This window comes from Oceanobacillus arenosus (assembly GCF_003369575.1).
Lineage (GTDB): Bacteria > Bacillota > Bacilli > Bacillales > Amphibacillaceae > Oceanobacillus > Oceanobacillus arenosus.
On the sequence record NZ_PIOC01000001.1, the window covers coordinates 1 to 57671 of the forward strand.

The 57671-nt window shown below is 37.0% G+C and carries 50 protein-coding genes and 1 pseudogene (1 of these 51 running past the window's edge); 11 read left to right on the forward strand and 40 right to left on the reverse strand.

Annotated features, from left to right (window positions below):
• Nucleotides 1-321 precede the first annotated feature (321 nt).
• From CWR48_RS00005 to CWR48_RS00025, 5 genes are all read right to left on the reverse strand, one after another.
• The gene (locus CWR48_RS00005; protein WP_115770993.1) at nt 322-1062 is read right to left on the reverse strand and encodes a DeoR/GlpR family DNA-binding transcription regulator; all 741 of its coding nucleotides are present in this window, start codon (nt 1060-1062) and stop codon (nt 322-324) included.
• Between the two features lie 13 nt (nt 1063-1075).
• On the reverse strand, nt 1076-1861 hold the full coding sequence (locus CWR48_RS00010) for an endonuclease/exonuclease/phosphatase family protein (RefSeq protein WP_115770994.1): 786 nt from the start codon (nt 1859-1861) through the stop codon (nt 1076-1078).
• Nucleotide 1862: 1 nt separating this feature from the next.
• Nucleotides 1863-3590, reverse strand: coding sequence for an ABC transporter permease (locus tag CWR48_RS00015; protein ID WP_425453837.1), 1728 nt, complete (start codon nt 3588-3590; stop codon nt 1863-1865).
• Between the two features lie 6 nt (nt 3591-3596).
• On the reverse strand, nt 3597-4625 hold the full coding sequence (locus CWR48_RS00020; protein ID WP_115770996.1) for an ABC transporter ATP-binding protein: 1029 nt from the start codon (nt 4623-4625) through the stop codon (nt 3597-3599).
• An 88-nt stretch (nt 4626-4713) separates the two neighbouring features.
• A complete protein-coding gene (locus CWR48_RS00025) occupies nt 4714-5850 on the reverse strand; it encodes an extracellular solute-binding protein (protein WP_245976663.1) in 1137 nt (378 codons plus the stop codon).
• 485 nt (nt 5851-6335) lie between these two features.
• On the opposite strand from CWR48_RS00025, the gene CWR48_RS00030 reads away from it, so the two are divergent.
• The gene (locus CWR48_RS00030; RefSeq protein WP_115770997.1) at nt 6336-7172 is read left to right on the forward strand and encodes a hypothetical protein; all 837 of its coding nucleotides are present in this window, start codon (nt 6336-6338) and stop codon (nt 7170-7172) included.
• A 105-nt stretch (nt 7173-7277) separates the two neighbouring features.
• Here the strand turns inward: CWR48_RS00030 and melA are convergent, their stop codons facing one another.
• The 5 genes from melA to lacZ form a co-directional block, all read right to left on the reverse strand.
• Complete coding sequence (melA, locus tag CWR48_RS00035; protein ID WP_115770998.1) at nt 7278-8579, reverse strand: alpha-glucosidase/alpha-galactosidase; 1302 nt, start codon at nt 8577-8579, stop codon at nt 7278-7280.
• 17 nt (nt 8580-8596) lie between these two features.
• Nucleotides 8597-9421 carry a carbohydrate ABC transporter permease gene (locus CWR48_RS00040; RefSeq protein WP_115770999.1) on the reverse strand — a complete coding sequence of 275 codons (825 nt, stop codon included), beginning with the start codon at nt 9419-9421 and terminating at the stop codon, nt 8597-8599.
• Nucleotides 9418-10338, reverse strand: coding sequence for a carbohydrate ABC transporter permease (locus CWR48_RS00045; RefSeq protein ID WP_115771000.1), 921 nt, complete (start codon nt 10336-10338; stop codon nt 9418-9420). The genes CWR48_RS00040 and CWR48_RS00045 overlap by 4 nt, the downstream gene beginning before the upstream one ends.
• Before the next feature lie 178 nt (nt 10339-10516).
• On the reverse strand, nt 10517-11815 hold the full coding sequence (locus tag CWR48_RS00050) for an ABC transporter substrate-binding protein (RefSeq protein ID WP_115771001.1): 1299 nt from the start codon (nt 11813-11815) through the stop codon (nt 10517-10519).
• Nucleotides 11816-11974: 159 nt separating this feature from the next.
• Nucleotides 11975-15130 (reverse strand): beta-galactosidase, LacZ type, encoded by a 3156-nt coding sequence (gene lacZ, locus CWR48_RS00055; RefSeq protein WP_115771002.1) that lies wholly within the window; start codon nt 15128-15130, stop codon nt 11975-11977.
• Nucleotides 15131-15350: 220 nt separating this feature from the next.
• Between lacZ and CWR48_RS00060 the strand changes: the two genes are divergently transcribed.
• From CWR48_RS00060 to CWR48_RS00075, 4 genes are read left to right on the forward strand one after another with little or no spacing between them, the layout of a single operon-like run.
• Nucleotides 15351-16529 carry a galactokinase gene (locus CWR48_RS00060; protein ID WP_115771331.1) on the forward strand — a complete coding sequence of 393 codons (1179 nt, stop codon included), beginning with the start codon at nt 15351-15353 and terminating at the stop codon, nt 16527-16529.
• Nucleotides 16526-17527, forward strand: coding sequence for a UDP-glucose 4-epimerase GalE (gene galE / locus CWR48_RS00065; RefSeq protein ID WP_115771003.1), 1002 nt, complete (start codon nt 16526-16528; stop codon nt 17525-17527). The genes CWR48_RS00060 and galE overlap by 4 nt, the downstream gene beginning before the upstream one ends.
• Nucleotides 17524-19008 carry a UDP-glucose--hexose-1-phosphate uridylyltransferase gene (gene galT / locus CWR48_RS00070; RefSeq protein ID WP_115771004.1) on the forward strand — a complete coding sequence of 495 codons (1485 nt, stop codon included), beginning with the start codon at nt 17524-17526 and terminating at the stop codon, nt 19006-19008. Before galE ends, galT begins: the two co-directional genes overlap by 4 nt.
• A 13-nt stretch (nt 19009-19021) precedes the next feature.
• Complete coding sequence (locus tag CWR48_RS00075) at nt 19022-20056, forward strand: aldose epimerase family protein (protein ID WP_115771005.1); 1035 nt, start codon at nt 19022-19024, stop codon at nt 20054-20056.
• A gap of 194 nt (nt 20057-20250) precedes the next feature.
• On the opposite strand, the gene CWR48_RS00080 is transcribed toward CWR48_RS00075, so the two are convergent.
• Nucleotides 20251-21423 (reverse strand): ROK family transcriptional regulator, encoded by a 1173-nt coding sequence (locus tag CWR48_RS00080; RefSeq protein WP_115771006.1) that lies wholly within the window; start codon nt 21421-21423, stop codon nt 20251-20253.
• A gap of 460 nt (nt 21424-21883) precedes the next feature.
• Between CWR48_RS00080 and tkt the strand changes: the two genes are divergently transcribed.
• The gene (gene tkt, locus CWR48_RS00085) at nt 21884-23884 is read left to right on the forward strand and encodes a transketolase (RefSeq protein ID WP_115771007.1); all 2001 of its coding nucleotides are present in this window, start codon (nt 21884-21886) and stop codon (nt 23882-23884) included.
• A 5-nt stretch (nt 23885-23889) separates the two neighbouring features.
• On the opposite strand, the gene CWR48_RS00090 is transcribed toward tkt, so the two are convergent.
• Nucleotides 23890-24444: a peptidase dimerization domain-containing protein gene (locus tag CWR48_RS00090; RefSeq protein WP_245976664.1), complete on the reverse strand. Its 555-nt coding sequence runs from the start codon at nt 24442-24444 to the stop codon at nt 23890-23892.
• A gap of 397 nt (nt 24445-24841) precedes the next feature.
• Between CWR48_RS00090 and CWR48_RS21115 the strand changes: the two genes are divergently transcribed.
• Both CWR48_RS21115 and CWR48_RS21120 read left to right on the forward strand, forming a co-directional pair.
• Nucleotides 24842-25063 carry an IS3 family transposase gene (locus CWR48_RS21115; RefSeq protein WP_425453853.1) on the forward strand — a complete coding sequence of 74 codons (222 nt, stop codon included), beginning with the start codon at nt 24842-24844 and terminating at the stop codon, nt 25061-25063.
• Entirely contained in the window at nt 25059-25316 is a 258-nt protein-coding gene (locus CWR48_RS21120) for a DDE-type integrase/transposase/recombinase (protein WP_425453854.1), read from the forward strand. The genes CWR48_RS21115 and CWR48_RS21120 overlap by 5 nt, the downstream gene beginning before the upstream one ends.
• A 421-nt stretch (nt 25317-25737) precedes the next feature.
• Here CWR48_RS21120 and CWR48_RS00100 read toward each other — a convergent pair whose 3' ends face one another.
• The 13 genes from CWR48_RS00100 to rpiB all read right to left on the reverse strand — a co-directional run bounded on the left by CWR48_RS00100 (nt 25738) and on the right by rpiB (nt 38419).
• Nucleotides 25738-26811, reverse strand: coding sequence for a TRAP transporter substrate-binding protein (locus CWR48_RS00100; protein WP_115771009.1), 1074 nt, complete (start codon nt 26809-26811; stop codon nt 25738-25740).
• Between the two features lie 35 nt (nt 26812-26846).
• Nucleotides 26847-27788 (reverse strand): sugar kinase, encoded by a 942-nt coding sequence (locus tag CWR48_RS00105; protein WP_342772425.1) that lies wholly within the window; start codon nt 27786-27788, stop codon nt 26847-26849.
• A 50-nt stretch (nt 27789-27838) separates the two neighbouring features.
• The gene (rpiA, locus tag CWR48_RS00110; RefSeq protein WP_425453838.1) at nt 27839-28516 is read right to left on the reverse strand and encodes a ribose-5-phosphate isomerase RpiA; all 678 of its coding nucleotides are present in this window, start codon (nt 28514-28516) and stop codon (nt 27839-27841) included.
• 24 nt (nt 28517-28540) lie between these two features.
• Nucleotides 28541-29689, reverse strand: a complete 1149-nt coding sequence (gene dgoD, locus CWR48_RS00115; protein WP_115771011.1) for a galactonate dehydratase — start codon at nt 29687-29689, stop codon at nt 28541-28543.
• A gap of 30 nt (nt 29690-29719) precedes the next feature.
• Nucleotides 29720-30994 (reverse strand): TRAP transporter large permease, encoded by a 1275-nt coding sequence (locus CWR48_RS00120; RefSeq protein ID WP_115771012.1) that lies wholly within the window; start codon nt 30992-30994, stop codon nt 29720-29722.
• An 18-nt stretch (nt 30995-31012) separates the two neighbouring features.
• Entirely contained in the window at nt 31013-31561 is a 549-nt protein-coding gene (locus CWR48_RS00125; protein WP_115771013.1) for a TRAP transporter small permease, read from the reverse strand.
• A 140-nt stretch (nt 31562-31701) separates the two neighbouring features.
• Nucleotides 31702-32670 (reverse strand): C-terminal binding protein, encoded by a 969-nt coding sequence (locus CWR48_RS00130; protein WP_245976665.1) that lies wholly within the window; start codon nt 32668-32670, stop codon nt 31702-31704.
• Nucleotides 32660-33322 (reverse strand): bifunctional 4-hydroxy-2-oxoglutarate aldolase/2-dehydro-3-deoxy-phosphogluconate aldolase, encoded by a 663-nt coding sequence (locus CWR48_RS00135; protein ID WP_115771015.1) that lies wholly within the window; start codon nt 33320-33322, stop codon nt 32660-32662. Before CWR48_RS00135 ends, CWR48_RS00130 begins: the two co-directional genes overlap by 11 nt.
• 21 nt (nt 33323-33343) lie before the next feature.
• Nucleotides 33344-34291 (reverse strand): sugar kinase, encoded by a 948-nt coding sequence (locus tag CWR48_RS00140; RefSeq protein WP_115771016.1) that lies wholly within the window; start codon nt 34289-34291, stop codon nt 33344-33346.
• A 40-nt stretch (nt 34292-34331) separates the two neighbouring features.
• Complete coding sequence (locus CWR48_RS00145; protein ID WP_115771017.1) at nt 34332-35339, reverse strand: LacI family DNA-binding transcriptional regulator; 1008 nt, start codon at nt 35337-35339, stop codon at nt 34332-34334.
• A 663-nt stretch (nt 35340-36002) separates the two neighbouring features.
• A complete protein-coding gene (locus tag CWR48_RS00150) occupies nt 36003-36761 on the reverse strand; it encodes an SDR family oxidoreductase (protein WP_115771018.1) in 759 nt (252 codons plus the stop codon).
• A gap of 197 nt (nt 36762-36958) precedes the next feature.
• Nucleotides 36959-37909 carry a class II fructose-bisphosphatase gene (gene glpX, locus CWR48_RS00155; protein WP_115771019.1) on the reverse strand — a complete coding sequence of 317 codons (951 nt, stop codon included), beginning with the start codon at nt 37907-37909 and terminating at the stop codon, nt 36959-36961.
• Between the two features lie 18 nt (nt 37910-37927).
• Nucleotides 37928-38419 (reverse strand): ribose 5-phosphate isomerase B, encoded by a 492-nt coding sequence (gene rpiB / locus CWR48_RS00160; RefSeq protein WP_115771020.1) that lies wholly within the window; start codon nt 38417-38419, stop codon nt 37928-37930.
• Nucleotides 38420-38682: 263 nt separating this feature from the next.
• Here rpiB and CWR48_RS00165 point away from each other — a divergent pair, with 263 nt between their 5' ends.
• Complete coding sequence (locus CWR48_RS00165; protein ID WP_245976666.1) at nt 38683-39462, forward strand: DeoR/GlpR family DNA-binding transcription regulator; 780 nt, start codon at nt 38683-38685, stop codon at nt 39460-39462.
• Nucleotides 39463-39837: 375 nt separating this feature from the next.
• Nucleotides 39838-40725, forward strand: a complete 888-nt coding sequence (locus tag CWR48_RS00170) for a 2-hydroxy-3-oxopropionate reductase (protein WP_115771021.1) — start codon at nt 39838-39840, stop codon at nt 40723-40725.
• A gap of 244 nt (nt 40726-40969) precedes the next feature.
• Here the strand turns inward: CWR48_RS00170 and dhaL are convergent, their stop codons facing one another.
• The 10 genes from dhaL to xylA form a co-directional block, all read right to left on the reverse strand.
• Nucleotides 40970-41608: a dihydroxyacetone kinase subunit DhaL gene (gene dhaL, locus CWR48_RS00175; RefSeq protein WP_115771022.1), complete on the reverse strand. Its 639-nt coding sequence runs from the start codon at nt 41606-41608 to the stop codon at nt 40970-40972.
• Nucleotides 41609-41620: 12 nt separating this feature from the next.
• Nucleotides 41621-42622, reverse strand: a complete 1002-nt coding sequence (dhaK, locus tag CWR48_RS00180) for a dihydroxyacetone kinase subunit DhaK (RefSeq protein ID WP_115771023.1) — start codon at nt 42620-42622, stop codon at nt 41621-41623.
• A 59-nt stretch (nt 42623-42681) separates the two neighbouring features.
• The gene (dapA, locus tag CWR48_RS00185; RefSeq protein ID WP_245976667.1) at nt 42682-43587 is read right to left on the reverse strand and encodes a 4-hydroxy-tetrahydrodipicolinate synthase; all 906 of its coding nucleotides are present in this window, start codon (nt 43585-43587) and stop codon (nt 42682-42684) included.
• Nucleotides 43588-43610: 23 nt separating this feature from the next.
• Nucleotides 43611-44621 carry a C-terminal binding protein gene (locus tag CWR48_RS00190; RefSeq protein ID WP_115771025.1) on the reverse strand — a complete coding sequence of 337 codons (1011 nt, stop codon included), beginning with the start codon at nt 44619-44621 and terminating at the stop codon, nt 43611-43613.
• Nucleotides 44622-44685: 64 nt separating this feature from the next.
• Nucleotides 44686-45582, reverse strand: a complete 897-nt coding sequence (locus tag CWR48_RS00195) for a sugar phosphate isomerase/epimerase family protein (RefSeq protein WP_115771026.1) — start codon at nt 45580-45582, stop codon at nt 44686-44688.
• Nucleotides 45583-45584: 2 nt separating this feature from the next.
• Entirely contained in the window at nt 45585-46406 is an 822-nt protein-coding gene (locus CWR48_RS00200) for a sugar phosphate isomerase/epimerase family protein (protein WP_115771027.1), read from the reverse strand.
• Nucleotides 46407-46968: 562 nt separating this feature from the next.
• Nucleotides 46969-47322, reverse strand: a complete 354-nt coding sequence (locus CWR48_RS00205; protein ID WP_281270232.1) for a DUF3100 domain-containing protein — start codon at nt 47320-47322, stop codon at nt 46969-46971.
• 276 nt (nt 47323-47598) lie between these two features.
• Entirely contained in the window at nt 47599-48378 is a 780-nt protein-coding gene (locus CWR48_RS00210; RefSeq protein ID WP_115771029.1) for a Cof-type HAD-IIB family hydrolase, read from the reverse strand.
• A gap of 209 nt (nt 48379-48587) precedes the next feature.
• Nucleotides 48588-50087 carry a xylulokinase gene (gene xylB, locus CWR48_RS00215; RefSeq protein WP_115771030.1) on the reverse strand — a complete coding sequence of 500 codons (1500 nt, stop codon included), beginning with the start codon at nt 50085-50087 and terminating at the stop codon, nt 48588-48590.
• Nucleotides 50088-50091: 4 nt separating this feature from the next.
• On the reverse strand, nt 50092-51444 hold the full coding sequence (gene xylA, locus CWR48_RS00220; RefSeq protein WP_115771031.1) for a xylose isomerase: 1353 nt from the start codon (nt 51442-51444) through the stop codon (nt 50092-50094).
• Between the two features lie 204 nt (nt 51445-51648).
• Between xylA and CWR48_RS00225 the strand changes: the two genes are divergently transcribed.
• Nucleotides 51649-52833, forward strand: coding sequence for an ROK family transcriptional regulator (locus CWR48_RS00225; protein WP_115771032.1), 1185 nt, complete (start codon nt 51649-51651; stop codon nt 52831-52833).
• Between the two features lie 241 nt (nt 52834-53074).
• Here the strand turns inward: CWR48_RS00225 and CWR48_RS00230 are convergent.
• The 5 genes and pseudogenes from CWR48_RS00230 to CWR48_RS00250 form a co-directional block, all read right to left on the reverse strand.
• Nucleotides 53075-54205: pseudogene (locus CWR48_RS00230) on the reverse strand (Gfo/Idh/MocA family protein).
• Nucleotides 54206-54225: 20 nt separating this feature from the next.
• Nucleotides 54226-55194, reverse strand: a complete 969-nt coding sequence (locus CWR48_RS00235) for a sugar phosphate isomerase/epimerase family protein (protein WP_115771033.1) — start codon at nt 55192-55194, stop codon at nt 54226-54228.
• 51 nt (nt 55195-55245) lie between these two features.
• Complete coding sequence (locus CWR48_RS00240; protein ID WP_211316663.1) at nt 55246-56358, reverse strand: Gfo/Idh/MocA family protein; 1113 nt, start codon at nt 56356-56358, stop codon at nt 55246-55248.
• A gap of 32 nt (nt 56359-56390) precedes the next feature.
• Nucleotides 56391-57044 (reverse strand): ThuA domain-containing protein, encoded by a 654-nt coding sequence (locus CWR48_RS00245; protein WP_115771034.1) that lies wholly within the window; start codon nt 57042-57044, stop codon nt 56391-56393.
• Between the two features lie 86 nt (nt 57045-57130).
• Nucleotides 57131-57671: the 3' portion of a carbohydrate ABC transporter permease gene (locus CWR48_RS00250; RefSeq protein ID WP_115771035.1), read on the reverse strand. It continues 281 nt past the right edge of the window; 541 of the gene's 822 nt are visible here — the last part of the coding sequence; its start codon lies off the right edge, out of view — the gene reads right to left on this strand; it ends in the stop codon at nt 57131-57133.

The following is a 57671-nucleotide window of genomic DNA, read 5'->3' on the forward strand; positions in this document are numbered from 1 at the left end:
TCCCATATTCCCCCTATAATGTCTGATATGACGTATTTTTATTATATCCTATTGTCCATTATAAGGGGGTTAAGCACTGTCACTCCCCGAAGTTTGTCGAACAAAATGAGTGGGACATTTTGAACAGTTCAGGAGCGCATTTTCATTTTCTTAAGCGCTCCTTGGCACTGTTCGAGCTATTAGAAACCGAAGCAAAATAATTCTGCCTTATACTCAATCACCTATCCCCTAATCTCTCAAACCGCAACGGTAAGGAAAATATAACAAACTAACTCTGGCTTCATAGTTTTCTTATTTACTAGGTCCACCCATTTCATTTCTTTAAGTTCCTTGTACCTTAACTATATTCCCATACTTCTCATAGCTTTCCGGAATCCGATCTGTAATAATTGTCACGTCATCAATTTCAGCAAATTTGAATGGAGATACTTTATCGAATTTAGAAGAATTGGCTAATACAAATGCTTTTCGGGAATTCTTTATACTTAATCGTTTTAATAAAGATTCGTTTTTGTCAGCATTCGTAATTCCATACTCTGGATCAATTGCATTGGTACCGAGAAATACTTTATCAAAATATATCTTAGATAGCGCTTCAATCGCAAGTGGTCCAACCATGGCCATTGTTTCATGTTTTAAATCACCACCGATAACAGTGACATTCATTTTTCGCTCGATTGCAATATTGATATTTGAAATCCCATTTGTAAAGATAGTGGACTCGATATTCGGATACTGTTCAAATATCAATTGTGTCGTCGATCCAGAGTCGATGAAGATGATATCTCCTTCTTCTATTAAACTAACAGCTGTACTTGCAATTTGCTTCTTTTGGTCCACAAATAAGATATTCCGATTATTCATCGATGTTTCCTTTGTAGTATCAATAATTGTAGCAAGACCACCATATTTGAGTTCAATGTATCCACTATCCTCCAGTTGTTTCAAATCACGCCGGACAGTTATTTCCGATACATTCATCTCTTTCGCAAGGTCCGAAATATAAGAAGACTCTCTATTCAATTTCTCTAAAATGTATTCATGTCTTTTAAAAGGAATCATTCGTATCACCTACTTATCGTATTGTAGTATCCAAGTAAACAGGAAAATGATCAGAAGGATAACGCCCATTAAATTTTTCTGTAATGACAGTTGTGTTATTGATTGTCGCATTTTTGTTTGCAAAAATATAGTCAATACATTGATACTGTTCGATATTTAGTTGATGATTAAACCCAACCCCTGTACAAGTTCCGATTGGTCCGATATGTCGTGGAGATTCTTGAACGACATTTCGTAACTCCGAATTCAGTACTTGATAATACCGCTCACTCAAATCTCCGTTAAAGTCACCAGTAAGGAAAATCGGGATTTCAAGGTCAATGATTGACATGCGATTCATTAGAATCTGTGCGGAATGATAACGGGCATTTTCACTTTTATGGTCAAAATGCGTATTAAAAACAAAGAATTCTTTTCCTGTCAATTTGATCCGAAATCGTCCCCACGTACAAATTCTCGGACAGTCTGCATCCCATCTTTTATCTCTTTCTTCATGCTTTAGTGTCTCAGACAACCAAAATGTACCTGATTCCTGTACATCAAATTTTTCCTTCTTATAGAAAATCGGATTGTATTCATTGCTGTCATCGTTAGATCTTCCGCGTCCAAAACAAGTATATTCGGTTAATGTTTGTATATCCTTTAACTGACTCTCCTTCACTTCTTGTAACCCAATGATATCAAAGTCGTAGGTTTGAATGATGTTAAAGATAGGCTCTTTTCTATTTTCCCAACGATCTTCTTTAACATCCGGCGTATCCATCCGGATGTTATATGTAGCTAACTTTAATTGTTCCATGTCAAACCTTCTTTCTTTTTCTAAATCGCAGGTTCCCGTATACAGCTGTTAAAATCATCGTATTAAGAATCACCAAAATAACCGTATATACTAGATTCAATGCCTTCGTGTCTGCAGAAGCAGAATTACCAGTAGCATTCATAATGGTAATACCTAATGGTTCATATAACGGATGGTATAGGAATACAGTCAAATCATAATCTGGCAATATACCAATAAAGTTTAGCGAATAAATGCCCATTATAGATGGTAAAATGATTGGCAAAAGCACCTTGATAAACGTATAGAAGGCATTTGCGCCTAGATTTTTTGCTGCATCTTCTATTTCTTGATTAATACCAAAGAATGTCGATTTCGTTATCCGTAATGTAAAAGGGATATTGACAATAATGTAGCCAATTAATAATAACCAGAGTGTTCCTGTAAAGACTTGATTTAACACGACCCATTGGTTTGTATTGAATGTTACCGTTAGTCCCACTGCGATTAATGTGGATGGTAGAAACCAGGGAATCATTAACATGAAATCAAGTGTTCTAGTTAATCGATTGTTATACTTTTTCATTAGGTAAGCACATAGTAAGCAAAAAGCAACAACTAAGAAGGAACCTGCAAAACCATAGCCAAGAGAAATTAGATATGGACGTACCGCTTCTAAGCTTGAAAAGGTTAACAGATAATTATCAATGGTAAAACTATCCCAGGTAATAAAGCCAGATGAAATAGCCATTGCATCGGTAAAGGAATAAATAATGATTGCCAGTACTGGCATGGTGTAAATAATAAACAATATGTACGCAATAATGTGTACAAGTATATTTACGGTTTTATTATTAATCTTTTGCTTTACTAACGTTGTTTTTGTTTTAGAAATAGAAATGTAATTTCCCTTTTGCTCAGAACGCAGCATGAATGTTAGAACAATTATGGTGACGATTCCTAACACTAACGCTAGCACGGTCGCTAAGTCTTTCGAACTGGAGCTATTGGCAAAGGTTAGGATCATAGGAGTAATGGTTTCAAACTCTTTCCCACCAAACACTAACGGTGCTGAAGTAGCACTTAATCCAGTTAGAAAAGTAATGATCGTTAATGCAAATAAAGTTGGCTTTAACGTGGGAAGTACGACATTTTTTAAGATTGTTATCTGGGATGCACCTAGATTTTTTGCAGCTTCAATCGTTTGATAGTCTACATTTCGTAATGCACTGGAAAGAAACAACATATGATTTGAAGTACAAGCAAACGTCATTACAAAACCAACAGCAAATAAACCACTAAACCAGTTACCATCCCAATTTGGATTGATTTGAGTTAGAAAGTCAGTCAATGGACTATTTTTTCCATATACTAGTTTATATCCTAAATTAAGCGCAACTCCACCATAAACAAGCGTTGAAAAATAGCTTAACTTAAGGATACTTGCTCCTTTAATATCAAAGTAATTTGTAAATAGCACAAGAGATATCCCGACAATATTAACAGTAAAAACTAAAATAATAGCCAATAGAATACTATTTAATACACTTTGCACTGCACGATCGGATCGCAATAGTTTTTCAACCGGCTCGAGCGAAAATGTGCCGGTACCAAAAAAGGTCTCATAAATCGTATTCACATTAGGGAAAACTAAGAAGGCGAAAACAAACCATATGATAAAAAAGGACAAAAGAATGGTGACTGGGTTCCATTTGTTCCATCTGTTTTTTAATGTATCCATTTCTAGCATCCTTTCCTATTTATACTGCAATATATGCTGCTGACTCAAGATGACTTGTACCTTCTCGTTTTGATCCGTACCTAAGGATAGTTTTTCCTTTAATACAGCACGAACGACCGTATCTTCAACTTTAATTGAATACTTCGTGTAAATCCCATAGTACTCTGAGTCGATAATTTTTCCCGTAAACGATAACTCATCTTCTACAAGCGGATAGGTCTGTCCAAATAGAGAGATTTTTAGTTTTTCGATTCGGGAATAAAACGCGTTATTTTCTTCCAGATTTAATCGGTCGAAGCGTTCCGGATGGTTGGTAACTAATTTCGTAATATTATTGTTTTCTCCAATAAAATTACATACAAACTCCGAGTTAGATTGTTCGTAAATCTCCTCAGGTGTTCCTATTTGTTCTATTTCTCCTTTATTAAATACAGCAATTCTATCTGATAATGTTAAGGCCTCTTCTTGATCGTGCGTAACATAGACTGTCGTAATGCCAAAGTTTTTCTGCAAACTTTTCAACTCATTACGCAGCTGCACCCGCAATTTCGCATCTAAATTCGACAATGGCTCGTCTAATACTAATATGTTTGGCTGATTCACTAGTGCTCGAGCAATTGCAACCCGCTGTTGCTGTCCTCCTGATAGTTCAGATACCTTTTTAGCCAATTGTTCTGCCGCTAGATCTACCTTTTTAGCAATATCGGCTACCTTTTGTTTAATCATCGCTTTTTCTACTTTTTTTACCTTTAAACCAAATGCAATGTTTTCATATACCGTCATCGTTGGAAATAGTGCATAGCTTTGAAATACCATTTTGATATCCCGTTTCTCCGTTGGCAGATTGGTAATATCCTTATCGTCTAAATAAATTTCCCCTGAAGTAGGTTGTATAAGACCAACTAAAGAACGTAAAGTAGTGGTTTTCCCACAACCTGATGGTCCTAAAAACGTGAAGAATTCCCCATCTTTCACTTCAAAATTCAAATTCTTAACTGCTGTAAAATCATCATATTTGATTGTCACATCTTGAAAAGTAATCATAATGCTCTCCTTTTAATGAAAAGGGGATTGAAATAACCTTCTTATTTCAATCCCATATTTGTAGTCTTAATATCTTTTGACTATTAGATTAAAAGATTTCTAGTTCCAGTTTTTCTACCCAAGCATCTATATTTTCTGTAACAAAAGCCCAATCAATATCCTGTGCTTTGACATCAGCAAAGATTTCTTTTTGGAAATCTGTCACTTGGTCTTGTGCTTCAAGATTTGCAGGCATTGCATTAAATTCTGCAGCAAAAGCTCCTTGTACTTCTGCAGAACCATACCAATCAACAAATTCCTGTGCTAATTCTAGTTGTTCTGTTCCATCTACAATTGCAATACTTTCCACAACTTGTGGTGTTCCAACCTCAGGATGAAGAAATGCTGGTTCTGTACCATATTGTTCTTGTTTCGCAGCCAATTCTCCAGAGATCATTGTCCCAATCGGTGCGTCACCAGATGCAAATATCGTGAAGTAATCTTCTCCTTCAGGAATTTGAACTCCATTTTCATAATAGCGAGCAATTGTTTCCCAACCTTCGTCGGAAATACCTAATTCACCATTTGTATCTTCGAATTGGGCTAGGATACTTGCAACAATTACTTTTGCAGTTGCAGAACCTAAATCGTCACGCGCTTGATAAATTCCTGCAAATTCTTCATTATTCGCTAAATCCAGGTAATTTTCTGGTGCATCTGCTTCATTAACAAATTCTGGGTTATAAGATAGGACTAATGCCTGCTTCACCAATCCATGATAATAATTCTCAGGATCATTAATTCCTTCTTCGATTTCACTAGCCCAAGCTGGTTCGTATGGTGTTAAAACTTCTTCTGCTTGTAATTGTTCAAAAAACATGTGATTCAAACCAAAAACAACATCTGCTACAGGATTGGCCTTTTCAGATATTAAGCGATTTGTAGCATCGCCACCACCGGCTCCGACAATTTCGATATTAAATCCTGCATTTTTTGCTTCCTCTACAATCCATTCACCACGACCATCACCATTAGAGTTTGTATAAACAATTAATTTTTCTTCTGAATTAGTAGTTTCAGAGGCGGTCTCTGAATCTGTATTCTTTGTTTCTGTACTTTTCGAATCCGCATTCGCAGTCTCTGTCCCATCCGTATTTGCTGAAGATCCGTTACTGCAAGCTGCAAGTACAAGTACAACGAATAGTCCTGTTAATAAAATTGCGTATTTCATACCTTTTCCCATCATTAAGAACCCATTCCTTCCAAAATGTATTTTTTGATGAAGCCAAATGATTTTTCATATATTTCCATTGAATATCATTTATTATCAACAACTTCAGTATATACTCCTTCTATTAAAATAATTTGTAGAATATGTAAATTAAATGTAAATATTCTCAATATGCCAAAAAAACATCAGGAAAAGATTCAATTAATACTGAGTTTTAATCTCTATTACAATGGGATGTTAAGAGAACATTCTTCTATTAAATAACGACCTATACTGACTTTTTCAATCTATTAAACTTTACATAAGTTTACACAAAATTAAAACTTAGTTAATAGTTGACTCTTATACTGATAATAAATGATAAAGTTAGTTAATTAGTGATTCTGATAAATCATTATATTATCTAAAAGGTGTGGAACCATAAAGCTGTATTTTCCATGCATTTCTATGAGTGGGGTATTCTCTAGAAATACAAAACTTTAAAGACAGAGGTGTTCGATTTGGGTTTACGTGTTATCGAGTTATTTCAAAAAGGAAAAATGGAAAAAGAGGAAGTATGCGAGGATATGTATGTTTTCAATAAGCATTTTGCTGCTGTGATTGATGGAGCTACAAATGTTTGGGGCAGGTCCATTGGGAATAAATCACCAGGGCGATTGGCTGCGGAAGTTATTAAGGATTCTATCGAACAAGTTCCCAATGAGAAGTGCACACTTGAGGAATTAATAGAATATATCAACGGAAACTTACAAAGGGTATACCGCGAAACTGGTATTCTAGATGAAATACAAGAAAATAGAATCCTTGCTCCAACCGCTAGCTTAGTTGTTTATAGCCAATACCATCAGGAAATCTGGCAAATTGGTGATTGCCAGGCAATGATTGACGGCAAATTACATAAACATGAGAAAGAACTGGATAGCATAACTGCAAATGCGAGATCGCTTTACTTAGAAGCTGAACTGAAAAAAGGAAAAACAATAGATGAATTACTGGTAGAGGACAGTGGATGGGATTATATCAAACCATTAATTCAGCAGCAGTATTATCTGCAAAATGATAATGAAAGCCAATATGGTTTTGAAGTAGTCGATGGGTTTGATATTGCGCTATCGAAAGTAAAACGAGTGAAAGTACCTAGTAATGCCAAAGAAATTGTATTAGCATCAGACGGGTATCCATACCTTAAACCATCACTTGAAGAATCCGAGGTATTGTTAAAAGAATTATTGGAAAACGACCCCTTATGTTTTCGCCAATATAAATGTACAAAAGGATTAAAAAAAGGTAATATTTCCTTTGACGATAGGGTTTATTTGCGATTTTGTTTTCAATAATATTTGCCAAAAGTAAAGTAGTCCTCTGGGATATATAACACGTCTCAGAGGACTTATTCTAGAATTTAGAGTTGCGCTAGGTGCATTTAGTCAATCTCCTATCTATTACTTATATTCAGGCAGCCAATCTCCATGCGCCTCGATTAAATCATCACATAATGCGACAATATCATCTATCGATAGTTCTGCTGATGTATGTGGATCTAACATTGCTGCATGGTAGATATGCTCTTTCTTCTTAGTCACCGCTGCCTCAATCGTAAGCAGTTGCGTGTTAATATTTGTACGGTTTAATGCTGCTAATTGTTCAGGAAGCTCCCCTACATATGTTGGTGTTACACCACTGGCATCAACTAAACATGGAACCTCTACAACTGCCTTTTCTGGCAGATTACTAATTAACCCGCCTGTATTTAATACATTCCCACCGATTTTGAATGGAATGTTTGTCTCCATTGCTTCCATGATATAGGATCCATACTCATGTGTCCTTTTATGAGTTAAATTCTGATCATTTAATAGATCATCGCGCATCTTTTTCCATTCCTCAATTTGATAAATACACCGACGCGGATATTCATCAAGAGGAATATTGAATCTATCTATTAATTCTGGATACCTGCCTTTTATGAAATATGGATGGTATTCCGCATTATGTTCAGATGACTCTGTAACATAATAACCAAATCGATGCATGAGCTCATAACGAATCATATCATTATGTGTACTTTTCTGTTTTTCTATTGCTCTTCTTTTAATTTCTGGATATAGATCTTCTCCATTTTGAGTAATTTCTAATAACCATGCCATATGATTTATTCCAGCAATTTTCCACTGTAGATTATCAGTTGGCATATCCAGGTTCGTTAATAGCTGATCTGCACAAACCTGTACACTATGACATAAACCAACTGTCTTAATTCCACCATATCTTTGCATTGCTCCGGATAAAGTAGCCATCGGATTTGTATAGTTTAGAAACCATGCATCTGGACAAACTTCTTGCATGTCGTTTGCAAAGTCCATCATAACAGGGATTGTTCGTAAGCTTCTAAATATCCCTCCTATACCAACCGTATCCGCAATCGTTTGACGGAGACCATACTTTTTCGGTACTTCGAAATCAATAATCGTACTTGGATCATAACCGCCAACCTGAATAGCATTAATAACATATTTTGCATTCCTTAGAGACTCTTTACGATCAGTATACGAGACAATATTCACAGAAGAACCAAGATTCTTCTTGATGTTTTTCAACATAATCTCAGATTCTTTTAGTCTCTCGTGGTCGATATCAAATAAAGCAAATTCAAAATCTTGCAATGCTGGTACAGTCATAGCGTCTCCCAAAACATTTTTAGCAAAAACTGTACTGCCAGCACCTAGGAATGTAATTTTCGTCATGTTCTTACCTCCATTTATTATTTAATAGAACCCATCATACCTGCAACAAAATATTTTTGTAAGAAGAAGAAGATTAATGCTGTAGGCAATGTAGCAATTACTATTGCAAGCATAATCACACCATAGTCTGGTGAATAACTTGATCCCAAGCTTGATATTAATAATGGAATCGTTTGATTTTTAGGCGTTTGTAAAACAACTAGTGGCCATAGATAGTTATTCCAGCTGCTCATAAAGGTTATGATTGCTGCTGCGGCATAGGTTGTCTTCATCGTTGGGATGTAAATGCGAAAGAAAAGTCCCAGTTCAGATACACCATCAATTCTCCCTGCCTCCAATAATTCTTTTGGAAACATTTTAGTGTTTTGCCTAAAAAAGAAAATTAGGAAGGCAGTTGTGATGGTTGGTATAACCACAGAAGCTAACGTATCAATTCCTATGATAGGAGCTATTTCGGAAATAGTCCCAAACATTCGAAATAAAGGAACCATTAGAGCAGCAAAAGGAATCATCATCGAAAGAAGCAATATATTAAATACGATGTCTTTTGCTCTGCTTCGATATATCTCAAATCCATATCCAGCTAAGGAGGCAACTAATAGCGCAAGAACGGTAGTCGTTATCGCGATGATTGCAGAATTCAATAGTGCTTGACCGATGTCAACAGTTGACAAGAGATTTTGAATATTAGTTAAAAGATTTGTTCCTGGGATTAGTTTCCCGCCACTAACATCCACTGATTTATTCGTAGAACTCACAATCATAAAGAAAAATGGAAAAACAGATATAATTGATGCACCGATTAAAATGATATATATGGAAATCTGCTTGAAATTATTCATTTTTTATCACCTGCTAACTTAAACTGGATGATTGAGAAGAAAACTATCATTACAACAATTGCGAACGAAACTGCTGAAGCATATCCAAAATCTGGTGTATATTCAAATGATAGATTATAAATATACTGAGAAATAGTTAACGTTGCATTTCCTGGTCCACCGCCAGTAATATTCATCGGCTCATCAAATAATTGAAGGGTACCGATTGTAGATGTGATGGAAGTAAATAAAATTATTGGCTTAAGCATTGGAATTGTAATTTTGAAAAACTGTTGAAAAGCAGATGCACCATCCATCCTAGCCGCTTCATAAATAGACTCATCCACATTTTGAAGTGCTGAAAGGTAGAAAATCATATTGTAGCCTACCCAGCGCCAGGTTATAGCTAGAATAATAACGATTTTTGCCCAAAACGGATCTGACATCCATAAGATTGGTTCTGATATAAGTGAAAGGTTCGTTAAAATGGTGTTAATAATACCGTTATTACTGAATAAGTATTTAAAGATAACGGAGTATGCAACAAGTGATGTTACAGCTGGCAGAAAGATTGCAGTTCTGAATAATCCTCTAAACTTCAACTTTTTATTATTTAACATTACCGAAAACATTAAAGCTATTATAATCATCACTGGTACCTGTATCAGGAAATAAATGACTGTGTTAAATAAAGCTGCTAGAAACGTAGGATCTGAAAATAATCGAGTATAATTCTCAATTCCTACAAATTCCAGATTCACTCCTGCGCCTGACTGAAAAGATAATAATAAAGCTTGAAGCATTGGATAAAAGTAAAATAAACAAATCAAAATCACAGATAATAATACAAATACCCAACCAATTAAGCCCTTTTTCGGTCTAAATTTATATTTTTCATTTTTTGATTTTATGCTTTTATTTAGATTAGTAGTTTCCACAAAGCTCTCTCCTTACTTTTTAGAAAAAACTATGGTCTAGCCAAGCTTTTAGTTAACGACTTTATTTGCACTTATCTGCAAATAAAGAAACTCTGAAAATCCAGCTTGCAAACTATTAAATGATAATAATAAGGTTTTCAGAGCCCCTACTTTCAATTATAAGCTAGCAATAGTAAGGTTATTTAATTTGTGTTTCAGCCTGTTTTTGTGCACTTTCTAATACTTTATCTAAATCTCCACCATTTAAATAATCCTGCATTGCTACAATTAATATGTCATCAATTGCATATGTGTGAAGACCATAATTTACTTCTGGAATTTCTTCTGACCATTTTGTAAAGTCGTTATAGATTTCCTGACCACCAAAATAGTCATCACTAATTTCATATGCTCCCTCTTCCATAGCAGGGATATAAGTACCTACTGCACCCATTTCCGTAACAAGATCTTGATAAAATGCTGCATTTGAACCAAATGTACTTGTGAGGAAATCAACTGCTTCTTCTTTTCCATCGATGTTTAGTACATACCAAGAAGATCCACCCAAGTTTGATGCATGTGTCGCCCCTTCTACTTCTGGCAGACTAGGGATAGGAACCACTGCCCAATTACCCGATTGTGATTCTTCCGCTTTAATAGACGGTGTAAACCAGTTTCCTGTTGGTATTGAGGCTACACTTCCACTATTAATCGCTTCCAATAATTGGTTCCAATCAGAATGTACTGCCATTAAATCTGCATCTACTAACTCCTTGTATACTTTAAACGCTGCCTTTAAAGGCTCATTATCTGTAATATTTATAGTCACTCCATCTTCCTCTGTATACCATGATCCACCAGATTGAATTAATACTCGAATTATCCCAAAATCATTATGGTCATTTGTTAGCAATTTCTTACCTGTTACTTCTTTAACCTTTTTACCAATTTCAATATATTCATTCCAATCAATATCCTGTAAGTCCTCTGTCGTGTATCCTGCCTCTTCTAAATAATCCGTTCTCACATATAATCCTGTTGCACCTGTATCAAAAGGTACACCATAATTCTTATCATCGATACTAGTAGCAGCGATTTTATATGGTGTAAAATCACTTACTTCAATTGAACCTGTTATCTCGTGAAATGAATCTGGATATGCCTCAAGAAAACTTTTCACTCTATAGTCTTCTATCAGTACGATGTTTGGCAATCCCTTTGTAGTACCTGAGCTTAAACTAGTATTCAGTTTTTGAACGATATCATCTTGCGCATTCTCAATTACATTTAGTTGGAAATCAGGGTTTTCCGCTTTATAGGCTTCTTCAGCTATCTCCAATGCTTTAATGTTAAATTTAGGATCCCAAGCCCAAACTGTGATTCCATCTGCTTCATTTCCATTTGAGGTGCCATTTGCCTCATCCGAATCTCCCGAAGAACAAGCTGCTATGAATAAGATAGTTATCAAGCTTGCTAGTAACAAAAGTCTTTTCTTCATCTTTCCATTCCCCCTAAGTGTTGGTAATCCTTAATAATTCCGTAAAATTAATACGCTTTTCATAAACATATTAAACAATCTTTATACTATTATATACACAGTTACTGAGGTTCCACCTGTTGCTAAAAAACAACAGATGGATTATTAATTTAATTCATTCTACAAAGATTTAAATAATTCAATAGGTGAAGATTCATTTTTAAAATAACCTGTCAGCACAGTAGTAAAATGAAAATCATCATTTAATAGCTTGTACTTATCAAGCACTCCCGGTCCGCAGCTCGCTGAACCAAGCCCTTGCTGCTGATGATCTACATTTAATACAATAAAGTTTTGTTCAACAAGATCGAAAGTATGACGGGCGTTTTGGATATTTTCAGTTGTATAATGATGTGCACTAAAATTAAAATCATCCCCTGCTATAAATAATCCAACACCCGATTCATCTGTTAGAGATGCCCATTTAACATCTGTACGATTTCCATTCTCTTGTGGCACCACATATGGTGTATACATATCTTTTACTGTTTTAGACCATATGCCAAATCGATTTGCCTGTTTACTATCACTATATGACTCTCCTGGACCACGACCGTACCAATCTGCTTGGTTATATTCCTTCATTAATTCCATTTGTAAACCAATTCTCGGCAATGTACCTGATGCCTGTCCTATTTTCTTACCAGAAACATCAATAGTTAATACCCCATCATTCGATATTTGATAAATGTACGTTGTGTCAAATCCCCAATTAAACCCAGGTGGAGATACTTTAGCATGAACAGTAATCGTTAGTACTTCCTTTTTTGATGTTAGCTCATAGTTAATCTCTTTAATTCGTTGCTGCATCATATGAATACCTTGATTTTTCCAGTTTTTTTCCTCTACTGGTGAACCGAATTCATCTGACCCCAATTGATCATTATCTGTCGTAGCTCGCCAAAAATTCAATGAAGGTCCTTTTTTCAAAATTTCCTGCCCATTTATTTGCCATGATTCAATAATCCCATGAGCTTTATTAAAGATAATTTGGAATGTATCGCCTATGACTTTTAAATGACTATCAATCTTAGATTCCACAACTAATAATGGTCCCGTTGTATTTATGCGAACCGACTGTGTTTCTTCTTTGTGGGTAGTCGGCAACAAAAATTGTTCCCAAGCAACTTCATGACCACCCTTAGCCCACCTTGTATCCTCTTGTTGATTTAATTGAATCGTTAACCAATAGTCTGTTTTATTTTTAGTTTTGGCCGGTAGTGTAAATGGTACTTTAATTATTTTATCTTCCCCTGGTGAAATATCAGCTAAATCTAGTAATCCTGAATCTATTATTTTATTATCAGCAACCAGTGACCAGGTGCTTGATAAATGACTTAAATACCGGAAATCATAGTTATTATATATACGCACCGTACCATCTTCTAAATCTACAGCCTCCATTTTAACTGGCTCTATTATCTTCTTATATTCAATCAGCGCTGGTGACGGGGTACGATCTGGCATAACCATTCCATCAATAACAAAGTTTGAGTCATGAGGGATTTCTCCAAAATCGCCCCCATATGCAAAGTACTCCTTACCATCTGATGTAAATTGACGGATTCCATGGTCTAACCATTCCCATACGAAACCACCTTGTAATCGTTCATGCTTATAAAATGTCTCAAAGTACTCTTTAAACCCACCTGGGCCATTACCCATTGCATGTGCAAACTCGCATAAAATATGGGGCTGTTTCAAATCCGTTCTACTTCCTAGCTCATCCATAAGCTCAACGGGTGAGTACATTGTCGAGAACATGTCTGCAGCAACGTTTAATTCTTCTGGTTTATTATTGGTATTCTCCATAATGAAGCGAGTTTCTCCCTCATAATGGATTAATCTCGTCGGGTCTTTCTGCTTCGCCCACTTTGACATTTCTAAATGGTTCTGTCCAAATCCTGATTCATTTCCTAACGACCAGATTATGATGGAGGGGTGATTTTTATCGCGTTCTACCATTCGCTTCATCCGATCAACATATGCTTCTTGCCAATCCGGATCGTCACTCAATTGATGTGGATTATCAATTAACACAAATCCATGGCATTCAATATCTGTTTCGTCAATTACATATAAACCATACGTATCACAAAGGTCATAAAACCTTGGGTCATCTGGATAGTGTGCTGTCCGGACCGCATTAATATTGTTCTGTTTCATTAATTTGATATCTTTTTCCATCCAATCTATTGGAACAGCTCTACCTAAATCTGGATGATGTTCATGTCGATTAACCCCTTTAAACATGATTGGCACACCATTTACCTTAATTAATCCATCCTTTAATTCAACCTGCCTGAATCCTACTTTTGTTGGGATTACTTCAATTACTTCACCATTCTCGTCTTTCAGTGTAATAAGTAGATGATAGAGATAAGGTGTTTCTGCAGTCCATTTTTTCGGGCCTGAAATTGGTATATTAATCGTTTGTTCTATTTCACCTTTACCATTTAATTGTAATTCCTGATTTGCTTTGTCTACTTCTTGATGCAGATTATCTAGCAATAGAAATTCAACATTGTATTTTTCTTGATTATCTAATTGTGAATGAATAATTGTACTTACTTCTAAGACAGCGTTCTCATAATTTTCATCAAGCGTTGTTTTTACAAAAAAGTCATTTATGTGTACTTTAGGTTTTGTAATTAAATATACATCGCGGAATATGCCACTTAACCACCACATGTCCTGATCCTCAATATAACTTCCAACAGACCATTGATACACTCGTACAGCAATTGTATTATTTCCTTCTGTTAAAAGTGAAGATATATCAAACTCTGAAGCTAGCCTGCTTCCCGTTCCGTAACCAGCAAGTTCACCATTAATCCATACATGAAAAGCACTGTCAACTCCTTCAAATCGAAGTATCACAGATTCCTTAAGCATGTCCTCCGTTACATAAAAATTCCTACGATAAGATCCTGTTGGGTTTTCTGAAGGTATAAATGGTGGATCAACTGGAAAAGGGTATCGCACATTTGTATAATGTGGTTTGCCATAGCCGTTCATCTGCCAATTTGATGGTACCTGTAAATTATCCCATTCCTTTACATTGTATTCGTTCATATAAAAATCCTCTGGGGCCTGTTCAGGCGACTCTGCATAATGGAATTTCCATTGGCCATTTAATAATAAGAATCCATTTGAATTCCCACGCTCATAACTTAAAGCATCATCGATATTACTATATGACATAAAATAAGCACGTTCATTGAGACGATTTTTTTCTAAGACCGACAGCGTTTCGTAATCCTTTTTATTCGACATTGTAACCTCCAAGAAAATATAATTTATTTCGAAAGTAACCCTATTATAAATCGCTTACATTATCTTGATCCTTAGTTTATTAAAATTAATCCCCCCATTGCGTATTGAGTAGAATAATAGTACACTGAACTTAATAAATTAACTTAATTAACAATATTGTAACAGGTATCTTTCTATTTAGCAATATAGAAAACATATTAAGGAGGAATGTCTTTTGAACATGTCGGATTTAACCAAACAATTTCAACAAACTTTCACCACCACCCAAACACCAAGATCCTTCTTCGCCCCTGGTAGAATCAACCTAATCGGCGAACATACGGATTACAATGGTGGAAACGTGCTTCCAGCTTCGATTTCATTTGGAACATATGCACTCGGTGTGAAGCGTCGGGATCAGAAGCTACGTTTTTACTCGGTGAATTTTCCTGATATTGGGGTGATTGAATGTGACCTAGCCGATTTATCTTATGAGGCCGGACATGACTGGGCAAATTATCCGAAGGGCATGCTGCTTTATCTACAGGAAGCTGGCTACAAAATTGATCATGGCGTCGATGTTTTATTTTACGGAAATATCCCAAATGGTGCGGGGCTTTCTTCCTCTGCATCAATTGAAATAGCAACAGGTGTTTTATTAGAAGGACTTTTCGAACTAAACATTAACCGGATTGATATAATTCGTATCGGACAAAAAGTAGAAAATAATTACATCGGCGTCAACAGTGGGATTATGGATCAGTTCGCGATTGGCATAGGAAAGCAGGATCATGCGATTCTTTTAAATTGTCAAACATTGAACTATCAATATGCGCCGCTCATTTTAGAGGATCATGTCATCATCATTATGAACACGAATAAACAGCGGACACTCGCAGGTTCAAAATATAATGAACGCCGGGCACAGTGTGAAGCGGCGCTCTCTGATTTACAGACTGTACTGCCTATTCAAGCACTTGGGGATGTAACAATCGATGCGTTTGAGGATAACCAATTTGTTATCAAAAATGAAATAAACCGTAAGCGGGCAAGACATATTGTTTACGAGAACGCTAGAACAGTAGAAGCACTTGAAAAATTAAAGCAAAATGACCTGATTGCTTTTGGAAAACTAATGAACGCCTCTCATATCTCATTAAGAGATGATTACGAGGTCTCAGGAATTGAGCTCGATACAATCGTCGAAGCTGCTTGGAATCAGCCCGGGGTACTTGGCGCACGTATGACTGGCGCAGGATTTGGAGGCTGTGCAATTGCGATTGTAGCACGCGAGGAAGTGGAGAAATTTAAAAATAATGTAAGCGCAGTCTACACTAAGAAAATTGGCTATGCACCAACTTTCTATATGGCAGAAATTGGGGATGGCGCAAAAGAAATTTCAGAGGGAGTGTTGAAATGAGTGTATTAGTTTTAGGTGGTGCTGGTTACATTGGGTCACATGCTGTTTATCAGTTGATTGATCAAGGCGAAGAAGTCGTTGTTATTGATAACCTGCAAACAGGGCATCAGGAAGCCGTTCATCCAAACGCACAGTTTTATCAAGGCGACATTCGGGATGCTGCTTTCCTTCATAATGTTTTTGCCCAGGAAAGCATTGATGCTGTCATTCATTTTGCAGCAAACTCACTTGTTGGGGAGTCGATGGAAAAGCCGCTCGAATACTTTGATAATAATGTCTATGGTACACAAGTTCTCCTAAAAGCGATGGTCGAGCATAAGATCAAGCATGTCGTCTTTTCTTCAACTGCTGCAACGTACGGAGAGCCTGAATCGGTACCAATTACAGAGATGATGCGAACGGAGCCAACAAGCACATATGGGGAAACAAAGCTTACGATGGAGAAGCTGATGAAGTGGACTGCACAGGCACATGGGATATCTTTTGTTTCGCTACGTTATTTTAATGTTGCTGGGGCAAGGGAAACGGCGGAGATTGGTGAAGATCATCAACCAGAAACCCATCTCATTCCGATCATTTTGCAAGCTGCCCTTGGACAAAGAAACCAAGTTACTATTTTCGGTGATGATTACGACACACCAGATGGCACCTGTATTCGTGATTACGTTCATATTGAAGATTTAATCGAGGCACATCTTTTGGCATTAAATTATTTACGTACTGGCGGGGACAGCAATATTTTTAACCTTGGGAGCAATCAAGGCTTTTCAGTGAAAGAAATGATTGAAACAGCAAGAACTGTAACGGGTAAGGAAATTCCTGCTGTAATTGGGGAACGTCGTGCAGGTGATCCGAGTATTTTAATCGCTAGCTCGGATAAAGCGATGCAAGTATTAGGTTGGAATCCAAGGCGCACATTAATTGAACAAATTATGGCCGATGCGTGGAACTGGCATAGCAAGCATTCGTCTGGCTATCGTAAGGTCGTGGAAAAATGATTGATGCTCATATTGCAGGACTTATCGAAAAGGCTGTTGAAGCTGGACTAATCGAGCAAGCAGATGTGAATTATGCTCGGAATCAAGTGATGAATTTATTGCAGCTCGAGGATTTTCCAGAAGAAGTAGCACAACCGACAGATGATTCCATTCCAAATCTATTAGAAGATTTGATTGCATATGCAGTCGAGCAGAAGATAATTGAGGACGTTTTCGATGACAAGGAAATCCTAGCTGCAAATATTATGAATTGCTTTGTTGCTCGCCCCTCTGTTATTAATGCGATTTTCAAGCAGAAGTATGAGCAGTATCCAGTTGCTGCGACAGATTATTTTTATAAACTAAGTAAAAACAGCAATTACATTAAGATGAATCAAATTGAGAAAAATATTGAATTCAAGGCTGAGACAGACTATGGACAGATGGATATTACGATTAACCTATCGAAGCCAGAGAAGGATCCGGAGCAGCTGAAACGTGAACGGGAGAGCAAACATACGACAGTCAACTATCCGAAATGCCTATTATGCGTTGAGAATGAAGGATACACGGGTAGGACTGGGCATCCGGCAAGAGCGAATCATCGGGTGATTCAAGTTCCGCTTCAAAATGAAAATTGGTATTTCCAGTATTCGCCATATGTTTATTATAATGAGCATAGTATCCTGCTTGCGGAAGAACATCGCGATATGAAGATTGATCGCCATGCATTCAAACGATTGCTTACGTTTACGGAGAAATTCCCGCATTATTTTATCGGTTCAAATGCCGATTTGCCAATTGTCGGCGGATCAATTTTGAGCCATGATCATTATCAGGCAGGCCGCTATGAATTTGCGATGACACGAGCGGAGGATGCATTTTCATTTGTACTCCCTAATTTCGCTGGAACCCGTGCTTCCGCGCTAAAATGGCCGTTATCTGTTATTCGATTGAGAAGTGAACAGATTGAAGACCTCGTTCAAGCTGGGGATGATATTTTACAGAAGTGGAGAAATTACTCAGATACTAAAGCTAATGTGATTGCATATACCGATGAGACCCCACATAACACGATTACACCGATTGCGAGAAATCGTAACGGGATTTATGAGCTTGATCTCGTGTTGAGAAATAACCGGACATCAGCTGAACATCCACTCGGAATCTTCCATCCCCATGCAGATGTTCATCATATTAAGAAGGAAAATATCGGCCTAATTGAAGTAATGGGCCTCGCCGTTTTACCGCCGAGATTGAAGGATGAACTGGCAGAGATAAAGCAGTATTTACTTGGGGAATCGGATTATGTAGCGGAATATCATAAGAACTGGGCTTTAGCGTTGCGAAAAGAATATGGTGTGCAAAGTGATGCTGAGCATGTCGATGAAATTTTACGAAATGAGCTTGGTAAGAAGTTTGTGCGTGTTCTGGAAGATGCAGGCGTATTCAAGGATAATAAGGCGTTTGAACGTTTTATTGACTTATTAATTCATGGATGAGGAGAACTGGGCGATGATAGAGACAAGAGATATTGCAGGAAAATGGCAGGAATTTACGTTAAAAAATCGGCATGGTATGGAGGTTAGCGTGCTCGATTACGGTGGGATTATCACGAAGGTACTCGCCCCCGACCGAGATGGCTTGCTGGAGAATGTTGTCATTAGCTATCAGGATTATGAAGACTACACAGAAAATCCGAACTATTTTGGTGCGCTTATTGGCCGGGTAGCTGGAAGAATTCAAGGTGCTTCATTTGGTGTAGATGGGAAAACCTATGCACTGGAGGCTAATGACGGAGAAAATCAACTGCACGGTGGTTCGGGTGGATTTCATCAAATCATCTGGGATGTGGAGCCGTTCGAAACAGACGGCGCTGTCGGTTTAAAGCTTCGCCATCAAAGTGCTGATGGCGACAGTGGATATCCGGGAAATGTTGCGATTGAAGTAACCTACACTTTGACCGATACGAATCAGCTCATTCTTGATTATGCGGCAAAGAGCGATAAGACGACACCGCTAACCTTAACAAATCACTCCTATTTTAATTTGAGTGGGGATTTGAAAAATACCATCCATCAACATGAGGTAAGAATGAATAGTAATTATTTTGTAGAACTTAATTCGGAGTTGATCCCAACTGGTAGGTTATTAAATGCTGGAGGAACCGTATTTGATTTTCGTGAGGGACGATTCCTAAAGGATGGGTTTACGGATGATTTCATCCAAAATCGACTTGCAGGCAATGGCTATGATCATTATTTTGTTTTTGATTCGGAACAAGAAAATACCATCGTTGTTCGTGATAGAGACTCTGGAAGAAGAATGGATATTGCCACTGATCAGCCAGGCGTTGTCATGTACACATCCAACGGCTTAGTTACTGACCAGAAACTTCGGAACGGGATGTCACGAAATTATTTAGGTGTTTGCTTTGAAACGCAAGGATCCCCAGCATCGTTACATCATGAAGGTTTTCCAAATATTGTTTTGAAAGCGGGAGAATTATATAAGAAACAGACAACCTTTTCCTTCTCTGTTGAAAAATAAAGTGAAACTTCAATCAGTGGGGGTTTTCTTCATCCTCCACTGATTGTTAGTTGAACAGAATCGGACATTTACGGGCAGTTTGATCCCCTCTAAACTTCCTTGATAACTCGAATCTTTGAGGTGGGGATCTTACTGCCCGTTACATGCGGGATAAATTTTAAAAAGCTGAATCCGCTAGATTCAGCTTTTCCCCTTTACGCTTCTTCAAACAACTCTACTAAGAACAATGATACTGCCCCTAATAATGTTGCATCATCACCAAGACTTGTCATTACAACGACTGTCCCCTTTGCTTCAGGTGTAAGCACACGTTGCTCGATTGTTTTTTCAATCGCTGGCAAAATAAATTTTTCACTCTTCATTACCCCACCACCAAGAACGATTTTACTTGGGTTAATCAGATGGATTAAGTTCGTGAGGCCAATCCCGATAATTTCTCCTGTTTCTTGAAGAATGTTAATTGCATTAAGCTCGCCATTTTGGGCAAGATCAAAGACTTTTTTACCTGTTAATTTACCAGAGCTACTATCCTCCGCCAACTGTTTACTCGCTCTTCTTGCAATCGCTTCTCCACTCGTGAAGGTTTGCAAGCAGCCACGATTGCCACATTCACATTTTTCACCATGGATATCAATCGTCATATGACCAATTTCACCGGCAATATCCTGTGCCCCATGATAGAGCTTCCCATCAATCACAAATCCCGCACCAACACCTCTGCCAATATTTATAGCAACCATGCTGTCTAATTCACCATGCCCACCAAACCATGATTCGCCAAGTGCCATTGCCCGTGCGTCATTTTCGACCTTAATCGGTAGGTTGAATTCCTGTTCCAGTGCTGCTTTAATTGGAATATTTCTCAAGTGTAAATTTGGTGCAATGAGCGATGTCCCTGTCTCCACATCAACGACACCATGCATTGCCACACCAATGCCGATAATCTTTTCCCTATCGATAGCAGATGATTGAAGGATTTTATTAATATTTCCGATTAAATTTGCGACGAATTGTTCATTCGTAATGGGCAAAATTAGCTTACTTGAGGCACGCTCAAATACTATACCCGCAAGGTCAGTGAGCACACATTCCACCGTCTCGGGTCCAGCATCAACACCGATTACATAAAAAGCACTACTATTGATATGCAGCATTGTTGGTTTCCGTCCACCATTTGATTCGCCAAGCTTACTTTCCGTTACTAGATTTTCGTCAATTAGCTCTTTTACAATACTGCTGACCGTCGGCGGTGTAAGGTTTGTCTCCTTCGCAATTTGCGCTCGGGAAATCGGCTCAGAGGTACGAATTTTATTTAATATATTTGATTTATTAACGGATTTCATTAATTGAAATGAGCCATGTCGCATGATTGTTCTCCTTTTTTAGATGTTATGAGTTTATTGTAACATAGTTAGTTAAGTTAATTAACTTTAAATGCTTGATTTAGAGTGCTCTATTGCTGGTGGCGAGCGGAGAAGGTAATTTCTCGAACGCCAAACTGAGGTTTTGATCGGATAAAGCTAGAGGTGGAGCGTTCATTCGTGTTTTGGATCGTAAAGGGAGAACGTTGGAGCGCTCTTTTTATTTCAGGAGCATAAAATGGGCTGGGGTAGATCGCTCCTCAAATTTACCATACATTCATTTTCATTAACAATAATAATCCAGTTTCACCCGAATTCTTCCCATTCCTTCCGACTTTCTCGACAAAAGTCTACAAAAAATAATTAGTTTAACAAATAAACTAATTAACACTTGTAGCTGTAAACGGTTTATAATAGAATAGAGTAGTGAGAGATTTAATAAATCATATTTAAAGGAGATTATCTAATGTCAAATAATATCGAACAGTTATCCATTAATACGATTCGTACTTTGTCGATTGATGCAATTGAAAAGGCGAATTCTGGACATCCTGGTCTTCCAATGGGTGCAGCGCCAATGGCATACACATTATGGACAGACTTCATGCACCAAAACCCAAAGAATTCAAAATGGTTTAATCGCGATCGCTTCATCCTTTCAGCTGGTCACGGTTCAGCGCTTTTATATAGCTTACTTCACTTATCTGGTTATCAAGTTTCAATTGACGACTTGAAATCATTCCGTCAATGGGGTTCAAAAACTCCAGGACATCCTGAAGTACATCATACAGATGGTATTGAAGCAACAACTGGTCCACTTGGCCAAGGAATTGCAATGTCTGTTGGATTTGCAATGGCTGAAGCACACTTAGCAGCAAAATATAATAAAGATGATCTTTCTGTTGTCGATCATCATACTTACGCACTTATTAGTGATGGTGACTTAATGGAAGGTATTTCTCATGAAGCAGCATCATTAGCAGGTCATTTAGGATTAGGTAAACTAATCGCATTGTATGACTCTAATGATATTTCATTAGATGGTGATTTAAACAAATCATTCTCTGACAATACAGCAGAACGCTTCAAAGCATATAACTGGCAAGTACTTCGTGTAGAAGATGGTAACGATGTAGATGCAATCCGTGCTGCAATCAAAGAAGCACAAGCAAATACAGATCAACCAACATTAATCGAAGTTCGTACAATTATCGGTTACGGTTCACCAAATAAATCTGCTTCATCTGCATCACATGGTTCACCACTTGGTACTGATGAAGTGAAACTTACAAAAGAATTCTACAAATGGTCACATGAAGATTTCTTCGTACCAGAAGAAGTTTATGCTGATTTCAATGAAAAAATTGGTAAAGACGGAGAAGAACAAGAAGCAGCATGGGATCAAGTGCTTGCAACTTACAAAGAAAAATATCCTGAATTAGCAAGCGAATTCGAAACAGCAATCAGCGGAAAACTTCCTGAAGGCTGGGAAAAAGAACTTCCTGCATTTGAAGTAGGCACAAAAATGGCTACTCGTGCATCATCAGGTAAAGTTCTAAATGCTGTTGCAAAAGCAGTACCAAACTTCTTCGGAGGAAGTGCTGACTTAGCTGGTTCAAACAAAACTACAATTAACGGTGAAGGCGACTTCTCACGTAATTCTTACAATGAAAGAAATATTTGGTTCGGTGTTCGTGAACATGCAATGGGCGCAGCACTAAACGGTATGGCATTACATGGCGGATTAAACGTATTCGGCGGAACATTCTTCGTGTTCAGTGACTACCTACGTCCATCTATTCGTCTAGCATCAATCATGAACGCACCGGTTACTTATGTGTTCACACATGATTCAATTGCAGTTGGAGAAGATGGTCCTACACATGAACCTGTTGAACATTTAGCAGCATTACGTGTCATCCCAGGTCTTTCTCTAATCCGTCCTGCAGATGCTAATGAAACTGCAGCAGCTTGGCGCTTAGCGGTTGAATCAACAGATCAACCAACAGCACTTGCATTAACTAGACAAGATCTACCTACTTTAGAAGGTACAGCAGAAAATGCATACGAAGGCGTTAAGAAAGGTGCTTATGTTGTAAGCAACTCTGATAAAGAAACTCCAGACGCATTAATCTTAGCTACTGGATCTGAAGTACAATTAGCAGTATCTGCACAAACAGCATTAAAAGAAAAAGACATCGACGTTCGCGTTGTCAGCATGCCATCATGGGATCGCTTCGAACAACAAGACGATGCTTACAAAGAATCTGTTATTCCTTCTAACGTTAAAGCGCGTGTTGGTGTTGAAATGGCATCTTCATTCGGCTGGAACCGTTATGTAGGTGACGCAGGAAAAATCTTGGCAATCGACACATTCGGCGCATCTGCACCAGGTGAAAAAGTAATGGAAGAATACGGATTTACAGTTGAAAACCTTGTTAAATATGTGGAATCTGTAGTTAAATAAGGATTTTATTTGAGGAAGTGCTCGGGCGTCGCCCGGGCGCTTTTTTGTGTGTCGCTCGATTCTGAGTGATGCACGCTCGATTTAAGATGGTGGTCGCTCGATTTGGAGTGCAGTCGCTCGATTTTTGGCCGTGCTTCTACGGCTGAGCCTCCGTACTCGGTGAAAAACTGTCCATCGCTGGAACCATGCTGACCGAATATGATTACTTTTTCGAGCTGGGTGATTCGTTTAATTGATTCGCCCAATGCTTCCCCATAAGGATTGTCTGCATTTGTTTTGACCGGATTATTGAGAATATGGGTTGTTACGGTACTGTCTGTTATTTCCTGAATCTGTTGAACGTTATCTTTCGGGGATTGGTCTGGCAGATATCTGATATCCAGAAACATTTCACATGGATTAGGTTCCTTATTATAAACGGTTCCTCCTTGGATCTTCGCGAGATTGATAGATGGCCGAGTAAACAATGGATGAAACTGTTTTTCCTCTGCTTCAATAACATCGATATGCCCGTTTAATACTATTGTATGATCAACTTGGCCTATCTCACAAACGAGCATATGAAATCCATTATTCTCTATTTTTTTACAAGGTGGTCCTGGCCTGTTAACCATTTTTCACAATAAGCAATCGCTTCGTTTGCACCTGCATTTGTAGAATTGTCTATTTATATTAGTTCTTCTAAAAATGAGATTGGAGCTCCCATTTTATCCCTCCTGCATTTATTAAAGTTTGATCAAACGTTTCACTTTCAATTTTATTCTTCAAGTGCTTGCATCACCTTTTGTTTATTTATCGGTGCAACAATATCATGTCAAGCTAGCTCGATATCAGTTTATTGATGCAGCCAATTCTCTTGTATCTCTTCACAAGCGGTTACAATGATTGCAGTTGGAATATCCGCTCGCCCTAAATGGGTAAATCCTGGAATCCTCTTACCATTATCATCTAAAAATGATGAAGAGAGAGAAACCAAATCAAGTACTGGAAGATCTTATCCAAACCATTTTCGATGAAAATAACGGAAATCATGGTTACCGTCGTATTCATCTAGAATTGAGAAACCAGGGATATCAATTGAACCACAAAAAGGACTTAAAGGAAGTAAGCTTTGGAGAAAAACATGCAAGTATAGTTCTTACAAAGGTACTGTTGGAAGGTTGCGAAAAACCTCATTAATCGTCGATTTTATACAAACGTACCTTATCAAAAATTAACAACAGATATCACAGAACTTAAATGTTCTAACGACTTAAAATTATATTTAAATCCAATTATGGATATGTTCAATGGTGAAATTTTTTCGTTTGGGATAGGTAAGCACCCAAATTTAAAACTTGTAATGGAGCCCTTAGAAGAAGCACTGGTAATCGTAAAAGACTCAAAGTACAGACAAACTATACATTGTGATCAAGAATGGCATTCAACATAAAAAATGGATAAAAACCCTTAAACAAAATAAAGTATTTCAAAGTATGTATAGAAAAGGAAATTGTTTAGATAATTCACCAATGGAAAACTTCTTTGGCTTACTAAAACAAAAGATGTATTAGGGAGAGGCATTGTGTTCTTTTGAAGAACTAAATGCCAAGATTAAGATATATATAAATTACTATAATACAAACGCATTAAGCAAAAATTGACTGGCATGATTCAGTTCAATACTGCAATCACACCTGCCAACTAGCTAAAAAAGGCATAATTATCTTTTTATTGAGAACTATGCCTTTTTTTATGAGGACTTTCAGTGGCTTCATAGTCACTGGTCCTCTTTTAATAGAAAGTTTATCGAGATAACTCTCAAAATTTATTTAGTTATGAGGGAATTTATACTAACCTATTACTCTACTCTATTATTGTGCATCTTCAACAGCTTGATAGATTTCATCAACTAATTCTTTACCAATTTTCTCTGAAAATTCTTCAACTACTGGTTTTACTGCATCACGCATTTCAGCTATTGCTTCTTCAGACATCTCCGTGAACTCAACACCTTCATCAATTAGGCCTTGCTTGTATTCTTCGTTTGCTTCACGGTTAATTTCTCTTTGGTATTGACCAGCTTCGACTGCTGCGCTTCTTACAATTTCTTGGTATTCTGCTGGTAGACCATCAAAGAATGGTTTACTTACTAAGAATACAAATGGTGTATAAATATGATGTGTATCAGATACATAATCTTGTACTTCATGGAACCCTTCTAAATAAATAGTAGAAAGAGGGTTCTCTTGTCCATCAACAGTTCCTTGTTGTAATGCTGTGAAAAGTTCCGTAAATGCCATTGGTGTTGGGTTTGCTCCTAATTCACGGAATGCCGCTAAGTGTAAATCATTTTCCATTGTACGAATCTTTAGGCCATCAAAATCAGCAATAGATTCGATTGGATGTTTACTATTGGACATATCACGGAATCCATTTTCCCAATATGCAAGTCCTACAAGGTTTTGCTCATCTAACATTTCTAATAGCTTCGTACCAACTTTCCCATCAAGAACAGCGTCAGCTACTTGTTCATTTGGGAATAAGAATGGAATATCAAATACTGCATATTCAGGAATGAAGTTTGCAACAGGTGCTGTAGAAGGAACCGTTACTTCTTGAGAACCAAGTTGTAAAGCTTCCATCGCTGTACGGTCATCACCTAATTGACCACTATGGTATGTTTCTACTGCAATTGCCCCATCTGTTTCTGCTTCAACAATTTCTTTAAATTTTAACAATCCTTTATATTGTGGGTGCTCAGAGTTAAGTCCAATACTTGCGCGGATTTTATATTCTGCATCACCCGCTGCTACATTGCTAGAAGCTTCCTCTGCTGCTTCTCCAGTTGCTTTGCTATCATCACTATCGGATGAAGAGTTTCCTCCACATGCTGCAAGTAACAATACTAGAAATAATGTTGTTAAAAGAAATGCTAATTTCTTCATAGTGTTTCCTCCTAGGAAAATGATTTTTTTAAAAATTATCTTTCAATAAATTCCTTTTTACCAAGTTTTTCTAGAACTTCCTCATAACTTGGTAATCCCTCATTGTCTCCAACAACACTTACAACCATCGAGCCAATAGCGTTGGCAAATGTAAGTGTTTTTTCCAATGGCCAATTTTGGACAATTCCATACAAGATCCCAGCATCAAAACCATCACCAGCACCAACGGTATCGATTACATTGCTTGCTTTAATTGCAGGAGCTTCCACAATTTCACCATTGTAATATCCTACAGAACCTTTATCGCCCTGCTTGATAGCTATAAAGGAAACCCCAATTTCCTTCACTTCACTAATGATTCTTTTCGGGTCTTTTTCACCAATAATGATGTCCATTTCCTCGTCACCAGCTAGTAAAATATCAACCTTTGGAAGTAACTTTCGAAGTACTTCCCTCGCTTCTTCCTTACTCCACATTCTTAGTCGAATATTTGGATCGAGTGAGACTTTGACTCCATGTTGTTTCGCTAGATCAATCGCTCGTTCCATTACTGGAATATTTACCGGATTTATTGCAGGGTAAATGCCCGTCAGATGAAGAATTTTCGCTTGCTTTATATAGGATTCATCTAAATCCTCTGGCCTTAAAGTTAATATTGGTGACTTATGCCGATAGTATATCGTTTTTGTCGTTCCATCTGCCTTAATTTCTTTAAAGTTCAGTGATGTAGGATAATCATTGACTAAGCCAATTTGGGAAACATCCACCCCTTCACCACGAGCGAAATTTAGAATATACTCACCAAAATCATCTTTTCCAAGTCTACTAATCCATCCTGTATGAAGACCTAGACGAGAACAACCAATCGCAACATTCAGCTCAGCACCACCTACCTTTTTTTCAAAGGTTTTGGCAAACTTTAATCGTCCTTTTACACTGGGACTAAGTGTAATCATGGACTCGCCTATGGTAATCACATCATGCAAGTTTACACCCCCTTTCATGCAACCATTCGAGTAAGCTAAAACTACTTCTCTAAAACCTCAACTTCATCTTTTCTACCAATGATCACCTTATCAACCATATTGGTAAAAATACCTGTCTCAACAACACCTGTAAGCAGTTTTAACTTTTCATGCAGCTCTTCCGGTTTGGTTATTTTGCCAAACTTACAATCTAAAATATAGTTCCCATTATCAGAAATAAATCGTTTTTCGTCTTTAATTCTTATAACAGTCTCCCCACCTAGTTCTGCGATTTTTTTAGCTATGATTTCCCAGCCAAATTGCAATACTTCTATAGGTAAAGGTAATTCACCTAGTTCTTCAACTACCTTCGATTGATCGATAATAACAATGAACTGATCCGCATTTACATCGACTACCTTTTCTCTAACTAAAGACCCACCACCGCCTTTTAGTAAGTTTAGATTTCCATCTATTTCATCTGCTCCATCAATCGCTATATCGATGCAATCAACAGAAGCAAAATCAGTCAATGGAACACCAACTTCCAGTGCAAGTCTCTCAGTTTTTTTCGATGAAGGAATTCCCCTAATATTTAGGCCTTGCTTTACCTTCTCGCCTAGTTTACGCACCATCCAGTTCACAGTGGAACCAGATCCTAAACCTACCACCATTCCATCTTTGATAAAATCAATGGATGCCTCAGCTGCTAATTTTTTTTCTAAATCCATTTGTTCCATATATAAACTCCTTTTAGTTTTCTATTACCATTCAGCGACGCTACCGTCAGCATGGCGCCAAACTGGGTTTTTCCATGAATGCCCAACCTCTGTACGTTGGCGGACAAAATCCTCATTGATTTCAACACCAAGTCCTGGCTTCTCAGGAAGTTGCACATAACCATTTTCAAATTGAAAAACACTTTTATCTACAACGTAATCAAGGAGGTCATTTCCTTTGTTATAGTGAATTCCCATGCTTTGTTCTTGAATAAAGGCGTTATGTGAAATCGCATCCACTTGTAAGCATGCTGATAATGCAATCGGCCCCAATGGACAATGTGGAGCAAGGGCTACATCATAGGCCTCAGCCATTGCTGCTATTTTCACCGTTTCCGTAATTCCACCTGCATGAGATAAATCCGGTTGAATGATATCGACAGCTCCATCTTGCAATACCTGTTTGAAATCCCATCTCGAGTACATTCTTTCACCGGTTGCAATTGGAATGGATGAAATTTTTGCTAGCTCTTTTAAGGCTTCATTGTTCTCTGGTAACACCGGTTCTTCGACAAACATTGGTCGATATGGCTCTAATTCTTTTATCAAAATTTTTGCCATTGGTTTATGAACACGGCCATGAAAATCGATGCCAATTCCGATATCAGCACCTGCTTCAGTCCGGATTGCATCTACCCTTGCAATTGTTTCATCGACCTTTTTATATGAATCAATGTATTGGAGTTCTTCTGTCGCATTCATTTTTATTGCAGTAAATCCATTTTCAGCCGCCTGTTTTGCAGCTTTACCAACATCAGATGGACGATCCCCACCAATCCAAGTATAAACACGCATTTTATCTCTAACTTTACCGCCTAACAATTCATATACGGGTGCGTTATAATACTTGCCTTTAATATCCCAAAGTGCTTGGTCAATTCCAGCAATCGCACTCATAAGGATCGGACCGCCCCGGTAGAAGCCGGCCCGATAGAGAACATTCCACGTATCCTGAATATGGAGTGGGTTCTTTCCAATAATATAATCTCGCAACTCCATTACAGCTGCTTTTACAGTTTCAGCCCGTCCTTCAATAACAGGCTCACCCCATCCAATAATTCCTTCATCTGTCTCAACTCTTAGAAAACACCATCTTGGCGGAACTAAAAAGCATTCCAACTTTGTTATTTTCACACAATCCCCCCTAATACGATTATTAAGCTATTACTTCCCTATCAACATGAGCGATAGTTGCGGGATAAAGGTAATAATTAGTAAAGTAATAGTCATTACAATGATAAATGGTATGATTCTCCTCACGAGTGCTTCAAACGATACACCAGATATACCTTGTGCAACAAAAAGGTTTACCCCAACTGGTGGTGTAATGAAACCTACTGCTAATCCAACAACCATGATGATACCGAAGTGAATTGGGTCATAGCCTAGGCTCGTAGTAATTGGTAATAGAATTGGGGTTAGGATAATAATTGCTGCGAGCGTATCCATGAAACATCCAACGATTAGAAGTAATACTAGAATTAATAACATGACAATGATTGGGCTTTCAGAGATAGAAAGAATCCACTCTGCAATTTGATTTGGAATTTGTTCAACTGTAAGTAGTCTTCCAAATGCGGTCGCAGTACCAACAATAATTAACACTGTTGCAGTTGTTAAAGCAGAATCAATAAAAACTCGTGGTAAGTCTTTCCATTTAAGTTCTTTATAGATGAATAATCCTGCTATAAGTCCAACAACAACCGCTACAGCTGCAGCTTCTGTCGGCGTGAAAAAACCACCATAAATACCACCTAAAATAATAATCGGAATAGCAAGTGCCCATTTCGCTTCCCAAATAGATTTAAGAATATTTTTGAAGGAGAACTTTTTACCGTTCCCTTTATATCCATTTTTCTTTGCGAAATAATATGCATAAAGACTTAAAGCAGCACCAATTATAAGACCAGGAATAATACCAGCCATAAACAGGTCACCAATGGATGAAGCGGACGATGTTCCATAAATAACCATTGGAATACTAGGAGGAATGATTACACCTAGGGAGCCTGCTGCAGCAACAACTGCCGCAGAAAAAGTACGATCATAACCTTGTTTTACCATTGCAGGAATCATGATACCCCCAACAGCAGCAACCGTTGCTGGAGCAGATCCTGAGATAGCAGCGAAAAACATACACGTAACGATGGTAGCGATTGCAAAACCACCAGTAATATTACCTACCATAGAGTTAGCAACTCTAAATAGTCGTTCAGAAATTCCACCTTTACCCATGATTTCTCCAGCAAGAATAAAGAATGGAACAGCCATAATTGGAAAGTTATCAACCGAAGTAGTTAAACCTTGTACCAAAAATTCAATCGGTACAGATCCAGAGTAAACAATTGCTACTAAAGTAGATATCCCTAAAGCAATCCCAACTGGAATACTTAAAAGTAAAAATAAAGCAAAGCTTCCAAATAAAACAGCGATTGTCATATGTATAACCTCCTTTGTTTATTTCTGATTTTTATCGTCTTTTGTCTCTTCCATTACAAAATCATGCTCCGTCTTCACTTCAAATTCCCGTTTACCCATAAGTGTTAATACTTGATAAAAGATTTGTTGGATAAGACGAATGGAAGTTATAGCAAAGCCAACTGGTGTAGCCATATAAACAAACCCCATTGGAACATGTAATGCTGGAGAAGTCTGTCCCCAACCTAAAAGTTGTTGAGCAATGTCATATCCATATACGATAACTAGTAGAGAAAAAGCCAAAAAGATTAAGTTAGCAATAAGACCCAAAATAATCTTCTGTTTATTTTTCATAAACTGCAATACAACATCCACTTTAATGTGTTTTTGCGTTTTTACACCATAGCTAATACCGATATAAACTAACCATATAAAACAATATCGAGCTAATTCTTCGGACCATGTTAGTGAGGAGTTCAATGCATATCGCATAAACACTTGTATAGTGATTGAAGCGGTCATTACAGTACTTAGAACAATTAATAACGATTCCTCTAAGTGTTCATCAAGCCATTTGATTATTTTCATGGTTATCCTCGCTTTCAAAAATAGTTTAATAGAATAATTTTATTAGAAGAGGTAAACATTCTAGTACATCCTTTTTCTTCAGAAAAGAACTTGAAATTAATTTCAGTAATAGCTATTCGCGCTAAATTTTTTCCATACAATTAATTCTTCACACGAACAACGTATTTTGGCTCTTTATCTTGAAGAACGTCTGCAACGTTTTGTGCAGTCTTCCTTTTTAACTCATTTTCAGATTCTGCTGAATGCCATGCAACGTGAGGATTTAAGACGACTTGTTCCATCTTCAGTAAAGGGTTATCCTCTTTAATTGGTTCCATTTCTAGAACATCCAAACCTGCACCTGCAATTTCATTGTTCACTAGTGCATGAATCAATGCTTTTTCATCAATGATTGGACCTCTTGAAGTATTAATGATGAAAGCCTCTTTCTTCATCCACTTAAACTGCTCTTCTCCAACTATTCCAATAGTTGTTTCATTCAATGGCGTATGAACGGAAATATAGTCACTCAGTCGGAATAATTCCTTAAACTCTACTAGCTCTACATTCAATTCTTTGGCTACTTCTCTTGGAATGAAAGGATCATAGGCAATAACTTTTAATCCAAACGCTTGAGCTCTTTTCGCTACTTTTTGAGCAATATTTCCAAGGCCTAATAGACCGAGCACGCTTCCCCTAAGTTTAAAAATTGGTGTGCCGACTTTATAATCCCATACTCCATCTTTTACTTTGTTGTTTAAAAATGTAACTTTTCTAGCTAAAGACAGCAGTAAAGCCATTGCATGGTCAGATACTTCATCTAAACAGTAATCAGTTACATTACATACCTTAATATTTTTTTCCGTTGCAGCTTGTACATCAATCGTATTGAAGCCAATTCCATATCGTGCAATAACTTTACAATCTTTTAAACTTTCAATAACCTTTTTACCTAGTGGTGCATATTGATTAATGATTGCATCAACATCTTTAGCTACTTCGATGACTTCTTCTTCTGTCCGACATTGGGCATAAACAAACTCAATATCAGGAATTTGTTCTCTAATTAAATTTTCTTCAATTTCGAGAGAGTCATACTCAAAATCAGAAAATAATACTTTAAACCCCACTTGTGACAACTCCTTTTTGTTTTAACTCAACAAACTTGTCGGCATACAGTTTTGCTCGAGATGTTAATTCCATTAATTCCTCAGGTGTAGCAGTCATATTTCCTTTCACCAAGGAACTACCTATACCAACACCAATTGCTCCAGCACGGAAAAATTCATTCATATTTTCAAGTCCGATTCCTCCAGTTGGAAGGATTGGGACTTGAGGTAGTGGTCCACGCACATCCTTTATATAACTTGCTCCTAAGCTTCTTGCAGGGAAGAGTTTGATTACATCCGCCCCCGCTTCAAAAGCTGTTAGAATTTCAGTCGGTGTCATCGCAGCAGGCATACTTAACACTCCATAACGCTTCGTTAAACGAATTGTTTCGATATTTGTAGTCGGAGAAATGACAAATTTGGCACCACTGTTAATAACAAGCTTAGCTGTCTCAGGATCAAGGACAGTTCCTGCACCAATATACATTTCATCGCCAAACTCTTTAACGGCTTCTTCAATAGCAAATGTAATTCTATGCGTGTCAGCTGTAACTTCTACAGTGCGAATGCCCCCTTTTAAAAGAGCTTCTAGAATATATACAATATTTTCACGTTGTTGTCCACGGATAATTGCGACAATACCATTCTCTTTTATTCTGCTTATCCCATCCATTGCTTTCCCTCCAATTTCAACCTATCTAGCAACATCTTCAATATGTGACTGGTATTTGGTTAGTTCACTTCTTTCTGGTAATCCTTCGACATCCCCATCGACTTTTACAACAACCGAACCGACAAGATTACCACGGGCTACGCTTTCTTTTATCGATAATCCATTAAGCAGTCCAGAAAGAAAGCCTGTACAAAATCCATCTCCCGCACCAACTGGGTCTCTTACTTCACTAACTGCGACAACAGGCACATGTTCTGATTTTTCTTCAGTTACATAGTAAGCACCTTTTGAGCCAGTTTTAATAACCGCTAATGATGCACCAGAATATAAAATGCCTTTCCCAATTTCGATAGGATCCTTCGTACCGTAGAGAAACTCTCCTTCATCCACCCCAGGTAGAGTGATATCAGCGTAGGAAATTAGTTCTAGAAGTACTTCTCTAGCTCTTTCTTCTGGCCACAAATTCCTTCTTAAATTCGGGTCAAAGACTACAGTAACACCATTCTTTTTCGCCAATTTAATTGCATAAACAATCGCTTCATAACAAGATTCACTTAAAGCGGGTGTGATTCCTGTAACATGTAAATACTTGGCTCGTTTCAAGTACTCTTCATTTATGTCGCCTGCACACATTTTGCTTGCAGCGGAACCTTTCCGGTAATACTGAATTCGAAATTCAGAGACTGTACGTTTTTCTTTAAAGTATAAGCCTGTCGGTGCCGCATCATCATATTGAACTTGACTGACATCAACACCTTCTCCCCTTAAAAAAGAAAGGATAGCTTTCCCAAATTCATCATTCCCTACTCGGCTAATCCAACCGGCTTTATGTCCTAGCTTGGATAATCCGATAGCAACATTTGATTCAGCTCCACCGAATCTCCTAGAAAAGTTAGACGCATAGCGCATATGTCCTTGGGTATTTGGGGTGAATAACACCATCGTCTCTCCAATTGTAATCACATCCATGAATTGTCCCCCCTCCATGTATCCATTGACTAGCTTTTGATTAAGCTTTAACAGAAGAAGATCTTCTTATTAATTCTGGTTCAAAGCGATGAACAATCCCCTTGTTAAGTTCAATTCCTTTTATTTTTTCAATTAATAATTTAGCTGCTCCTGCTCCAATTTCAAAGGCTGGCTGGGCAACCGTTGATAAAGAAGGAGTGAAAATATCAGCAAAGGAAGGTTCATCGATTCCGATAAGGGCTAAATCCTTTGGAACTTTCAGATTATTTACCCTTACATGTTTTAGAATTTCCATCAGTGTTAAGTCATTGGCTGCAATCAATGCTTCTGGTGGGTTTGGTGATTCCAGTAAGTTTCCTAGCCTTGTCTGCATTTCTTTTATTGGAGAAGTAATAACATAATTTCCATCAGAATATAATTCATATTCCTCCACTGCTTTTTTATAACCAACGAGACGTTCCATTCTTGGAGTACTCGTTGCAGGGGCCATTGTCATAATCGCGATTTTTTCATAGCCATTATCTGCGAGCTCGCCCACGCATAATTTTGCTGCTTTTTCATTATCTAATAACATGGCACTAACTTGTATATCCGATAGAATCCGGTCGATAAAAACAAGTGGAAAATTTCTTTTCCATAACTTTTGATACAGTTCCATATTACTGCTGGTTGGCATCGCTATAATTCCATCAACTTGTTTGGATAGCAGCATTTCAATGTAACGTTTTTCTTTTTCTGTGTTATCATCTGCATTACAAATAATGACATGATAACCTGATTCGTTACATACATCCTCAATAGCCCTCATTACCTTTGTATTGAAGCTATACAAAATATTAGCCAAAATTACTCCAATCGTTGTTGTCTTTTTCTGTTTCAGACTTCTAGCAATTTTATTTGGATTGTAGTCTAGTTCTTTGATTACCTTTTTAATACGTTCTTTCGTTTCTATGGCCATGTATTCATAGCGACCATTTAGATACTGGGAAATTGTACTTTTAGATACTCCAGCACGTTTTGCTACATCGCCAATAGTTACCATCTTCATTGATTACCCCCAACTGGAAATGCTGCCACTTTTGGAAACCAACTAATTAGAAACTGTTATCCAATATTTCCCCATGCCTATTAAATAAACAATAGATTGATAGTTTAACTAAACCGATTTACTAAAGAATCAAATTTTTTTGTAAATCGATTATTAATAATAATAGTATAATTTCTTTGTAAGCGTTTTACAAGTCTTTTCTTTTATTTTTTTTCATTTTTTTTCACATTCACGTATCAAAAGACTATTTTTCCTTATATTTAGTAATAAACAATAACAATCAAAAAATAAAATTAGTATTAGAAAATTACAAACGTCATTTTTTTGATTTAGGATATAGGATTATCCCTAAAGTGCGAAGTAACTTAAAAGAATTGCTTATTCATGCCTTTTAGGGGAAATACATATGTTGAACACGATTAGTAACCCAACAGGGGGATGACGTACCGAATGGAATGGAATGGAAATCTCTTCATTCGGTCACTTATGGGAAGGATGAAGTACCGAACGAGGCGAAAAAAAACTCATTCGGTAACTTATCAGATGGCTGAAGACCTGAGATGCTATTCTTCCGAAAAGTGGTTACTTCATGCTTTATAAAAAATCCGTCAAAAACATTATTTTTTTTAGAAAGCAGCCTAATGCCGCTATGTGAAGGCTCATTTACCTCCCTAGCCAGCCACCATCAACAGATAATAGATGTCCATGTACATAATTGGATGCATCAGAAGCTAAATAAATAATCGTTCCTTTAAAATCATCTGGTGCACCCCATCGAGCCGCTGGGATTCTCTCCATAATTTGTCTGTTACGTGTATTATCATGAATCAACGCCTCATTCATATCTGTTGCGACATATCCTGGAGCAATTGCATTCACATTTACATTGTACTGTGCCCATTCATTAGATAAGGCTTTCGTTAGTTGGGCTACCCCTCCCTTTGCCGATGCGTAAGCAGGAATGGTAATCCCACCTTGATATGAATTCAGAGAAGCGATATTAATAATTTTCCCTTTCTTTCTCGGTACCATATGTTGACCAGCTCTTTGCGCTAACATCCAGACTGCTTTCAAATTGACAGTAATGACATCATCCCAATCTTCTTCTGAAAACTCTGTTGCAGGTGATCTCCGTTGAATCCCACCATTATTTACTAAAATATCTAATTTGCCCATTTTTTCGATTACTGTTGGTACAGCATTTTTCACTTGTTCCATATCAAATAAATCACACGATATGATTTCACATTTTCTCCCTAGCAGCTCAATCTCTTCTTTTACATAGACTTGGGATGGATCTCTTTGCAGCAGCGCAATATCCGCACCCGCTTCAGCTAAACCGATAGCTAATGAATGCCCAATCCCCCTAGTAGCACCCGTTATTGCCGCTACTTTTCCTTCTAACGAAAATAAATCTAACATTTTCATCCTCCTTGTAATGTGTATTTCTTATACCGTAATCATTTTCATTTCAGTCTGACCTTCAACTTTTATTACGGTTCCTACAATCTATGAAGACAATTTCAAGGAAATATTTTTTACAAAAAAGCTCCCTAGTAGATTGTTATTCTACCTTATGGGAGTTTTAATCTATTAAAAACTTTTTTCTAGTATGCCTTTCATAAAGTAAGCTGTTTAACTGGATACGTACTTTTCACATATCTTACTTGCTTTTCTCTACCACTTACGAGAATAGAATGGGTGATGTAGTTATTATATTGCGTTTCGATTCCATCAATAATAAGGTTATCTGTGATGCCTGTTGCAACAAAAACACAATCATCTGTACGAACCAAATCCCCATGATATAAAACTCCTTCAGGATTCGTTATTCCCATTTCCTTACATCTTCGTATTTCCTCATCATCCCTTGGCAAGAGTCTTGCTTGCATTTCTCCGCCAAGACATCCTACTGCAACGGCTCCCAATACCCCTTCTGGTGCACCGCCAATTCCTAGAAACATATCGACATTTAAACTTTCGATACAGGTAGCTGTTGCGTAAATGACATCCCCATCATTAAACAATCGAACTTTAACTCCCATTTTTCGAATTCTATCAATATAGTCTTTGTGTCTAGGGCGATCTTGAATGAGGACATTTAATTCTGTTACGTCCTTTCCATTCGCTTTCGCCACAGCTTTTATGTTCTCTTCAATTGGTGCATCAATATCAATTTTCCCCTTCGCCTTAGGACCAACCGAAAGTTTCTTCATGTACATATCAGGTGCATGTAATAACATTCCTTTTGGTGCTGCTGCAATAACCGTGATAGCATTGCCTTGGCCGTTTACCGTTGGCGTTGTACCTTCAATTGGATCAACTGCAATATCCACTTTATGCGTTCCACCTGCACCTAGTTTTTCACCAATATAGAGCATTGGTGCTTTGTCAATTTCCCCTTCACCAATTACAATTGTGCTATCCATTTTCATCTTGTTTAAGTTTTCACGCATCGCATTCGTTGCAGCCCCGTCTGCTGCAATTTTATCTCCACTACCAACCCAAGGCATCGCAGCAACTGCTGCTGATTCGGTTACTTTCAGAAAATCTAATAACAAGGATTGCATGACACCACTCCTCTTGGTTTAGTTGACGCTGCAATTACTTCCCGCTACTGCTTCTTTGAAGTTTTCACTAACAAATTCTTGCTCCTTTTCAACAATTTTATCGACTTTACGTTTAGAACCTTCTGCCCAGGATACATTTAGATAAGCTTCAACTACCTTTTTCGCAACTTCTGGACCAATAATTTGTGCACCCAGCGTGATGATTTGTGCGTTATTACTTAATTGTGCTCTTTCTGCAGAATAAACGTCATGAGCTAGAGCAGCACGGATACCAGGATATTTGTTTGCAGCAATACAAACACCAATACCTGTTCCACAAATTAATATCCCTCTATCTACATTTCCTTCGCTAATTGCTGCGGAAACGTCAAACGCTACATCTGGATAATCCACTGCATCTTTCGAGTGGCATCCAAAATCAATTACCTCATGGTCTGTATCTGCTAAATATTCTTTAATCGTCTCTTTCAAATCAAATGCATTATGGTCACTACCGATAGCTATCCTCATTTTAAAAATCCCCTTTCATTTTACAGAATATTGTTTTCGTTCTCAACTTAATTCTATTATATACCTTCGTTTTTTTCAAGCGTTTTTATTTGTTTATTATCAAAATGAAAATAAATGATAAATAAACCTAGTATATTTTCTAATTAAATACCCGTTTTTCTCGAATCATTAAATAATACTTCTAATTATTTTTATTTATTTTCATTTACTTTTATGTTATGATAAAACTATTAAACTTGATATCGGATATAAGAGGTGACAAAATGGGCAAAATGTTTGCCGAAGAGAGACGGGGATTAATTTTAACCCAACTTCAAAAAGAAAAACGTATAACTGTAAAAGATCTAGCCAAAAATTTAAACGTATCAGAAGCTACTTTACGGACAGATTTAAACATCATGGAACAAGATGGGTTATTAACAAGAACCCACGGTGGAGCTGTACTGAATGAAAATTCAACTCCGAAAAACAACAGTTTTTCGGAACGGGCAACGAAAAACATCGATTACAAAAGATCGATTACGAATAAAGCAATCAACATGATTGTAGATAAAAACAGTATTTTACTTGATGCTAGTACAACTGCACTAGAATTAGCCCGCCGTCTAAAGGAAACAGATCTGCGACTAACCGTCGTGACAAATGGATTAATGACAGCTATGGAGCTGAAGGAAAATCCAAATGTGAACGTCATCCTAATCGGTGGTATTGCCCGAATGGGATCCATGGCATTGGAAGGTCTTCTTGGAAGTTCCATTTTAGATAAAATTAATATAGATGTTATGTTTACATCGGCCAATGGATTTACAATTGGTGATGGGCTTACCGATTTCAATGTTTACGAAGTAGAACTAAAAAGACGAATGGTAGAAAAGGCAGACAAAGTTGTCGCGCTTATTGACAATACGAAAGTTGGAAATAGCTCCATTGCATCTTTCGCAACCATCGATCAAATCGATACATTGATTACGGATAAAAAGTTACCGAGAGAAATAGCAGATGAGCTAACTTCTTATGATATGAATGTAATTGATGGAAAATAATGTATAAAAGGGATAGTTAGAAACAAGTATATGTTTCACTATCCTTTTTTTATTTTGGTCTCTTATCGATTTGAGGAATGGAAAGAAGATATTCTGTCTAATTACTGATAATTTGAAGTGTCGCACGACTTTCAAGAGTTCTCGCACGAATTTAAGAGTCCTCACACCACTTCTTGGAGCTGCCCCATACACATCCGCCTGGTGTGATCCCAAATGGGTATACTATTCGTTTTTATATTCATTTTTTTCTTTATCTTTTTATGAAATCTTTCATATATATTCTTTTATTTTCGAAATGAATGTATTTTATATACATTTCACTATATTTGTTATAGAATGATAATGTAAAAAAACATTTTCATAGGGGTGGATTACATGAAAGTCGGATTTATTGGATTAGGGATTATGGGGAAACCAATGGCAGCTCATCTTATTAGAATGGGATATGAAACATATCTTTTTGATTTAAATACAGATGCTGTAAACGAATTAAAGGCGATAGGCGGACATGCTTGCGGATCAAACAAAGAGGTTGCTAAAAATAGTGATGTTATTATTACAATGCTTCCAGCAGGAAAACATGTTTCACTCGTATTGTTCACTGAAGAAGGTATTGCTTCAAACTGTAAACCAGGAACGATTATCATTGATATGAGCTCTGTAAAACCAGAGGAATCAAAAGAGTTCGCTAATAAACTAAAAGAATATAATATTCATTTTATTGATGCGCCTGTTAGTGGTGGGGAACCAATGGCAATTGAAGGTACTCTATCCATCATGGCTGGTGGAAATGAAGAGCATTTCAATAAAGTACTACCTTTATTACAAGTAATGGGCGAACATATTGTTCATATGGGGCCAACGGGAACTGGTTCTGCAACAAAACTAGCAAACCAAATTCTCGTAAGTACTCACCTTGCTGCATTGGCAGAAGCTTCCGTATACGCTAGTAAAGCAGGGATTGACTTGAACAAGCTTTATGAAGCAGTTCGGAGTGGACTAGCTGGCAGTGCAGTAATGGATGCAAAAATGCAACGTATCATTGACCGTGATTTCGAACCAGGCGGTAAAATCGAAACAAACTTTAAAGATTTAGGGAACATCCAAGCATCTGCAAATACACTTGGAGTACCACTTCCAGTAACTAACTTAGTTAAAGAAATCTTCGGTTCTGAGATTGCAAACGGAAACGGTGGAAATGACCATTGTTACATTATTGATTTCTTTGAGAAAATGGCAAATCACCAAGTAAGCGGAAAATAAATTAGAATTATCATAGTGCATGCCTTGGCTTGCACTTTTTTTATAAAATCTTTATCCAAAAGTAAATTTTTACTGTTTTCTGATTTTGTTGTCTATTATTCATGATAGACTGCTCCGATTCCATTCTTCTTTCTTTTGTCTATCATCCACCCCCAAAAGTATATTTCAAAAGACAGGAAAAAAGAAGCTGTTCCAAAGGGTATCATATCACCATTAGGAACAGCTTCTTACATTCGTATTTCTATTATGCATGTACTTTTGCAAAATCTAAGAATGCTTTTAAGATCATATGAGCAGAAGTTGCTCCTGGGTCTTGAGCACCTTTCGAGCGTTCACCAAGACGGCTGGAACGGCCAATTTTTGATACTAAATCAGTTGTTGATTTCATTCCTATTTCTCCAGCTTCTACTGCCGATTCAAATGCAGGAATAAATTCTCGATCAAAATTTACTACTAATGCTTCTAAAGCCGGGATTAATGTATCCATCATTGTTTTATCCCCTACTTTTGCATTACCACGTTCTTGCACACCATTAATAAATGCAATCCAATATGCAGCTAGGTCTACATCGTTCAACTCAGATTTACCTTTTACGGCTTTTCCTCCACGCATGAAACCAGTTGCATAAAGTGGACCAACAGAAGAACCAACCGCATTCAAGAATGTCATTCCAACAGTAGAACTAATTTTCCCGCAGTCTGATTCTTCTGCAAGTTTTCCGTTCAGCTGTTCGTTTACCGCTTGCCAACCAATAGACATGGTAACCCCATGATCCCCGTCACCTAATTTTCGATCAAGGTCACAAAGATAATCTTTTTCCTTTTCCACAATATCTACAACTTCTTTAAAATAATTAATTAATTCTTTTGCAGTTATATTCATAGAAATTCTCCTTTATTTCTGTACGAACATTGGTGTATTAACTGGGTGGTCGACTAATTTTTTCGTTTCATCATCAAGTTTCGTTAATGTAATGGATGCTCCACCCATTTCAAGGGAGGTAATGTAATCTCCTACATAGGAACGATATATTTTAATACCTTTTTCACTTAGCACTTGCTCCACACGACGGAACATTATATAAAGTTCCATTCGAGGAGTGGATCCTAACCCATTGACAAGAACAGCTACTTCGTCTCCTTCATTTATTTCCATATCTTCGAAAATTGGTTGCAATAGTTGATCTGTAACTTTATCGGCTGTGTCTAATGTAGCTTTTCGAATTCCCGGTTCTCCGTGGTGTCCTAAACCAATTTCCATTTCATCGTCACCTATTTCAAAACTTGGTTCCCCTGTTTGTGGCAAGGAACAAGGCGTTAAACCAACACCCATGGAACGAGTATTATCGTTTGTTTTACGTGCGATATCTGCCACTTCTTTTAATTTATATCCTAAGTCAGCTGCTGCTCCAGCCATTTTATAAACGAAAAATTCTCCAGCAATCCCACGACGTTTATCTTTTTCTTCTTTTGGTGCAGATGCAACATCATCAGAAGCAAGCACCATTTCTACTTCAATATCTTCCATTTCCGCCATCTCTGCAGCCATTCCGAAGTTCATCACGTCACCTGCATAGTTCCCGTATAGGTAAACGACACCCGCACCTTTATCTATCGCTTTTGTCACTTCTAAAATTGGCGCTGGGGGTGGAGAAGCAAAAATATTCCCAACAGCTACACCGTCGGCCATCCCGTCTCCAACATAACCCATGAATGCTGGCTCATGACCTGAACCACCACCAATTAAAATAGCAACTTTTCCTTCTTCTTTCGGCTTCGCTGAAACTAATGCGCGATCATTTTCTTCCAAACGCTTTATATATTCTGGATGGGCTTTTACATAACCATCAATCATTTCTTCAACGACATTTTTCTTATCATTGATCAGCTTTTTCATTCAGGCACACTCCTTGTGATAGTATTGATTAAGTGTCAAGCTCCAGTGCTTCGCTTCTCTTAAAGTAAATCTGCTGTTTTTAAAATTTCTATTAATTGCTCTTTCTTTTCAGTGCTCAACTCACGGGTTGGAGGTAACACGTATGTGGAGATATCTAGACCTCTTAACTTCATCGCTTCTTTGATTACCCCTATAAATGGTGAATCCAAGTTGTACATTTTTGGCAGACCTGCTATTTTACGGTGCAACTTTACAGCTTGTTCTAAATCATTTTCCCGGAAAGCCTTATAAAGCTCCACGGTAATTTCTGGAGCAAAGTTTATACTTGCACAGATTGCTCCATCCCCACCAAGGATTAATGTATTGAATACATGGTTATCAAATCCTGAGAAAACAGTAAAGTCTGGGTATTTACTTTTCACCGTAGAAATCATGTTTTCGATATGAGCAATGGAATCAATCGTTTCTTTAATTCCAACAATATTTTCATATTTATCCACTAATTTCAACACAAATTCAGGAGATAAATCTTGGCCTGTTAAAGTAGGGAAATTATAAAGCAAAATTGGTAGTTCAATAGATTCTGCAATTTCTGCGTAATGAGCAAATAAATTCTCTTCCGTTAGTGTACAGTAATACGGATTAATCACAACGACACCATCTGCACCAACTTTTTCTGCATGTTGGCTCAAACTTAGAGCTTCTTTTGTGCTTGAACTTCCCGTACCAATTAAAACAGGAACTCTTCCGGCAACATAATTGGTAGTAAATTCGACAATTTCCTTGCGAAGTTCCACTGACATTTGTGAAAATTCTCCACCACTACCAAGGAAAAATAATCCATCCACTTTTGCATGGATTAAAAAGTCGATTACCGTCGCCATCCCTTTTTCATCTAGATTTCCATCCGCATCAAGAATAATTGATACAGGTGGAATAATCCCATGAAAATTTGTTTTCATCATTATAAACTCTCCCCATTCCTCTGTTAGAATTTATATTCTTCTCTCATTTCAAAGGCTTTTAAATCTAGTTTCTCTTGTAGACCTTTATTTACTAAGTATTTTGGATATTGTCCATATACGAGTACGTCAATTATTCCAAGAGCTGTTTTTGAACGCATTTCTTCAGCAGATTCTTCGGAATACCCTGCCATATGAGGTGTAAGTATGACATTATCCATAGACAAGAAAGGATGATTGCGATCAATTGGTTCGTTTTCAACTACGTCAAGTCCTACTGCAGCTACGGTACCATTATGTAATGCTTCTAGTAATGCTTCTTCATCTACTACAGGTCCTCTCGCAGTATTCACAAGGTAGACGCCTTTTTTCATCAAGTTGAATTGTTCTTTACCAATCATGCCTTTCGTTGAATCTGTAAGAGGAGCATGAACAGAAATAACATCAGCTCTTTCACATAATTCTTCTAAAGATACAAGCTCAACGTCATGGTCTTTGGCCACTTCTTCTGGTAAGAAAGGATCGGAAACAACAATCTTCAATCCAAGCACTTTTACTTTTTCTGATAATCTTCTTGGAATGTTACCAAATCCAACCAACCCTATTGTCAACTTACTTAATCGTCGAATTGACTTTGTTGTATTAACATCCCAAACATCATTTTTTACTGTTTGATTGGCAAATGGAATTTTACGTAGAAGACTCATGATTAATGCAAGTGCATGGTCTGATACTTCATTTATTCCATAGTCTGGCACGTTCCCTATACAAATTTCCTTTTCTGTTGCAGCATCTAAATCAATGGTGTCCACACCAACGCCATATCTAGTGATGATTTTACATTTTTCCAATGATTCGATTACTCGACGAGAAATTGGTGCATATAGATTGATGATTCCATCTGCTTCACGACAAACCTCGATAACTTCATCTTCTGTTTTACATTGATGAATTTCTAATTCAATCCCATCGTGAGCGAGTACTTTCTTTTCGTATTTTAAATTTGGATATTCATGATCTGTAATAACAACTTTCATTGTGTTCGCCACCTTAAACTAATTATTTTTTCATTTTTATTCAAAAGAAGGAATTTTTTTACTATTAAACAGGCAGACTTTGTAAAGCCTTACCAAGGATGTCCCTTAAATTCATTTCATTTTTCATACAATTTTCCTTGTCGACTTTTCCACGAACTTCAGCTGCGACGCGTAGCCCATTTTCTGCTTGAATACCGCACTCGTCCGCCTTTTGCAAAATCGCACTGATTTTCTCTACTGTTAGGAATCCTGGTTCGCCGATTTCCATATGAAAATCACCATACAATTCAATTTTTGTATCTAGAACTGCATTGGAAAAATGAATCTGATGGATGAGGTCTCCCCCTTTTTCCAGTGCTTCGAAAATATCTTCACCATTTAATGCTGCATGGGCTGTATCAAAAGCAATTCCAACATTGCCATATGTTTCTTGTACCCTAGCTAATAATTCTACTGTTTCATCGGTTGTTCCAATGATCCGCTTTTTATGAGCAAAACGATCAAGTGGTTCAATTAATAGATTCATTTTATACTCTTTTGCAGCCTCGGCAATTTCACATAAACTCTCGTAAAGCCCTTCGATTCCTTCAGCCCAGCGTTCTGGACCAGGGTCATCACCTGTTACGATTGCGATATTTTTTGCCCCAATTTCAGCAGCTAAAGGCAAGCTTTCTTTGACTGTCCTTACTGTTTCTTTTCGAAGTGCAGTATCTAAAGAAGAAACATCTAGTTTATTTTCCTCAATTAAAAAGGTAAGCCATTGTGTAACATCAATCCTATTTTTTTCTGTGACCGCTAGGATTCGTTTTCTTTCTTGTTTATCAAATCCATCCCCTAGCTCAACGGATTTGTAAAAGTTTGCTTCTACAATGCTTTCTAGTAGATCAGCAGTGAAGTTCTTTTCTCTTTTAATAGGATGAAAGATTTCAGGGACGAGTAATGAAGGGATAAATTCTGTCATTCTTACTCTCCTTTTACAATTGGATATAGATTTTTTTCAACATATTTACCGATCTCTGCAATCGTTTCAGTAGTTTGGGTTTGGGCTTCTGGTGTTTCTTCTTCCACGATAAGCCAGCCTTCATAGTCATAATTTTTTAGAACTTGGACACACTGAGGAATATCAATATCTCCTTCCCCCATCTTCTTCCACTCTTGATGCTTCGAAGCATCTTTGAAATGAACATGCTTAATTAATGGAAGTGCTTCATTAATAATTTCTACTGGATCCATTCCTCCAAAAATAATATGACCAACGTCTGGAGTGTAGCCCATATATTTAGGGTCCAACCCATCAAATAAGACATCATAGTCTTCTTTGAATCTCCAATAAGAAGTTTCATAGGAAATTGGGTGGAATGAAGTCACAACACCATTTTCATAAGCACGTTTTCCTAATTCATTTGCACCCTTAATTATCTCTTTTTGTCTTTGCAAGATATTATCACGGTTCTGACCTACCCGGGAAGGTATATTTAAAATAGCACCTGGGAATTGCTTAAGATAATCAAAGTAATACGTTTGTAATTCTCTTTCCTTTTCAGAGGATTTCCCACCATCAAATGCATGTGGCAATGTTAAAGCTGCTAGTTTCAAACCTCTATTATCCAATTCCTGTTTGAACAGGGCTGGGTCATTTTTATAACTTCCTAGTAGTGCAACTTGCATATCTAGTCCAGTAAATCCGCCTTGTTTTACATCGTCCATAATTTTATCCATTATATTAGCTTCAATATCGTAATTTAGCACCCATGTCGATCCTTGGCATCCAAATTCCATTACCATCAATTCGTCCTCCTATATAAATCGTTTTATAAAAATTACTTGTAATCGTTTTCATGTTATTATATATTTATAGTAGCATTTATTTTCATTTTGTCAATAAATTTTATCAAATTCTTCTAATTATAATCTTTTCATCCGTAATAGATAACAAACGAAAGTAAATAATAAATCGAAAAATAAAGGTAAATAAAGATGACAGGCACCTGCCGAATTATGTCGAGGACTATAAAAGTGTGTATTCTCTGGAATGTTTCAGGTCACCATGCTTTTTTCTATTAAAGAAATAGATTACAAAATAAAAGGAAAGGGACACAGTTGTGTAGTGCACATCGAAAGTTAGAATAATAATTACATTTTCGGGGGGTGCACTACATTCTCATTCCTCAAAAATAGTGGATTTAGATTAATTCTAAGTCTACTATTTTTGCTTATTTATGTGCAGATATTCTAACTGGTATAGTAAAGATAGATAACGGCTGGCCAAATAGGTGGAATAGCAAATGACCAAAAAATTGAACAAAGTAAAATCAGTAAAGATATTCACTATACTCTATAGACATACTCACACTTCATTATAGAAACTAACGTACATAATATTATAAAGAAATACAAGAACATTTCGGCATAGCGATATTAATACGAGTGCAAATTTTACACATTTTCGATTTTCGCTTGGCCCACTTTTTACGTCCCCCAGTAAGTAAATTGTATATACGATTCGTTTTAATGGAACAGCAAAAAAGACCCTTGTATAGGTTCCAATAAACCTAGTTAATGACTGACTCGTTGCTGCATACCACAACATGACATTTTCCATGTCAGGTTGAATTGCCACGAGCGAAGATGCAGCTGCTGTCATCAGGCTTGATAATCTCATGCCGGATGCCATTGCCAGTGCCTTCACTTCTAAGCCCAAAGTGAATTTTAGTATGTTTTGGATATGATATTTTTCATTGTGTATACTTTGGCCTTCTTTGGTATTCTCTATTATCTTTTAGATTCTCCTATTAATAGGACGAAATAAAAAGCAAAGAGAATTCTCTCTTTGCTTTGATTGATATAAATATCTTGTATATATAACTACGCGTAATACTACATGATTATTTTGTCGATATTTCCCAGGAAATGACGGTATAATTTCAATCACACTACTATTTCATATATATAAAGTAGTATACATTATTCCTAAAAACTACTTTAATAAACGAGCCATTTTTAGACCATGCAATATCCCATCATCACCAACATGCTTCGTAACATACTTCGCAACCTTTTTCGCTTCTTCGTGACCATTTCCCATTGCAATGCTATTTGGAATAAACTTCAGCATTTCAATATCATTTAGACCATCTCCAAACGCATAAACATCTTGTAGATCGACACCTAAATGACGGACAAGCTGCTCAATTCCATTTGCCTTAGAGCCTCCCATTGGAATAACATCCAATGAATATGTATGCCATCTCACAAAATCAAGTTCAGCATATTTATTTTGATACATGGAATCATTCTCTTCCGTGCAGAAAAGCAATGCCTGATAAATTTCCCGTCCCTCAAAAAAATTTGGATTATACGTTAGTTTACTATTAACTTTAAGTGAATCTATTGCTTCTTTAACTTGTGGGTGGCTCTCAATGTTAGAATTCCATTCCGCTTCATTCATATATACTAACGGATGATTATTTTCCATAGAAAAACTTGTCAATTCCGCTAATTTATCTGGGTCAATCGCGTTCTTATATACGACTTCGTTATTATGTACAACATATTGCCCATTAAAGCTTACATATGTATGAATGTTTAATTCCTCTTGTAATTCCTTGAAATTAAATGGCGAGCGACCAGTTGCAATAGCGATTTCATGTCCTTGCTCCTGTAATTGCCCAATTGCCTTCTTTGTCGATGCAGGTAGCTTCTTTTCATCATCAAATAATGTTCCATCGATATCGAAAAATATTAGTTTTTTCGCCATGTTATATCCCTCGCTTTTTGATACTACTATAGCATAGATGCTTGTGTGATTCTAAACTTTCCTACTTATTAGTATGCAGTTATTTTCTTGAGTCTTCAAATTTCCATCTGTTTGCAGCTCATGTTGAAGTCGAACTAAGTTTTTCATTCAAAAAAGCTATTCCAAAAGGTTTTGCCTCTTAAGCACCCTTTGGAATAGCCTCTTATTTTTTACCTCTGAAACGGAAGCAATCTCTCACTCAAATTCTCCGTCTGTTTATAAACATCTTGATAGATAGTAAATAATCTTTCATATTGCTCTACATTTTCTTTAATCGGCAAGAATGTTTTATCTTCTTTTAAAAATTCGGCTGCACAGGCTTGCAACGAATCAAACCATCCACATCCATATGCAGCTAGCATTGCTGCTCCCATTCCTGGTCCCTGCTCACTTGCTAATTTTATTACTTTTGCATTGAAAATATCTGCCTGTATTTGGAGCCAATCCTCATTTTTAGCTCCTCCACCAGTTGAAACAATCGTATCGATTATCTTACCGTTTTCCCGGAAAATATGGATGGATTCATTTAAGGAAAATGTAATACCTTCAAGTACTGCACGAGTGAAATCCTTTCGTTCATGTGATGCATCTATGCCGATAAAGCTCGCACGAATCGAAGCATCTGCATGTGGCGTCCTTTCCCCAACTAGATACGGGGTAAACAACAACCCATTCGAACCTATGGGAACCGTACGAACATCTGCTAATAGCTTGTCAAAAGATTCTTCTTTAGCAAACGTATCCTTAAACCATGTTAAGCTATAGCCTGCCGATAGCGTGACACCCATTGTGTAAAATGCGTTTGGTGCCCCATGATTAAAATAATGGACCTTTCCTTGAAAGTCTTTATCATCACTACCTTCATAGGATAATACTACGCCTGAAGTTCCGATACTTGCCAACGTCTTTCCATCTTCTAATATTCCTGTGCCAATTGCCCCTGCCGCGTTATCGGCTGCACCAGCAAATACTCGAGTGCTTTCCACAAGACCAGTGGCTTTTGCTAAGTCTGAAGTAATTTGCCCAACCTCATCGTATGAGGCTACTAACGGTGGGCATATATTAACATCGATACCTAATAAATCACAGATTTCTCTACTCCAAGCTTTTTCAGTCACATTCAATAAAAGCGTTCCAGCCGCATCCGAATAGTCCATCTGCAATTTTCCTGTAAGCTTATATCGAACATAATCCTTTGGCAATACAAATTTCGCTGCCTTTTCAAATAGCTCTGGTTCATGATTCTTAACCCATAGTACTTTCGGTAGTGTAAATCCTTCTAATGCGGGATTTTTCGTAATCTCTAATAAACGCTCTTTGCCAACGATATCATAGATTTCCCTGCATTCTTCAGTTGTACGTGTATCATTCCAAAGAATTGCATTACGTAATACTTGATTATTTTCATCAAGTAGAACAAGCCCGTGCATTTGTCCGGAAAAACTAATGCCCTCGATATCGACAGGATTTCCATCGTATTCTCTCAATAGATCAGCCAATCCGGCAATTGTCTGTTCTACCCAATCTTGAGGATTTTGCTCGTTATATCCAGTTTTCTCTTGAATTAATGGATAAGGTTTTGATACTTCTTGTACTACTTCTCCGTTTTGATTAACAAGTAAAAGTTTAACTGCACTCGTTCCTAAGTCTATTCCAATGACGTACTTCATGCCTTCACCCCATTATTTCTCTATTAAAACTGATTTCTCCCGCATACGCTCTTAATAGATATTGATTTATCGTTGCTTTAATAACTTCCAATCGTCCAGATTTATTATTAATTTCACCGAGTCCCAGCGCATGCTGCTCTAGTTTATGAAAATCGGTTCTTCCTTCAACAATATCTAATCCGATTCCTTCTGTGTAGCTATTGTATCGTTCATCTACAACGTTATCTAACACATTATCATCAATAAGGTTTTGAGCCACTTTTAAGCCTACAGCGAAAGTATCCATCCCAGCGATATGTGCATGAAATAGATCTTCCGGTTCAAATGAACCACGTCGAACCTTCGCATCAAAGTTTAATCCACCCCGACCTATTCCACCATTTTTAATAACTTCATACATTGCAAGTGTTGTACTGAATACATCTGTTGGAAATTCATCTGTATCCCAGCCCAATAATGGATGTCCTTGGTTTGCGTCTACTGAACCAAGCATTCCATGAATACGTGCATAGTGAAGTTCATGCTCAAATGTATGTCCAGCTAATGTTGCATGGTTTGCTTCAATATTGAACTTAAATTTATTTTGCAGATCATAATGTTGTAAGAAGGCATATCCACTAGCGACATCAAAATCATATTGATGGGAAGTAGGCTCTTTTGGCTTCGGCTCGATTAGGAATTGTGCATCAAATCCAATCTCTTTTGCATAGTCAACAGCCATATGGAAGAATCGCCCTAAGTTATCCATTTCTAGCTTCATATCTGTATTTAGCAGCGTTTCATAGCCTTCACGCCCACCCCAGAATACATAGTTTTCAGCACCGAGTTCTTTTCCAATTTCTAAGCCTTTTTTCACCTTTGCAGCAGAATACGCAAAGACATCAGCATTACTAGATGATGCCGCACCATGAACGAAACGCGAATGGCTGAAGTTATTCGCTGTGTTCCAAAGTAATTTAATCTTGCTATCTTTCATATAGTCTTTAATCATGTCCACAATTATATCTAGATTTTGATATGTTTCTCTTAAACTACTTCCCTCTGGTGCAATATCAGCATCATGGAAGCAAAAATATGGTACTCCCAGTTTATCAAAGAATTCAAATGCCGCCTCTACCCGTGCTTTTGCTAGATCCATTCCAGTAAATTTATCCCATGGACGAATTGCAGTTCCAACACCAAAAGGATCTGATAAATCTTCTGTAAATGTATGCCAATAAGCTACACCAAATCGTAATATTTCCTCCATTGTTTTGTCACCGATTTTCTCCTCAGGGTTGTAAAACTTGAATGCGTACGGATTCTTTGATGCAGCACCTTCGTATTTGATTTTGTTGATATTAGTGAAATATGTCATTTTTTTCCCTCCAGAATTCTATTTTGTAAATGCTTTCATTTTTCTATTATACCGATAATACATTAGTTTGTCCATTGCATAAACAAAGATATTATAGTATATTTAATATAATAGATATCATAATTTCAAATGAGTGAGTTACAAAAATGATAATTTTGAGATAACTATTATATCCCTTAAATTATAGAAAGAGCTGAAATTAAAATGTCATCAAATAAAACCTGGAATCAATACGTTGTAAAACAAGAAAACAAAGCATTAGTATTAAGAAAAATTATCGAAAGCTCACCTATTACAAGACCAATGATTGCCAATGAAACTGGACTAAATAAAGGTACAGTCTCCTCCCTCGTTAATCAATTGCTTGAGGAAAAAATTATTTACGAATCTGGGCCAGGGGAATCTAGTGGTGGAAGAAGACCTGTAATGCTACTCTATAATCAAGTGGCTGGTTATTCAATCGGTATTGATATAGGTGTTAATTACATGCTAGGAATAATAACAGACCTACAAGGAAACATTCACCAAGAAAAACTGATTAAATTCAGTAACCTTGCTTTTGAAGAAATTATAAAAAGGTTATTTGGGATTATTGATTTATTACTTGCAATAGCGCCTCCAAGCCCCTATGGAATTATTGGAATTGGAATCGGTGTACCAGGGATAGTAGACAAAAACGAAGAAATATTATTAGCTCCTAATCTTGGTTGGAAAAATATTAAGTTAAAGGAAATATTAGAAGAAAAATACAATCTAACAATCACGATTGAAAATGAAGCGAATGCAGGGGCATATGGTGAGAAGATGTTTGGTGTCGGCAAGGATTTTAATAATATTATTTATGTGAGTGATGGAATCGGGATTGGTGTTGGCCTTATTTTAAATGGGGAGCTTTATCGAGGTAATAATGGTTTCTCTGGTGAATTAGGACATATGACAATCGAAGTAAACGGGGATAAATGCAGATGTGGGAATAACGGCTGCTGGGAATTGTATGCTTCTGAGCAGGCCTTATTAAAAAATGCGAATCGATTAGAGATTATAACTGCTCAAGATGATGAGCTTTCTTTGGAAAGCTTGGTCGAACTTGCAAACGCCGGAGATATCGAGGCAATCCGATTATTCGAAGACCTTGGGCATTACTTAGGTGTTGGAATTAATAACATTGTCAATATCTTCAATCCGCAGCAAGTAATCATTGGCAATCGAATAGTAGCCGCTAAGAAATGGTTAAACGATGCGCTTTTTAATCGAAGCAATCAAACACTATGGTTCAACCAAAAGGGATTGCAAATAGACTTTTCCGAGCTATCGACACACTCTACTTCCTTAGGAGTATCTGCATTCTCTGTTGAGAAATTCTTAGATAGCGATATATTTTCTCTCTGAAATTAAATAAATTAGCATTTGCTTGCCTTAATTACTAATTATTTTAGAGTAAATAGTTATCTTATAATAATAAAGTAGGCACATGAAATATTCATGTGCCCTTCACATTCCGTACATATGGATATCTCGTACGTATCCTCAACAAAAGTTACCTCTAAGATCATATTCATTATAAAAGTATGTCAATAGACTACTTCAAATCAAAAATTTTCTTCGACATTTCAAATAATTTGAAACATTTTTATACATCAACCCATTTTTTTGATTCAGATGATTGCTCAATAGCCTTCAAAATCTTTTGGTTTATTAAACCATCTTCAAAGTTTGGCGATGGCTGGTATTTATTTGCAATTCCACTAAGAAATTCATGTATCAAATGGATAAAAGTGTGTTCATATCCAATGATATGTCCAGCAGGCCAATAAGCATTAGCATAGGGATGGATATCCTCTGTACAATTTATTAACCGAAATCCTTGTAATCCAGGCTCATCATCACTAAAATAAACTTCTATATTATTCATATTTTCCATATCCCATCGAATAGAACCCTTTTCTCCGTTTATTTCAAATTTATTTTTATTACGATTTCCACCTGCAAATCTTGTAGCTTCGAATGTACCCAATGCTCCATTCTGAAATCTTGCTAAAAACGCAACTGCATCATCGACTGTCACTTTACCCAAGGTAGAATTAGTATTAGATGTAGCACTTAGACCTCCAGTCATTTCACCTAAAGGTCGTTCTTTAATAAATGTTTCTTTCATTGAAACTATTTCTTTAAACTCTCCAATTAAAAAACGAGCCAAATCTATACTATGTGCACCAATATCGCCTAGTGCGCCGGATCCAGAAACTTCCTTTTTTAAACGCCAAACAAGCGGAAATTGTGGATCCATAATAAAATCCTGTAAATAATTTGCACGAAAGTGATAGACTTTCCCAATCCGTCCTTCACTGATTAACTGTTTTGCATACTGCACTGCAGGGGTAAAACGATAACTGTAACAAACCATATGTGTGACATTATTTTTTTTAACCGCATCATACATTTGTTCTGCTTCCTCTACATTCAAAGCAAGTGGCTTTTCAGTAATAATATGTTTACCAGCTTCGGCTGCTGCTATTGCGATTTCTGCGTGTGTATGATTTGGAGTTACAATATCTATCACATCAATGTCTTCTCGTTCAACTAATCTTCACCAATCTGTTTCATAAGATTCCCAACCCATTTGTTCAGCTGCTTGTTTGACAGCTTCTTCTTTTCTACCTGCTATAGCTTTTTGGACTGGTTTAAATTCTGTGTTAAAATAAAAAGGTATGTCACGATATGCATGGCTATGCGCCTTTCCCATAAATTGGTATCCAACCATCCCTATCCTAATTTCTTTTTTTACGCCCACCACATTTCACCTACCTTTTCTTCAATTAACGCTTCTTTTAATAACGAGACACTTTTACTGAATCCTTCTTGAACTGACATTAAACTATCTTCATGTTCAATGCTAATAGCTCCCTTATAACCTACTAATTGTAAAGTACTAATTATTTTACGCCAAGATTCTATTGATTGACCATATCCAACGGTACGGAAAATCCAAGAGCGATTTAGTTCATCATTATAAGGTTTGGTATCTAATACTCCATTTAGGGCTGTATTCTGTTGGTCGATGGCTGTATCCTTGGCATGAAAATGATATAAAGCATTCTCCTTAGCAATTTCTTTGATACAATTTACAGGATCCATATTCTGCCAGAATAGATGACTCGGATCAAAATTTACACCAATATTGTTTCCACATTCCTTACGTAGACGTAATGCTGTCTCGTTGTTATATACAACAAATCCTGGATGTGGTTCTATCGCTACTCTAACTTCATGTGCTTTTAAGAAAAGACTTTGCTCTTGCCAATAAGGAATGACCCGTTCGTTCCATTGCCATTCTAAAACTTCACTATAATCGTCTGGCCATGGACAAGTTACCCAAACTGGAAATTTCGAAAATTCCGATTCACCAGGACACCCTGAAAATGTTGTAATAGTTTCTACTCCTAATTTTTCAGCTAAAAGTACAGTATTCTGAAACTGTTCATGGTGTTTATTAGAAATTTCTCTGTTTGGATGCAATGGATTTCCGTGGCAACTTAAAGAGCTTATCTCTAAACCTCTTAAATCAATTTGCTTTTTAAAATCTCTAAGTTTTGATTCATCATTTAACAGTTCTTCAGGCTTGCAATGTGCATTACCTGGATAACCGCCAGTTCCTAATTCTATTGTTTTTAATCCTGCTTTTGAAATAATATCTAATGCTTCCTCGAATGGACGATCTCCAAACAAAACGGTAAATACCCCCAATTTCATCCGATACACTCCCCTAGTTTAGATTTTATTAAAGAATTCTTGTCTCATTTTTTACAACTTAATTAGTTCATTAAAGTTATCTTCATTTATTCCAATATGAAGTGGCTTCGGCTGAGAGCATCTGCTCTTTATTTCAACGTGCTGTCCAATTTCCGAAGCGTCAAGGATACCCTGCATGATGTCCAGCACATGTTGTGCAAGTTCGCCATTTGCTCTAGGAGTGCTCCCTGTCAAAATTGCATTAGCCATATCTGCTAAACCTATACCTCTGCTATTATCTGTAAATCCATGTGAAAGTGGAATCTCCATCCAGTCTAAATGATCATGTCTCCTGACATATACTGGTCCACCAAAAGTGTTTGGATCTGGAACACTTAGACTACCTTCAGTACCGTGAATTTCGATTCTTGGTAAGTGATGATGCCACGTATCGAAACTTGTAATAATAGAACCAACAGCACCGCTTTCAAAATCCAAAACACCATTAATTTGAGTGGGTGTCTCTACATGAATTTTTTCCCCATACTTAGGTTCACTAATTATCATTCTCTCTGGAAAAGTAATATTAGCTGAACCCGTAACACGTGTAATAGGCCCCATAAGGAAAATTAAAGCTGTAAGATAATATGGTCCCATATCGAATAAAGGTCCACCACCCTTTTTATAATAGAATTCTGGGGAAGGGTGCCAAGATTCATGCCCATGATTCATCATAAATGCTGTGGCAGATACAGGTTTACCTATCCAACCATCATCGATTAATTTTCGGCTTGTTTGCAAACCTCCGCCTAAAAGAGTATCCGGCGCATTTCCAACCAGCAATCCTTTTTCTTTCGCAACCTTGAGGACCATCTCTCCTTCCTCCCGGTTTATAGCTATAGGCTTTTCACTATAAACATGCTTTCCAGATCGGAGAGCAGCAATGGCTACTTCTGCATGTACACTTGGTATAGTTAAATTAATTACAAGATCAATTGCAGGGTCAGCAAGTAGATCATTTGTTGTATAAGCATGAGGTATAGAGAACTTATCAGCCTTTTGTTTTGCTAGTTCTAAATTGAGATCTGAGCATGCAACGATTTCATATAATTTATTAAATCTTTTGGAGTTTTCCAAATAAATATCACTAATAAATCCACAACCTATAATTCCTACCTTTATCATTTTGAATATTCCCCCCAATATTAATTTGCTTTTTATCTAGTAGCCCAGATCATACCCTTTCTCATTAGGCGACTTACATTTGACATTCTCACTATTGACGCTACATGACCTAAAGAATTATAATAAATTTTTCCTTTACCCCATTTTTTCGTCCAAATTACAGGCATGTTAACTTCACCATTTGAAGTATATGGTCCTTCTGCAATCGGAAATTTAGTAGTTGCATGGACTTTTACAGCTGGATCAACATGCATATAATATTGCTCTGACACTACTGTAAAATCTTCCATACCCACTGTTAATGGATGATCCATATCAACAATATTTACTTTGTATTCAATAAGATCATTACCTGGATGTGCTACCCATTGTCCACCGATCATAAATTGATAATCCGTTTCCCAACGAAAAGAATCACCCATTCCTCCATGTAATCCCGCCAAACCAGTGCCATACTCTACTGCTTCCATTAGTGGGGTTAATTGTTCTTTCGTTATTTCTCCTTGGGTCCAGTTTGGAATAATAAGATCATAATCTTTTAAATTAGTATTTTCTAAGGTTGTCAATGTATCCGTAACTTCTACTTCATAATTCTCCTTATTAAGAATTCCTGCTAATATTTCAGCAACTTCTGCTGGCTGATGACCTTCCCATCCACCTTGGAATATAAGCGCCTTTTTATTCATTTAATTATTCCACTCCCTATATTAAATTATATTTTATCGCTCTACTTTTACTAAACTCTTTCTTATAAATTTCTATTCTATTATATTCATCCTTTTACAGATCCAGCAGAAAGTCCTTGTACAACCCTTTCTTGTGCAAATAGATATACTAACAAGAGGGGTAAACTTGCTAATGATAACGCCGCCATAATTCCGGGAACATTGACGGAAAATTCACCGTAAAATTCCCTTAAGCCTATCGGGAGAGTCCCGTTTTTAGGTGAATTGGTAAGAACTAAGGCAAAAATAAATTCATTCCAAATATGAATAAAGTTATAAATTGCAACGGTTGCAGTTGCAGGTTTAAGTAAAGGGAATAAAATTTTCCAAAACAATCTAAAAGGGCCACATCCATCCATCTTAGCTGATTCTTCTAGTTCCTTCGGTAGTTCCTTTAGAAACTGGGTATAAATTATAATTGAAACCGGTAATGCAAAAGCCACGTATGGTCCAATTAATGCCCAAATTGAATCGTATAATCCTAACTGTTGTGTTAAACGAAAAATTGGTATTAATGTTGTATGAATTGGTATCATCATCCCTATTAAAAACAAGATGAATAAAGGTTTGTTTAATTTAAATTTCATT

Coding starts and splice junctions, on each gene's coding strand:
- CWR48_RS00005 (WP_115770993.1), bottom strand. CDS start 1,062: ATGATTCCTTTTAAAAGACATGAATACATTTTAGAGAAATTGAATAGA.
- xylA (WP_115771031.1), bottom strand. CDS start 51,444: ATGACATATTTCACTAATATCAACAAAATCAAATACGAAGGTGCTGCA.
- CWR48_RS00210 (WP_115771029.1), bottom strand. CDS start 48,378: ATGGCGAAAAAACTAATATTTTTCGATATCGATGGAACATTATTTGAT.
- CWR48_RS00080 (WP_115771006.1), bottom strand. CDS start 21,423: ATGCGACATGGCTCATTTCAATTAATGAAATCCGTTAATAAATCAAAT.
- CWR48_RS00075 (WP_115771005.1), top strand. CDS start 19,022: ATGATAGAGACAAGAGATATTGCAGGAAAATGGCAGGAATTTACGTTA.
- CWR48_RS00225 (WP_115771032.1), top strand. CDS start 51,649: ATGTCATCAAATAAAACCTGGAATCAATACGTTGTAAAACAAGAAAAC.
- CWR48_RS00245 (WP_115771034.1), bottom strand. CDS start 57,044: ATGAATAAAAAGGCGCTTATATTCCAAGGTGGATGGGAAGGTCATCAG.
- CWR48_RS00120 (WP_115771012.1), bottom strand. CDS start 30,994: ATGACAATCGCTGTTTTATTTGGAAGCTTTGCTTTATTTTTACTTTTA.
- glpX (WP_115771019.1), bottom strand. CDS start 37,909: ATGCAATCCTTGTTATTAGATTTTCTGAAAGTAACCGAATCAGCAGCA.
- CWR48_RS00235 (WP_115771033.1), bottom strand. CDS start 55,194: ATGAAATTGGGGGTATTTACCGTTTTGTTTGGAGATCGTCCATTCGAG.
- dhaL (WP_115771022.1), bottom strand. CDS start 41,608: ATGAATATAACTGCAAAAGAATTAATTAATTATTTTAAAGAAGTTGTA.
- CWR48_RS00040 (WP_115770999.1), bottom strand. CDS start 9,421: ATGAATAATTTCAAGCAGATTTCCATATATATCATTTTAATCGGTGCA.
- galE (WP_115771003.1), top strand. CDS start 16,526: ATGAGTGTATTAGTTTTAGGTGGTGCTGGTTACATTGGGTCACATGCT.
- CWR48_RS00150 (WP_115771018.1), bottom strand. CDS start 36,761: ATGTTAGATTTATTTTCGTTAGAAGGAAAAGTAGCGGCAATAACGGGT.
- CWR48_RS00200 (WP_115771027.1), bottom strand. CDS start 46,406: ATGGTAATGGAATTTGGATGCCAAGGATCGACATGGGTGCTAAATTAC.
- CWR48_RS00140 (WP_115771016.1), bottom strand. CDS start 34,291: ATGGATGTGATTACAATTGGAGAGACGATGGTGTTATTCACCCCAAAT.
- CWR48_RS00135 (WP_115771015.1), bottom strand. CDS start 33,322: ATGGATGGGATAAGCAGAATAAAAGAGAATGGTATTGTCGCAATTATC.
- CWR48_RS00015 (WP_425453837.1), bottom strand. CDS start 3,590: ATGCTAGAAATGGATACATTAAAAAACAGATGGAACAAATGGAACCCA.
- CWR48_RS00170 (WP_115771021.1), top strand. CDS start 39,838: ATGAAAGTCGGATTTATTGGATTAGGGATTATGGGGAAACCAATGGCA.
- lacZ (WP_115771002.1), bottom strand. CDS start 15,130: ATGTCGAATAAAAAGGATTACGAAACGCTGTCGGTCTTAGAAAAAAAT.
- rpiB (WP_115771020.1), bottom strand. CDS start 38,419: ATGAGGATAGCTATCGGTAGTGACCATAATGCATTTGATTTGAAAGAG.
- CWR48_RS00025 (WP_245976663.1), bottom strand. CDS start 5,850: ATGATGGGAAAAGGTATGAAATACGCAATTTTATTAACAGGACTATTC.
- galT (WP_115771004.1), top strand. CDS start 17,524: ATGATTGATGCTCATATTGCAGGACTTATCGAAAAGGCTGTTGAAGCT.
- CWR48_RS00050 (WP_115771001.1), bottom strand. CDS start 11,815: ATGAAGAAAAGACTTTTGTTACTAGCAAGCTTGATAACTATCTTATTC.
- CWR48_RS00100 (WP_115771009.1), bottom strand. CDS start 26,811: ATGAAGAAATTAGCATTTCTTTTAACAACATTATTTCTAGTATTGTTA.
- CWR48_RS00020 (WP_115770996.1), bottom strand. CDS start 4,625: ATGATTACTTTTCAAGATGTGACAATCAAATATGATGATTTTACAGCA.
- CWR48_RS00125 (WP_115771013.1), bottom strand. CDS start 31,561: ATGAAAATAATCAAATGGCTTGATGAACACTTAGAGGAATCGTTATTA.
- CWR48_RS00090 (WP_245976664.1), bottom strand. CDS start 24,444: ATGCTCGTTTGTGAGATAGGCCAAGTTGATCATACAATAGTATTAAAC.
- CWR48_RS00195 (WP_115771026.1), bottom strand. CDS start 45,582: ATGACAGAATTTATCCCTTCATTACTCGTCCCTGAAATCTTTCATCCT.
- xylB (WP_115771030.1), bottom strand. CDS start 50,087: ATGAAGTACGTCATTGGAATAGACTTAGGAACGAGTGCAGTTAAACTT.
- CWR48_RS00145 (WP_115771017.1), bottom strand. CDS start 35,339: ATGAAGATGGTAACTATTGGCGATGTAGCAAAACGTGCTGGAGTATCT.
- CWR48_RS00060 (WP_115771331.1), top strand. CDS start 15,351: ATGTCGGATTTAACCAAACAATTTCAACAAACTTTCACCACCACCCAA.
- dhaK (WP_115771023.1), bottom strand. CDS start 42,622: ATGAAAAAGCTGATCAATGATAAGAAAAATGTCGTTGAAGAAATGATT.
- CWR48_RS00165 (WP_245976666.1), top strand. CDS start 38,683: ATGGGCAAAATGTTTGCCGAAGAGAGACGGGGATTAATTTTAACCCAA.
- CWR48_RS21115 (WP_425453853.1), top strand. CDS start 24,842: ATGAAGAGAGAGAAACCAAATCAAGTACTGGAAGATCTTATCCAAACC.
- CWR48_RS00010 (WP_115770994.1), bottom strand. CDS start 1,861: ATGGAACAATTAAAGTTAGCTACATATAACATCCGGATGGATACGCCG.
- CWR48_RS00190 (WP_115771025.1), bottom strand. CDS start 44,621: ATGAAAGTTGTTATTACAGATCATGAATATCCAAATTTAAAATACGAA.
- melA (WP_115770998.1), bottom strand. CDS start 8,579: ATGACGAAAATTACATTCCTAGGTGCTGGCAGTACAGTTTTTGCTAAA.
- dapA (WP_245976667.1), bottom strand. CDS start 43,587: ATGATGAAAACAAATTTTCATGGGATTATTCCACCTGTATCAATTATT.
- tkt (WP_115771007.1), top strand. CDS start 21,884: ATGTCAAATAATATCGAACAGTTATCCATTAATACGATTCGTACTTTG.
- rpiA (WP_425453838.1), bottom strand. CDS start 28,516: ATGGAACAAATGGATTTAGAAAAAAAATTAGCAGCTGAGGCATCCATT.
- CWR48_RS00240 (WP_211316663.1), bottom strand. CDS start 56,358: ATGATAAAGGTAGGAATTATAGGTTGTGGATTTATTAGTGATATTTAT.